The organism is Sedimenticola selenatireducens DSM 17993 (assembly GCF_000428045.1).
Lineage (GTDB): Bacteria > Pseudomonadota > Gammaproteobacteria > Chromatiales > Chromatiaceae > Sedimenticola > Sedimenticola selenatireducens.
Genome location: NZ_ATZE01000031.1, coordinates 1 through 40,827 on the forward strand (window position 1 = coordinate 1; position 40,827 = coordinate 40,827).

Below are 40,827 nucleotides of genomic sequence, written 5' to 3' on the forward strand. Positions count from 1 at the left end.
GCACAAGCTTCCATGGCAACGTGACAGGGTGGTTGTTTGGCCAGAAATCTCAGCAACTGCCGACGCCGCAGATTCCGGTGCCACAGCTCCTGGCCACTGGGCTTGAAGGCCACCAGCGCAAACAAATTCTTTGCTAGATCGATCCCGATGGTCGTAAGCTTATTCATGGTCTCCTCCTCAACTCATTTAGATAAAAGGGATGCTTTTATCTTGGCGCATTGCGACGCCGATTGGAGTGGGGAGGAGACCATCTCATCACCCCACGATGGCGTCAGTTATGCCGAAACAGGGAAAGTCAGGTAGAGTGGGTACGCGATTTATGCCCACCTAACTTGCGCAGCCCTGATACAATTTACGCGCTAGCCGGGACGGCAGAAGAAAAACTGAATTAAGGAACCTATTCCAGGCATCCACTGTGCATACCATCAACAACAACCGGACTGCAGACGGACGCGCAGCATCTCAACAGGCCTCGCATGGCTACAACCTGCTCTTCATTTTTCGCGAAGAGCAGCAGCACTATCCCGTTCTTACCGGCATCCGTGGCTGCGCTGTGGGTACTGCTATATCACGCCTGGGTATTGGCAAAACCACGTCCGGTTATCGTCGACATCTGGGACTGGCAGGTCGACCTCACACCTTTTTTTCCGGCGGTTCGAGCGGTGTCCCCATTTTTTGTGCTGTCCGGATTCCTGCTCGGCCTCCCTTTCGCTCAGTGGCAGGCGGGACGACGCGACCGCCCACAACTGCGGCCATACTTGTGGCGACGGGTCATGCGCGTGTTTCCTGCCTATTATGCCCAGCTGGCACTTTTGATACTCATCACCTGGCTGCCGCATGGCCAGATCCCGCCGCAGGATGGTGCTACGCTCTGGCGCCATTTATTGATGCTGTTCAATCCGCCCCCCCTGGGCACCACGCCTATCAATGCCGTCTGGTGGACACTACCTATTGAGTTCAGCTTCTATCTGGCGCTCCCTTTCCTGGCGTTGCTGCTGCGGCCGAGGCGTTGGTGGTGGCTGTTGATCCTGACCCTGGCAACCACGTGCCTGTGGCGCGCCGTGAGTGTCACGCTACTAGCGGATTCCTTGGTACCTGCACGGGTCCTGATGTCGTACCAGCTTCCCGGCTCGCTGGACTCCTTCGGGCTGGGCATGCTTGGAGCGGCGCTGTATGTGCACCGCATCCACCTGGGATTGCACAGACTGACGACAAGACAACTTGGCGCTTTGGGATTGGGCGCACTGGGGCTCATGGTGGGATTGCTCTACTGGGGCCACTACCACTATCTCGATTACTGGACCCACAGCCTGCTGTTTTACACCTGGACACCACTGTTCGCCGTCGCAGCGGTAGCCCTGCAGTTCGCCGTCGACGGCTACCGCCTGCCCTACCTGCTGACGGCTGCTCTCGGCCTGACTCTCCTGGCTGCCGCTCTCTCCTATGCCCTCATTGAGCGGCCCTGTATGCGCCTGCGTCACCAACCACCACGCTAAGACGCGCCATGCGCGCATGAAACACTGGAACACATACCACACCCGGGCAGTCGAAATGCACCCGTGTGCTATTCTGATATATACCATCAAGGACGCAGGGATATCTTGAATGGCATAAAGTGTTTAATAAACAATAGATTAAAGAGGGAATTTTAATGAACATCAAAACATTGACCAAGAGTGTCATCACCTCAACATTACTGGCCCTCTCAGGCCCATCTTTTGCCCTGGACATCGCCGTTTCACCCATCGTGGATTTTTCCGGCTGGGACACCATGCCAATTAACAACACGATTTCACTTTCAGCGTCAGGCGCTGACAATTTGCAGAGGGTGACTACCGACAGCATGGCAGAGGCGTTTGCCGCTAATGTTAGTGTCAATTCTGCAAACTGTACTGCATTCTGCATGGCTCGAATCAGCCGAAATATCGGGACCATTAATGGCAGCCCTGTTTATGCCGAGGTACGCATAGGAAGCTGGGAAGGCACACCCAAGGCTGTCTATTACAGCATTCGGATATTTGACACAGACACTCAGACTTTCGTAGACGAGGTCTCAAGGGGGTATTTCGGTGACACCAATGGTGAAAACTGGAGTCTTGGTGAAAGCATCGGACTCGCCATGGGCATTGAAGATCAGGTTGCCGTCTTTTACAGTGGCAACCGGGCCATTATTCTGGAGGTGGATCTGCTTGGACAGTTGACTCCCCATGACGCCCCTCAACCATACAGGCTGGATCTCTACAGTCAGGAGGCGGGCGACAGTATATCTGCCACTTTCGATGGGTTCCTGGACATCTCTCTTGATATGTAACAACGCATGCAATATCGGATCAGCCCTTCCAGATAGAACCTGAAAGGGCTCAACCACAAACCCCGCCGTCACCGGCGGGGTTTGTGGTGTTAATTACCTTGTAATACTGAATAATGTCCTTTCAGGCAAAGCACTCGGCCTGCCGCAGCAAGGCTCCGTTTCGATCTTTTGCAGAGGCAATGGTTTCGTGCCCGGTTGGCCAGTCAATAGCGATATCGGGGTCCGCCCACAGAATGCAGCGCTCGAACTCCGGAGCGTAATAATCGGTTGTCTTGTAAAGAAACTCTGCACATTCAGAGAGGGCAACAAAACCATGCGCAAAGCCTTCGGGAATCCACATCTGCCGCCTGTTTTCTGCCGACAGGATCTCCCCGACCCAGCACCCGAAGGTGGGAGAGTTACAGCGGATATCCACGGCCACATCAAACACACTGCCATTCACCACCCGTACCAGCTTCCCCTGCCCTCTGGGCGGCAGTTGATAGTGAAGCCCACGCACTACACCCCGGGAGGATTTCGAGTGATTGTCCTGCAAGAAGTTGACCGCTCCACCGATCAAGGCCTCAAAGCTCCGCCGGTTATAGCTTTCAAAGAAGAACCCCCGTTCATCTTCAAATACCCTGGGTTCAAGCAGCTTTATATCAGGGATGTCAGTGTCAATGATTTTCATGGTGAGTGGTGCCGTACATGTTGTATCCGTTATGTGATAAAACGGTGAAGCAAAGATTTATAGTAACGGCTCTTTCAGTAACTGTATCAGGTACTGGCCATAATCATTCTTTAGCATGGGTTCCGCCAACCGTTGGATCTGCTCTGCATCAATCCATTTCTGTCGGTAGGCGATCTCCTCCAGACAGGCGATCTTCAAACCCTGCCGCTGCTGGATGGTCTGAACAAATTGATTGGCCTCAAGCAAACTCTTGTGCGTACCTGTATCCAGCCATGCATACCCCCGGCCCATCAGTTCCACCGATAAAGCACCCTGCTCAAGGTATAACCGATTCAGGTCAGTAATCTCCAGCTCTCCGCGTGCGGAGGGAGCGATCCGCTTGGCATAATCGACAGCCAGATTGTCGTAGAAATAGAGACCAGTGACCGCATAGTTTGTGCGCGGCCTGGCCGGTTTCTCTTCGAGACCGATCACCTTTCCGGATTGATCAAACTCGGCAACACCATAACGCTCCGGATCCTGAACATGATAGGCGAAAATAGTGGCACCTTGTTCCCGGGCGCTCACTGAATTGAGTCGCTCATGTAGCGAATGTCCATGAAAAATATTGTCCCCGAGGATCAGCGCAGACGGGACGTCACCGATAAACGGCTCGCCGATAATAAGGGCCTGCGCCAGCCCGTCGGGGGAGGGCTGCACTGCATACTGTATCTCCAACCCCCATTGTGACCCGTCACCCAGCAACTCCCTGAAGCGCGGAGTGTCGTTGGGAGTGGATATCAGGAGAATCTCCCGTATTCCCGACAACATCAAGGTGGAGAGCGGATAATAGACCATCGGCTTATCAAACACCGGCAGCAGCTGCTTCGAGATCACCTGCGTTGCAGGGTAGAGACGGGTACCTGCACCGCCCGCCAAGATTATGCCTTTTCGTTTCATACCATCTTCCGCTCAATGAGCCGTTCAACCAATCGCTGAATACCTGTCTGCCAGTCTGGCAATTCAATACCGAATCTCCCGACCAGTTTATCCGTGTTGAGACACGAACTTGCCGGTCGTTTCGCCAACACCGGATACTCTTCAGTGCTGATCGGCTTCACGCTCTCCGGATCAACACGCAACGAGACACCCTGTCGTTTCAGTTCTGCCAGCAGGTAAACCGCAAAGCCGTGCCAGCTGGTTCTGCCTTTTGCCGCGAGATGATAGGTGCCGGTAATTTCGTCCCATGAAAAAAAACCGGCCTTACTCTCTTCCACTCCCGGCAATGTCGTCCCGCCGTTATCAATACGCTTCAGTACCGACGCGGTAACATCCGCAATCAGCCCGGAACTGGTGGGCGCACCAACCTGGTCATCCACCACTGCCAGCTCCTCCCTTTCCCGAGCCAGGCGAATCATGGTTTTGGCGAAATTGGTTCCATGCTCGGAGTAGATCCAACTGGTACGGAATAGCAGGTGTTTGCAGCCAGACTCAATTATTGCTTTCTCGCCTTCCAGCTTACTTTTTCCATAGATATTGAGCGGCCTTTTCGGAGCATTTTCCAGGTAGGGCAATGTGCTGGCGCCGTCAAATACATAGTCGGTCGAGTAGTGCACCAGCCCCACATCCAGGCGCCTCGCCTCGTCCGCCAGCACGGCCACTGCCTGTGTATTAACCCGGTACGCAAGCTCCGGCTCCGCCTCGGCCCTGTCTACCGCCGTGTAGGCGGCTGCATTGACTATCAACCCCGGCCCAACCTCACGTATCAGCGCACGCAGACCGTCCACATCCTGAAACGGTACCTCCTTTTGATTGCAAGCCTTGATCCGGCCCAATAGTGCCAGTGAACGCTGTAGCTCACTCCCCACCTGCCCGTGCGCGCCAAACAGCAGAATGATCATCGGTAGTGTGTATCGATCCAGTTGCGATATTCGCCACTTGTAATTGCCTCAACCCATGACTGGTTTTGCAGATACCACTCCACCGTTTTGCGGATTCCTGATTCGAATGTCTCCTCGGGCCTCCAGTCCAGTTCCCGCCCAATCTTACTGGCGTCAATTGCGTAGCGCCGGTCATGACCGGGACGGTCGGCAACATAGGTCACCAGCCCCCTGAAACCCCGCGCCTGCGGGCTACGCCGAGAGTTAATAGCGGAGGCTAGCGAATTCATATTTTCCGGCACCAGCTCTTCCAGTAGATCACAAACTGTGTACACAATATCGATATTGGTGATCTCATTGAGGCCGCCAATATTGTACACTTCACCCACCTTGCCAGCGCACAGGACCGAACGAATGGCGCTACAGTGATCACTCACATAGAGCCAGTCCCGTATCTGTTGGCCATCCCCGTATATAGGTAGCGACTCACCTGCCAGGGCATTGTGGATCATCAGCGGGATAAGTTTCTCCGGAAATTGATAAGGGCCGTAGTTATTTGAACAATTAGTCGTCAGTACCGGTAGCCCGTAGGTGTGATAATAGGACCGTACCAAGTGATCAGATGATGCCTTGCTGGCACTGTAAGGGCTGTTCGGCTGGTAGCGATTGGTCTCGGAAAAGGCCGGCTCACCTGCTTCCAGGGAGCCATACACCTCATCGGTGGAGACATGGAGACAGCGAAAAGCGGCCTTGGCATCACCCTCCAGCTGCCGCCAGTAAGCGCGCACCGCCTCGAGCAAACGGAACGTGCCGACTATGTTGGTCTGGATAAAGTCTTCCGGGCCATGAATAGAGCGGTCAACGTGAGATTCCGCCGCAAAGTTGATGACAGCACGCGGCCGGTACTCCTGCAACCGCGCGAGGAGCGAGGCATAATCACCAATATCACCCTCTATAAATTGATAGCGTGGATCGCTCTCAAGGGTGGACAGATTTAGACGATTGCCTGCATAGGTGAGCAGATCAAGATTGATCACCTTCTCATCACTCTGTGCCAGCCAATCGAATATGAAGTTGGTGCCGATAAAACCGCAACCGCCAGTGACAAGTATGCTCACGACACCTTCCCGATTGTCCAAACTATGACTCTGTAGATTGACATCATGCGACTAAAATTGAGTGGTCGGCTTCACTCTACGCTTAATCCATGGACCTAACACACAACAGGCACAGCCGCCAATGTATTGAATCCGCCACAACCCTTAACCCATCCAGGCATAACAGAACCAAGACAGTACGGCTGAAAAATAGATCCCTTAGGGACAAATCATGCCGATGGAGTAAACCACCAGGCAATCTCGAACAGTGGGAATTGGTTAAGGCCTGCACCTTACAAATCGCTGCTAAATATAGCGTTAGTACCCGTAAAAACGCAAACTTATCCTCAGCCAGCGCAGGGAAGAGATAATCCTGCACCCTCCTCATCCTGGCTTTTCTGCCGGCACTACGTCAGTGTTGATCGATCCCCTCTGCACCACAGATCGATTATCGGTTATCATGCCACGAAAGGCAGACAATACCCCTTTCCAAACAGTTAGTTAATAAATCGCCTGGAGCAGTCCCACCGCCCTATGACATCCCTCGCCCAGTACAAAAGGCTCCTGCAACATGTCCGCCCGCATTGGCGGATATTCCTGGTTTCCATCCTGGGAACCATCGTACTGGCGGCCACCCAGCCCGCCATGCCCTATCTGATGAAGCCCTTGCTGGACGGCAGTTTTGTCGAAAAAGATCCACAAATGATCATCCTGGTACCCCTGATGTTGATCGGTCTGGCCCTGATCCAGGGCCTGGCGACTATTGTCAGCTCGGTTGCCATGGAGTCTGTGGCCACCCGGGTGGTGCTCAATCTGCGGGAGTTAATGCTGCAAAAGCTATTGGTCCTGCCCACCCGCTTTTATGACAATCATTCGGCCGGCGTGGTGCTATCCAAGGTGACCTACGATGTGGAACAGCTCACCAGCTCGGCCTCTTCCGTGATCGTCACCCTGGTCCGGGACTCGGTGGCCATACTCGGCTTGCTGGGCCTGATGCTCTACCTCAACTGGAGACTGACGCTGATCGCCTTCGCGTTAATCCCCGCCGTGGCATTCTTCGTCCGTGTAGTCAGTAAGCGCTTACGCATAATCAACCGCTCGCTGCAGAAACGCATGGGGGAGATGACCCATGTGCTGGAGGAGGTGATCGCCGGCAACAAGGTAATCAAGTTGTTCGGCGGCCATGCACATGAGACAAGCCGCTTCTTCGAGTCGGCCAACAAGGTACGCCAATTCAAAATGAAGGCGGCGCTTGCTCACAACAGCAGTGTTCAGGTAAATCAGCTGCTGGCAGTCTGTGGTCTGGCGTTGTTGGCCTACTTGTCAGCCCAACAGTCGGCGACCGGCAGCTTTACCGTCGGCGAGTTCGTCGCCTTCTTTGGCGCCATGGCCATGATCCTGTCGCCGCTGAAAAAGCTCACCAGCATTAATAATGAACTGCAACGGGGACTTGCCGCAGCTGAAAGTGTATTTGAACTGCTTGATGAGCAGCCGGAGCCGGACCAGGGCAAGATCGATCTGCCGTCACCTAATGGATTATTGGAGTGGCGTGACCTGGAGTTCCACTATGGGGAGCACAGGGAGCACAGGGAGCACAGGGAGCAAAGCGAGGATAAGGCAACTCCCACCCTGGGCGATATCCAGCTTAAGGTCGCACCGGGTGAAAACATTGCGCTGGTCGGCCCCTCCGGCAGCGGCAAAACCACCCTGGCCAGCCTGATACCCCTGTTTTACCGGCCCAGCCGCGGCCAGATCCTGATTGACCAGACCGATATCTGTGACCTGCCTCTATCGGTGCTGCGTGCCAACGTCTCCCTGGTGTCCCAGGATGTCTTCCTGTTCAACGACAGCATTCGCGCCAATATCGCCTACGGCATCAACAGCCAAGCCACGGATGAGCAGATCCGGGAAGCGGCCCGTGCCGCCAATGCCCTGGAGTTCATTGAGCGGATGCCGGAAGGACTCGACACCACCATCGGGGATAACGGGGTCAGACTCTCCGGCGGCCAGCGCCAGCGCCTGGCCATTGCCCGCGCCCTGCTAAAGGACGCCCCCATCCTGATCCTCGATGAGGCCACCTCCGCCCTCGATACGGAATCCGAACAACTGATCCAGGAGGCGATGGATCGACTCAGATCGGGCCGGACAACCATCACCATCGCGCACCGACTCTCCACCATCGAAAACGCCGATCGTATCGTGGTACTGAAAGATGGGCATATTGTTGAATCCGGCTCCCACAGTGAACTGCTCGCTCAAGGCGGTCTTTACAAAAAACTCCATCAACTCCAGTTTTCTGCTGGATAAACACCGCATGACAACCGAAACTGCACAGCAAGACAGATTCCCCTGGCAACGTTTTATTCACCCCCGTTTCTGGCCCACCTGGATCGGACTGGGAGTCCTCAGACTGCTCAGTCTACTGCCCTTCAACATCCAATTGAGTATCGGCCGACAACTAGGCCGACTCGCGCGATACCTGTTACCACGACGCGCACATATTGCCCGCACCAATATCAGACTCTGCTTTCCTGATCTATCTGCCGAGCAACAACAACAGCTGCTGAAAAAACATTTTGAAGCGATCGGTATGGGGATTTTCGAAACCTCCCTATCTTGGTGGGGTAGTGATGATGAACTGAAAAGCCGGGTCAGGATTGCCGGCCTTGAACACATTAAACAAGCCCGTGAAAGCGGCAAAGGGCTACTGATGGTCACCGGACACTTCAGCATGATGGAATTGACCGGACACATGCTGGGCCTGCACAACCCAACCGGCGCACTGTACCGTCCCATGAAAAACCCGCTGTCGGACCTGCTGCTGCTGCGAGCCCGCCAACGTCGACTAGGCCCCCTGCTTACACGGGACAACACCCGAACCATGACTCGCTGCCTGCGTCGTGGACAGGCGATTTTCTACGCCTATGACCAGAACTACGGCCTGGATCATGCCCTGTTTATCCCATTCTTCGGTATCCCTGCCGCCACTATAACCGCCACCTCGCGCTTTGCCGCCATGGGCAAGGCGACGGTAATCGCCTATTTCCCCAGGCGTCAGGCTGATGGCACCTATGTTATTACCGTGCACCCCCCACTCGAAGGATTTGGTGCCGGTAATGACGAACAGGATACCCGGCACCTCAATACCCTGCTGGAGCAGGCGATCCTGGAAGCACCAGAACAATATTTCTGGATTCACCGACGATTTAAGACGCGACCAGCCGGGGAACCTGCAGTTTACTGAAAATATCATGAAGCAGGGGAAGGAAGCAGTGAGTGTTCAATTACTTACTCGCAATTAATAGTGGACCGACAACAAACCAGTCATCATCCGCCACTGCAGATCCACAATTTTAGAAATCATCATAGCGACCGGCAGAAAAGTCGCAAAGACAGCGCGGGACAGTAGAATGCTTCAAATGAGATGCAACCGTGACACCATTTTCATCAACAGGAAAAGTGCAATACCGCAATCGATATTTCTCACAACGACTCGCTTGGCATGCGGGCAACCTGCATGTAAAGTTCCCTCTTTTTTAGAAATTCTTATCCCGATAAGGCCGCGCAAAAAGGTGTAGAAATGACGTTCCGCCTCCATGACTTTTTAACAACATTTGATTTTGATAAAACGGCACTGTGGTTTTTGGGGATTCTGGGCTTTAGCCTTTCATTTTCACCAGCCCTGGTCAGTATCTCGCTAGGTTTTATTCTGTTGCTGTTTTTGCTGGAGCGGCGTTATAAAGCACGCCTCGCCTTGGTGGCGGGGCAACCGCTGAGTTATATAGCCTTGGCCCTGGTTGCTTTACATATAGTGGGTTTTTTATGGACAAGCGATACCGACATGGCGGGGCAAACCTTTTCACGCGGATGGAAGTTTTTGCTTATACCGTTTTTTATGATGTACATGCGACGGGAAAATGTACCGTTTTTGCTCGCGGCATTTTTATTGGGAATGGTATTGAGTGAGCTGACCTCGTATCTGCTTTGGCTAGGCGTTATAGCACCGTTTGGCAAAGCCACGGATGCTATTCCGTCGCCTTTTATGTCCTACCCCTACTATACGATTTACGCATCACTGACGGCAGCATTGCTCGTCCATTTCTTACTGTTTGATAGACCAAAAGATCGCTGGCGTTTGTTAGCTGTGATTGGATTTTTGGTTGCGGTGCTGGTTAACCTTTCGATCACGGGCGGCCGAGGGGGGCAAGTGGGTTTTTTCGTCCTACTGTTTGTACTGTTAATGATGTATTTTGGCCGGCGCTGGCTAAACGGGGTAGTCACATTTGTGTTGGCGAGCGCGCTTTTATTCTATTCGGCCTATCAATTTATACCCGTATTTCAGGAAAGAGCCGACCTCGCCATCGAGGAGGTCATGCATTTTGAAGAGGGTGGACAAAACAGCTCAGTGGGCATTCGCATCGCACTCAACATAAATTATTTCAATGCTTTCCTGGAAGCTCCGTTGTTTGGGCATGGCACGGGTAGCTATTTGGATGCCTATGCGCGTGCAAATGAACGCAGCGCCTATCAGACGCATATAACGCAACCCCACAATATGTACTTGGTGATGCTGGTGCAATTTGGCCTGCTGGGCGGCACCCTATTTATGGCAATGTTTGGCTATATGTTGTGGCAGGGCTGGCACTCTACCGATGCATTGCGAGCTTTTCGCGTGGCCTTCCCTATATTTTGGCTGACAGTGATGTGGGTTAATTGGTATCTATATAGCCACCACACATTCTATGCATTTTTATTTTTAACCAGCATCTTGTATACGCCTGGACCTTCAAAGGAGAATCACGCCACCTGAAACTTCCGCTTGTACAGACCTTGTTCTTGTGGCAATCGAGTCAGATGACGAATAGTGTTTGACTACGTGCATATGTGCAAAAATATTTTACGTTATCGACTATACCGCAAGCCGAATAACCTCATCAGCACGCTGCTCGCTATTCACTGCCAATAATTGCCCCAATGCCTGATGATCATTCAGCGCATATTTTATCTGTGTCTCACAATCCGCCAAATCATGCCAGTCGATCGGATCAATTGGATAAGACAGAAGCTCCATCAGGCCCTCCATTTTATGCGTATTCCCTTTAAATGGCACAACCGGCGTTCCCTCCCTGGCGGCAAAGATATTCGGGTGGAAGCGTCCACCGACCAATAGATCCGCTCCAGAGATAACCGCCAGAGCACTGCGATAATCATAGGCATCAGTCATAACCATTACCGATGGATCATGTGCCCGCAGAATCTTTGCAAGTGCCTTGTCCGTCTTGGTACTGGCCATCATGACAACAGGCAGACCGGATACCTGTTTGAGGCACTCATATAATTTAAGAAATATGTTGCCCGATCTTTTTGTGATATCGGATGAACCAGTCAGGCATACGTAGCGTTCGGGCAATTCCAGCCGGGATGCCACCTCATTTTTTTCATCCTGAGTCGCTAGCGTCACCGAAAACGCGGCATCCGGCACCAGCACCGCATCGTGAACACCAATCTGTTGCAACAATCTGAGGGATATTGGTTCACGCACGCTTACAAAATCCAGGGCGCGGTACACAATACCTAGTATTTTGGCTTCTCTACTATTGACATCCAGGTCAACAGACTGGTTGACAGCCGACACCCTGGCACCGAGTTCCTTAAACAATTTTGCGACACCCAAGAATCGCATCAGATGTCCTGATTTAGAATGAATGCCCCCCTCGCCATTTAAAACCAATAAATCCGGTAACGGACCGTCCGTATTTTTAAAATTGAGCTTTTCCAGTTGGGCGGCCAATTGCCCTGTTGTGTGTTGCGGGTCGGCCAGACATCTGGCGACCGCACTTACCGAGCGATTGCGCAGCAGTTTTATTTTTTTATATGGGAGCGGCTGTAATTCAATACTGTCCATGACAGAAGGATTGAACACGTCTGCCAAGGACTGGCGTAAGCCATGGACTGTGGCTGCACAACCCCAGTTCGAATTCTTGCTGGTATCGTTTAAAATACTGATTCTCATACCCCGACTACCCTTTAATCAATCATACTGCGAATGATCGTGTCATATATAAATGTCACATCGTATGGTCACCGCCCTGGGCACCAGATCTGTCAGGAGACAGCCATACCTAGTCGCCACCTGTATCACCCCATCTGCAACGCCACGATTATGACAACGATTTGGATAACAGATCCAGTGACTCACTTATCTGCCGCCATAGCTGAATATTTGGATCTTCTGTATGTTTCGTGGATTCAGCGTATTCTCTGGATAGCAGGTCGCTGGCCGGAACCCTGCTGATCCAACCTTTCGCAACCAGCCTACACAGCGCATTTTCATATCTGATTTCCGGTTTAAAATCTTTAGGCTGTATTGAGGTGACTGGTTTTCCGGCACTGACCGCCTCGGTCAGCATGGACAAACTGTCTTCGGTACAAAATATCTGTTCACCCGCACCGAGGTAAGCGGCCATTATTTTACGCGGTTCCGTCTTATACCAGACTGCGTCGGCAATAATAGCTGGATCCAATTGCTCGCGAAGTATTTTCTCGGCCGCATCGTCTGTTCTGCGCGATGTTGTCACCAGCCATTTTATATGATGCCTTGCTGCCAGTTGATTCATGGAATCCGCGATATCAGACCAGTCACGCGACCCATAGCGGTATTCCCGGGTACTCCCGCCTATCAGCATGGTCCATAAATGATCGCTGCTGTTATTTTTGAACTGCTTGCCTGCGGCCTCCAACTCAGACCAGCCGACCGGCGTGGGCGCCAGCTGCATGACTATATTGTTGGCAGCGCCGACCGGCTCAATAGTAAACACTCTGGTAAACAGCGATGCATCCAGACCACGCAGTGACCCGATAAAGAAGTTTTTGCATTTGTACTTATGTGCCAGCGCGATATTGATATAGGCGGTATTGCCACCGGTGGAAACAATCAGATCAGGCATATCCCCTTCCACGGCTATTTTTGTAGAATACAGTTTTTCAATCCAATGGGCATAGCGCTGTGTATTACTGTTTAACAGTTTTCGCATCAACCTTCTAAGAGGAGGGGCCTTGAGCCTGCTATCAATCCATAGCATCTCCACTCTAAAGCCATGCTCAAGCGACTTGATGAGTCCCTTGGTTTGATTAAAATGTCCGGGAACACCATCGCTCAGGCACCACACCGTCAGCTTGCGCATAACTTCCCTCTTCGTGCTACATCTTGCAACACCGCTTCGGTTGCCGACACCTGATGGTCATGTGTCAATGCTGCTTCAGCAAACTTGAACACGGGAACAAAGGTTTTCTCAAGTCGCTGCGCATCGGCCAGAGACCAGCTCAATCGGTCCGCCAGGCTATCCGGGTTTTCGATATCCGCCAACACCTCTTGGGGCAGGATTTCTGCTGCCCCCGGTACTCGTGTAGAGACTACGGGCCTGTGGCACAGCAGCGCCTCAACCAAGACCAGGGGAAAGCCTTCGCGTCGCGACGCAATAACCACCAGGTCGGTTTCCGCCAACAGGGATTCGATATCCTCCCTGTTCCCCAAAAACGAGACACGTTCGCCCAACCCCATCTCGTCCGCCAGGGACTCCAGGTGATGCCGGGCATCACCCTCCCCAACGATTTGCAATTGGACGCGCTGGTTGTCGATTTTACTGAACGCCTTTAACAGTACATCAATCCCTTTGACATGCACCAGGCGACCAATACAGGTTATGGTCCTTGCCTCCATCGCAACATCGGTCGACCGTTGAATGATTTCGGAACATCGGTTGCGACCATTGTAGATAACCGTCACCGACTGGTTTCTGATCCCCCGCGCGACACCTTTGCTGACGGCAATCAGGTGATCAAAATGCTCAAACATGCCGGTATTGCGTTTCAGGCTATGGATGGTCGCTACGCAGGGAGCGGATATCCAGCGTCGCAAACTCGTAACCATTGCCGCCGCCTTGTTCGCATGCGCATGCACAACGTCAGGCCTGATAGCCTTGATCATATTCAGCAAGCGATAAAGCGTAAGCGGGTTTTTTCTACTACGGCTCAAGTCCAACGGATGGAAATTGACTTCATTTGAAAACCTCTCCGCATAGCGGGCATGCGCGATTACATGCACTTCATTGTTTCGGACAAGCGCATTGGCCAAATCGATAAAATGATTTTCAAGGCCGCCATCCTCATTGCCAGCCATGATTTCACAGACCCTCATCGCTTCCAGCCTCGCAGGCCGGTTTTCATGCGCAACCGGAAGGCAAACATGGAGTCCTTGCCGCTGATCTTTACCCGCTTCAGCAGATAAGGATTGGAAAACCGATCCCGGTCTATACCTTCCACCGTGGTCACGGCAGATAAAAAGCCGGCATCGGCGCAAATGGATACATCCTCCGCGTCATAAATACCGAACGGGTAGGCGAAACTGCTGATGTCCTGTGCAAAGCTCTCCTGCAGTTCCGTCCTGGCAGCCACAATCTCTCTGACCTTATCTTCGCGATCCAGTCGAATCAGGTTTGCATGGGTCATGGTATGACCACCCAGCTCAACCAATCCTGAGGCAAGCATCTCCTTGACCTGCACATCGGTGAGCTTCGGCTCCTGCATCAATTCGCCGCTGTCATGATGGGATTTCTTGTTGGTGGACCAGTCACGGTCAAAGCGGTCGACTACCAGGTACAGCGTCGCCTTTGCAGCATACTTTTTCAGAACAGGAAATGCCTGCAGATAATTATCCTCATAGCCATCATCAAACGTAATCGCCACAGTTTTTTTCGGCAACGCACGGTTCTGCATCAGTTCGCCCATGGTCGCAAAGTGCCAGCCATGCTCTTTCAGCCAGCGCACCTGTTGCTCAAACATCGTAGGCTTCACCCGCAACTTGTTGAAGCGTGCGCCCGGTCGGTGATCGGACACCATGTGATACATCAGGATTCTCGGGCGATGATAATCGACAGCGGGACGCCACCAGGCGTAGCGATGAGAAAAGAGCAACAGCGCGGCACCTGCCAGCACAAGAAACAATGCGGTCATCGTGAGCACTCCGCATAAATCGCCAAGGTTTTTTCAATCATTGAAGCGTGTAAAAACACCTTGTTCTTTTCCACACAACACCTTGAGTTCAACAACTTTTTGACCCTGTTCTTTAGCTGGTCAATATCAGACAACGGAGTCAGTCCTTCAACAAACAGGGCCTTCAGTATCTCGCCAACGCCACCATGATCATAGCCGACAACCGGGACACCCATGCTCAACGCCTCCAATACGGAGCGGCCGAACGACTCCGGCTTGGTTGATAATGAGAGCACCAGGTCGGAAACCGCATACACATCACGTATATCCGAGCGATTGCCGGTGAAAGTGATGTCACCCTGCAAACCCAGGCTGGATATCTTTTCCTGCAACTCTTCGGCGTACGCCAACCTTCTGGGGTCTTCGCCCCCGACAATCAATCCGTGCACAGGCATACCGTCTTCGATAAGCATTTGGATCAGACCGATGAAATCATGGTGGCCTTTCAGTCGGGTAATACGGCCGGCCAGGGTAAGGACTTTCTTGCCCCGCAGCTGCGGGAATTCTTTATACCAATTGGTCAGCCACTCGTCTGCCGGCTTGTATCCATAGGGAAAAGCCGCCGGGTCCACCCCACGATAGACCAGGTTGATTCGCTCCGGCGGGGTCGACGGGTAGTTTTCCAGAATATATCGCTGGACAGTTTTTGACACCGCAATCACCCGCTCGCCTTTGGTCATGACCGCGCTGTAGGCGGAAACCGAGTGCAGTCCATGTACAGTTGAGATCAATCGGGGACGCGAGTGCCGGTCCATACCCCGCCAGGCCAGGTAGGCAACCCAGCCCGGAACCCGTGAGCGAAAGTGCAGGATATCCACGCCCTGCTCTTTCAGAAAACGCCGCAATGGCCAGATCAGCCGCAGGGTCCAGGGCGTCTTGCGATCCACCGGCCAGCAGAAATGCTCACTCCCTTCCGCCTCCAACTGCTGCACCATGCGCCCGCCGGCGGAGATCACCAGTGACCGATGGCCACGGCCTGCCAGGGCCTCAGCCACTTCAAGCGTACCCCGCTCCACACCGCCACCTTCCAGCGCAGGCAGCATCTGCAGGACGGTCAGTTTTTTCTCAGCCATTGTTCCACCATCCAATCGGCACAGCGGTCTGCCTCGTTGAAGCGGCCCGGCGGCACGGCTAACGCGCCTGTCTCCTGCCAGCGCCGGAAAGGCATCACCCAGCCGCCCTCGATCAGCCGCTCCACACCGCGGCTGATACGACCGGTTTTTTGCTGCTCCAGAGTAATCAACCCCACCATCGCACCCGAGGTTAGGGCTTCATAGACCATGGAGACCGAATCCTCGCTGACCCAGACGGCGCGACTCAAGTCGAGTTGCCCGGACACCCACCCGGGGCCGGTCTGTTGCCAGGGGATCAAGGTAAGATTGGCCAATTCGAGGGCGGCCATTTTATCCATACAGCCTGCCGGTGTGCGGCGGGAGTCACTCAGGACAAATCGCACTTCGGGCTGTTGCCGTACAATAGCCCCGAGCTGCTCCAGTACCGCCTCATCCCGCCAGATATAGTGGGGTGAGTTTCCGCCCAGCAGGATCAGTGCCTGCGAAGCGTCACCCCGCTCTGGTGCAACTTCTCCAGCCGGCTGTTTCGCGGCCGGGGCGCCGCTCCTACAGGGAGAGATAGTGTTCATCACACCTCTGGTGACGAATACGTTGTCTCCAGTCACGCCGTCATGCTCCGGGATCACACAGAGATCGAACAGGCTAAGCGGCAGGGAGGGTTTCATGATCAACACGGCTCTTCCACCGAAAGCCCGCCGTGCGGCCAGCAGCGCCACGTGGGTCCGGTGCCCCGCCCCCAGGATCAGGTCGGGTGACGGCAACTGGCGGCCTGGCGGAAAACAGCCGCTCAGCCACTGCGTCAGCTGGCCCAGCCGGCCGCCTACCGGTATATCGTGCCGATCAACCTTCAGTTGTCGGGCCAGGGCCAGACACAGACCGAGGGACTGGTTTTCATGTCCGGGCTTGCCATCGGTCAGCCGCCAGATGACCAGCGGCTTGCCGCTGCGCGCTTTCTGTTGCTGAAGAGTGGGAGTCAAATCTGAATCCGCTGCGTCGTGATGAAATCCAAAAAACCTGGCAATATTGACTCCGACCTCGGGCAATCGGGCGTGCCCGTCACCAGCCTCCGGACTGGTAGGATGCGGTTCGCAAGATCGTAGGCCGGATTAGCACGGCGTAATCCGACGCACCCGCTCTATCGGTCGGGTTACGCCTTCGGCTAACGCGACCTACAGCTGTCTTCTGTTTCTGAGGAGCGCTCACACGTAGGTCAGCCACTCCGGATGCTCGGCCCGGCGACCATGCACATGATCGAAATAGAGAGTCTGCAGCTTTTCGGTAATCGGTCCACGGCCACCGTTGCCGATGGTACGGTTGTCCACCTCGCGGATCGGGGTCACCTCGGCCGCGGTGCCGGTGAAGAACGCCTCGTCGGCAATGTACACCTCATCCCGGGTGATGCGCTTTTCAACAATCGGGATTCCCAGCTCTTGGGTGAAGGTGAAGATGGTCTTGCGGGTAATGCCGTTCAGCACCGAGGTAAGATCCGGGGTGTAGATGACACCATCCTTGACCAGGAAGAAGTTCTCACCCGAGCCTTCCATCACATAGCCGCTGGCGTCCAGGATCAACGCCTCATCGTAGCCATCATTCACCGCTTCCTGCAGCGCCAGCATGGAGTTGATGTAGTTACCGGTCGCCTTCGCCTTGCACATCATGGAGTTGACCTGATGGCGGGTATAGGAGGAGACGCGAATGCGGATGCCGTTTTTCAGGTTATCCTCACCCAGGTAGGCGCCCCACTCCCAGGCGGCGATCATCACATGCACGCCGAGGCTGTCGGCACGGATACCCATGCCCTCGGAACCGTAGAAACAGAGCGGCCGCAAATACGCGGAATCAAGCCCGTTCTCCCGCACCACATCGACCTGGGCCTGGTTCAGGGTGGCCTCGTCGTAGGGCATCTTCATGCCCATGATGTGGGCCGACTGAAACAGCCGTCGGGTGTGCTCTTCCAGCTTGAAAATCGCCGGCCCCTGCTCCGTCTTGTAGGCGCGGACCCCCTCGAACACCCCCAGTCCGTAATGCAGGGTGTGGGTTAACACATGCACCTTGGCCTCGCGCCAGGGCACCATCTCGCCATCCAGCCAGATCCAGCCGTCACGGTCCGCGAAATTTGCCATTTATTCTCTCCACTCAACTCAATATTGTAAATAATCAGCTATCTGCCCGACAGGGGGCTGCCTGGGTTTCGTAGGGTGGATAAGCCGGTAGGCGCATCCACCATTGCCGTGGTGGATGCGCTTTCGCTTATCCACCCTACAGCGTAGTCTGCCCGCTAATTTCGCGGCTGAAGCCGCTCCTGCCCCACCTGTAGGAGGCCCGCCCCCGGGCCGATTGGCCAGCGCACCACCATAGGGTCGATTATCGCGGCGGGCGCACCGCTCCTACAGGGCATGGCATTAGGCATCAACACCTGGAACAGAACCACAACCTCAAGACCTGGCCAGTCACGCCAGCATCAGCCGCTGCCACAACGCCTGCACCGCTTCCCGTTCCCGTAACAACTCATCCTCAGGAACCAGTCCCGGCAGCTCACTCAACGCCTTGCGATGATAGACGGCACGTAGCGCGCGGTAATTCTCAGCCAGCAGTTCCGCCACTTCCCCTTCAAACAGACGGTGCCGTGCGAGTGAGTCAAGCAGACGAATATTATCTGTCCAATCAAGCAGATCGGGGTGTTTGTACGCCCAGCGCAGAACGCTGTATTGAACCATAAATTCAATATCGGCGATACCGCCGACACCCTGCTTTATATCAAATTGCTGGCCGTTACTCTTATCCAGCGACCCACGCATCTTCTCGCGCATCTCCCGCACATCCGCACGCAGCTTTTCCGGATCGCGCTCGCGCGACAACACCTCACGGCGGATGCGCTGAAACTGCTGGATCACCGCCGGATCACCGGCCACCGCCCGCGCCCGCAACAGCGCCTGATGCTCCCAGGTCCAGGCGGCGTTTTTCTGGTATTCCTCAAATGCCTCCAGCGAACTGACCAGCATGCCGGAATTGCCGTTGGGACGCAGGCGCATGTCTACCTCGTACAGCGTGCCGGCCGGAGTGCGGGTGGTATACATATGAATCATGCGCTGACCCATGCGGGCATAGAAAAGGTCATTGGCCACCGGGCGTTTGCCGTCCGTCATCAGGTTCGGGTTGTCATTGCCATGCAGAAACACCATATCCAGATCGGAGCCATAGCCCAGCTCAATCCCGCCAAGTTTGCCGTAACCGATCACCGCAAAGCCATTTCCATCCCCACTGACATTGCTGGGCCGGCCATGCTTCGCGACCAGGAGATCCCACGCCTGCTCCATCACCTTGCAAGTAATGGTCTCGGCAATTTCGGTGAGATAATCACTCACCACCATCAGCGGAATCACGCCAGTGAGATCGGCCGCTGCCACCCGCAACATGTTGCTCTGGGTAAACTGGCGCATCCGCTCCATCTGCTGCTCCTGATCATCCTTGTCGACGGCGGCCAGGGCTGTTGCCAGTTCCGCTTCCAGGCGCTCCCTTTTAAGCGGGGTATAGAGCCTGCGCGGATCCAGCATTTCATCCAACAGCAGCGGATGCCGGGCCACCTGCTGGGCAATCCAGGGGCTGATACCGGCCAGCTTGACCAATTGGGTGAGCGCGGTGGGATTTTCCACCAGCAGAGCCAGATAGGAGGTGCGCCGGGCAATCGACTCGATAATCCGGAGTATCCGCTCCAGTGTCACATCCGGAGCCGGAGATTGCGCCACCGCCTCCAGCAATACCGGCATCAACTGCTCCATGCGATGGCGGCCACGGGTGCCCAGGCTGCGACAGGCGTGTCCCTGACGAAAACTTTCCAGCCGGGACAGCACTACCGCACCCTCGCTGAAGCCTGACTGTTCCAACCGTCCGGCGGCCTGCTCATCATCCAGCTCCTGATCCCAGACCGCCTGCAACGGCAAATCGGCCGTTACCTCCTCGCTGAGCGCGAATACATTATCGAAGTGGGACTGGACCTTGACCCGATGCCGCTCCAAGACTGCAAAGAACTGCCCCCAGTCGGTATACCCCATGGCGCGGGCAATACGCAGGCGGCCGGATTCACTCTCCGGTAGCAGATGAGTCTGCCGGTCCTTCCACGCCTGAATTCGGTTCTCCACCAAGCGCAGAAAGCCGTAGGCCTCGGTCAATTCCGTAACCTCTTCGGGAGAAAGTTGCTGCTTCTCACCCAATACCTGTAACACCGGCAGAATAGGCCGGATCTGCAGTTCGGGTTCCCGGCCACCGCGAATCAGCTGGAACGCCTGGCCGATAAACTCAATCTCACGAATACCACCCGGACCCAGCTTGACGTTGTCGGCCATGCCCTTGCGTTTCAGCTCACGGCCGATCAACCGCTTCATGTCACGGATCGATTCGATGGCGCCGAAATCAAGATAACGGCGATAGATAAACGGCTGCAACATGGCCATGATCTCCCGACCCGCTGCCGCATCACCGGCCACCACCCGCGCCTTGATCATGGCGTAGCGCTCCCACTCCCGGGCATGGGACTGGTAGTAGGTCTCCATGGCATCAAATGACAAGGCCAGCGCCCCCGCATCACCGAAGGGGCGCAACCGGGCGTCCACCCTGAATACAAAACCATCCACAGTCTGGCTGTTGAGCGCCTTGACCAACTGCTGACAGAGACGGATAAAAAACTGCTCATTGGATGTTGGGCGGGCGCCGTCAGTCTCGCCCGGCTCCGGGTAGGCAAAAATCAAATCGATATCGGAAGAGAGATTAAGCTCCCAGGCACCCAGCTTGCCCATGCCCAGCACCACCAAATACTGCTGCTCACCCGCCGCATTACGGGGTGTGCCCTGCTTCTCAGTCAGCCAGGTGTAGAGCAGGGAAAGGGCCCGCGATACACAGGCATCGGCCAACGCCGAGAGATCCTCCAGAGTCTCAGCCAACGGTGCCGCCTGGGTCATGTCACGCCAGATGATCCTCACCATCTGCTCATTGCGAAAACGCCGTAACTCCCGGTGCAATGCCGGTTCATCCGCCACTTCGTCCAACCTGGCACCTAGCAGGCGATCCAATTCTCCGTCGCTATAGCTGTGCGCCAGTACTCCGGAACGCTGCAGCCACATCAACAACTCAGGCTGCTTCAGGCAGTGCTGGGCAACGAAGTCACTCCCTTCCCATACCCTCAGCAACTCCGCCTCGAATCCCGCCACCGAACAGAGCTCGGCACCCTGTTCAGGCGATACAGACTGCCAGTGACGCCATTTGTTTTCTGCTTCTTGTGCGGGGTGTTCAGACGGCTGCATAGGTTTCTCAAAAATCTGGTTGGTCGGATTGTTCACGGAAGTGGGCACCGCCCATCGTACCGCCACTCCCGGTAAAGGTGAATGGCGGATGCGTACGCGCTTTTTCGCCGGGCAATGCCCGCGAGTGGGGGCATCCCCTATGGTTGCCCTACAGCTGTGTAGGTCGGGTTAGCCGAAGGCACGACCCGACGAGGTCGCCGGTACCGGGAGCGTGAATTGATTGTCGGATTACGCTGTCGCTAATTCGACCTACCAACTGAAGCCGTTCCGACCGGGCAAATCCGCTCACGCACATCCTTTGGCGCTGGCCTCCAGCTTCGCTCTATCGCCGCCATCCATGGAGTCGTGTGCATTGCGGTATAAACCCCTCCATGGGCGAATCGCCAAGCCAAAACAACACCAAAACAAAATTGGGACGAAACAAAAAAACCCTGCCGGGCAGCGCCCGGCAGGGTTTTGATCAGAGCGGATAGCTCCGGGACAGCGATTACATCATGCCGCCCATACCGCCCATACCGCCCATGCCGCTCATATCCGGCATGCCGCCACCAGCCGAGTCATCGGCGGGTTCATCAGCAACCATAGCCTCGGTGGTGATCATCAGACCAGCAACGGAGATGGCGTTCTGCAGCGCGGTGCGGGTCACCTTGGTGGGATCCAGGATACCCATCTCGACCATGTCGCCATACTCACCGTTGGAGGCGTTGAAGCCGAAGTTGCCTTCACCTTCAGCCACCTTGTTCACGACCACGGAGGCCTCGCTACCGGCATTGCTCACGATCTGACGCATCGGCTCTTCCATGGCGCGAGCGGCAATCTTGATACCGACATCCTGATCATGGTTGTCACCGGTCAGGTCCTTCAATGCCGCCAGGGCACGGATCAGGGCGACACCGCCGCCAGGCACCACACCCTCTTCAACTGCAGCGCGGGTAGCATGCAGGGCATCTTCCACGCGGGCCTTTTTCTCTTTCATCTCGACTTCAGTTGCGGCGCCCACCTTGATCACGGCCACACCGCCGGCCAGCTTGGCAACACGCTCCTGCAGCTTCTCACGATCATAATCGGAAGAGGTCTCTTCGATCTGGGCACGGATCTGCTCAACCCGGGCCTTGATGTCGTTCTCGGTACCGGCGCCATCGATGACGGTGGTCTCTTCCTTGGTGATCTGGATCTTCTTGGCGGTACCCAGTTCGTTCAGGGTGGCCTTTTCCAGGGTCAGACCCACTTCTTCGGCAATCACGGTACCACCGGTCAGAATGGCGATATCCTGCAGCATGGCCTTGCGACGGTCACCGAAACCGGGGGCCTTGACGGCACAGACCTTGACGATGCCGCGGATGGTATTGACCACCAGGGTGGCCAGCGCCTCGCCTTCCACGTCCTCGGCAATGATCAGCAGCGGACGGCCGGCCTTGGCGACGGCTTCCAGTACCGGCAGCAGATCACGGATATTGGAGATTTTCTTGTCATGCAGCAGGATGTAGGGATCTTCCAGATCCACCGACATGCTCTGCTGGTTGTTAACAAAATAGGGGGAGAGGTAGCCACGATCGAACTGCATACCCTCGACCACATCCAGGCTGTTCTCCAGGGCGGAACCCTCTTCAACCGTGATGACACCCTCTTTACCCACTTTCTGCATGGCCTCGGCAATGATGCCGCCGATGTTCTCATCGCTGTTGGCGGAGATAGTACCCACCTGAGCGATGGACTTGTCATCGGCGCAGGGCTTGGACATCTCGGCCAGAGCCTTGACGGCCGCAGCAGCACCCTTCTCCATGCCGCGCTTCAGATCCATCGGGTTCATACCGGCGGCAACGGCCTTGAGGCCTTCGCGTACAATGGCTTGGGCCAGCACGGTTGCCGTGGTGGTGCCGTCGCCGGCCACATCGGAGGTCTGGGAAGAGACCTCTTTCACCATCTGGGCGCCCATGTTCTCGAAGTTGTCGGACAACTCGATCTCTTTGGCAACGGAGACGCCGTCCTTGGTGATGGTGGGTGCACCAAAACTCTTCTGCAGCACCACATTGCGGCCTTTCGGACCCAGAGTGACCTTTACGGCGTCGGCCAGGATATTGACACCACGCAGCATTCTCTGACGCGCGTCATCGGAAAATTTCACTTCTTTTGCAGACATAGATACGTATTCCTTTGAAATTCAGTAAATTTAAGTGGCTCTGAGGTGCTGAATCAGCCCTCGATCACACCCATGATGTCTTCTTCGCGCATCACCAGCAGGCTCTCCTCACCGAGTTTCACCTCGTTGCCGGAGTACTTGCCGAACAGGACCTTGTCACCGACCTTGACGTCCAGTGGGCGAGACTCGCCATTGCTCAGGACCTTGCCGTTACCGACGGCAATCACTTCACCCTGGGCCGGCTTCTCGGTTGCACTGTCCGGCAGGACGATGCCACCAGCGCTGGTGCGCTCCTCTTCCATACGACGAATGACCACACGGTCTTGCAGCGGACGAATTTTCATCTACCGATTTCTCCTGATTTGGCTGTTTACACAAATTGGTGTTTTATTATCCGGCGAGACTGTTAGCACTCACCGAGACTGAGTGCTAATAATAGGGTCGATTTATCCAGAGTCAAGGGCAACAGACAGAAAAAAGCCGGACCGGGGTAACGACCCGCCTATGTCGGCTCAGAGAAGATGATCGTTGTAACGTTCCATTAGATAACAGAAGCAGTCCTGGCGGATCACCCGGCTATCCCGCGTGATCATCGACGGCATCACCGGCAACCGCAGGCGCAGTTCCCCATCGGACACCTCCAGATACCGATCGGACACCTCTGCTCCCTGCTCATCCAGCACCGTCAGTCCGGTGCCCAGCCCTTCTGCCACTCGCCCGAGCGCCGTACCACGCGGCAATTCACGAAAATTCAACAGCTCCAGATCCGGTGCCAGCGAGATATCCACATCAGCATCCGCAAAGCCGAAACTGATCGACTCCGGCACCTTGACGGTGGCTACCGTGTGAAACAGATCCAGATCCTGGGCCGCCACCGGGTGATCCGGATGCGCTGACAGATGCAGGCAGGCATCCAGGTACTCCCGCACATGGGTCACGCCCCGGGCCTGGTCGGGCTTGCCGCATTCCAGGGTCACCGCCGGACAGAGACGGGACATGGCCAGAGACTGGACTCCGGTCGGCCGGGTGAAGTAGACCACCGTGCGACTGAACAGGGCGGCCAGGTGGAGAAACGGGTGATCCAGCCGGTTGATGCAGGCGTAGTGGGGATTGATACCGGTATTGTTGTGCACATCAACGCTGGCAAACAGACCACGTGACTGCATGCGCTCCACCACCTGGCACATCATCTGTGCCTCCGGGGATTCCCGGTCATCGCCGCCCGGCCAGACCCGGTTGTAGTCAGGCTGCCCATCCAGCCTGCGTACTCCTTCGGCGGCAGCCGTCACATTGCCTATAAAGAGGGTAAGTGACCTCGGCAGCTCCCGGCTGCCACCACCCACCCTGTAGTCACTCAGCAGCTGACGTATCGCCTCCCAGCCGGTGGTCTCATTACCGTGCATCAGGACGGAGACAAAAAGGGCCGGCGACTGCCTGCCCTGAAGATGGATCAACGTGGGTGCGCGAAGGGCAGCCGCCAACTCCTGGGCATCCAGGGCCAGCAGGCCTTCCGGCAGGGACTCAAGCTCCTGCAGCATCACGCCCCCGAATTTCCGCATCCAGATCCTGCAAACGTTCCGGCGTACCAATATCCAGCCACCGCCCCGCATAATGCTCACCACTTACCCGGCCGGCAGCCATCGCCTGCCGCAGCAGGGGCGCCAGGGGAAAGGCGCCAGGAGCGCACGTGGCAAACAGCTCTGACCGATAAACGCCGATACCACTGTAGGTCAGGCACGCATCCCCAGCGTCTGACAGCAGACCGGTATCGGCAAGCATGAAATCACCCTGAGGGTTGTGTTGGGGATTATCCACCATAACCAGATGAGCCAGTGAATCGGCCGGCATTTGTGGTGGCGAAAAGGGATAGTCGGTCCAGACATCGCCATTCACCACCCAGAAGGGCGCATCACCTAGCAGCGGCAAGGCGTGGTAGATGCCGCCCCCGGTTTCCAGCGCCCCCACCGGTTCCGCCGAATAGGCAATGGAAACGCCCCATCGGGCTCCATCCCCGAGAAAATCAACCAACTGCTCGCCGAGATGGGCGTGGTTTACCACCAGCCGGTGGACACCGGCCCTGGCCAGCGCCTCAATGTGATATTCAATCAGTGGCTTTCCCGCCACCCGTAACAACGGTTTCGGGGTGATGTCCGTCAACGGGCGCATACGTTCACCGCGTCCGGCAGCCAGGATCATGGCGTGGGTCGGTGACAACGGTCTGTTCGAGCGGCTATCCATATATCAATCTCTATCGTCAATTGGAACGACGCTTAGGCAAACTTTAGTCGGACCGCTCTGTTGATATTGATCCTCTTCCATTCAGACAATTAAAAATCCTATGTCCCATTTACCTGTTGCATGAGAAGCGGCCGTCTTTAGTAGGAGCGGATTTATCCGCGAAATTGGCGGCTGAACCCATTCCTACCGCTACGCTTGGTTCCCGGAGAGGGGTTTGACCTGCAGGAGGCCCGCCCCGGGCCGAATTCGCGGCGAGGCGCCGCTCCTACCGGGCGAATCGCCAAGCCAAGCCAAAACAACACCAACACCAACACGTAATTGGGACAAAGCCATTAAAAAGGCCACCCTTACTTACTAAGAGGCAGCCTTGTTATCACTACTTAACCCGCTGATCTGGGCATCATCCCTTCATCGAGGCGAAGAATTCCTCGTTGGTCTTGGTGTCCTTGAGCTTGTCGAACAGGAACTCCATCGCCGCCAGCTCATCCATCGGGTGCAGGATCTTGCGCAGGATCCACATCTTCTGCAACGCATCCGGTTTCATCAGCAGATCTTCACGGCGGGTACCGGAACGATTGATGTTGATCGCGGGGAAGATGCGTTTCTCGGCAATGCGCCGATCCAGGTGAATCTCCATGTTACCGGTGCCCTTGAACTCTTCGTAAATCACATCATCCATGCGCGAGCCGGTTTCCACCAGAGCGGTGGCTATGATGGTCAGGCTACCGCCCTCTTCCACATTGCGCGCCGCGCCGAAAAATCTCTTGGGACGGTGCAGCGCATTGGCATCCACACCACCGGTCAACACCTTGCCGGATGACGGGATCACCGTGTTATAGGCACGCGCCAGACGGGTGATGGAGTCGAGCAGGATCACCACATCTTTCTTGTGCTCCACCAGACGCTTGGCCTTCTCGATCACCATCTCAGCCACCTGGACGTGGCGAGCCGCCGGCTCGTCGAAGGTGGAGGAGATCACCTCGCCCCGCACCGAACGAGCCATCTCGGTCACCTCTTCCGGGCGCTCGTCGATCAGCAGTACGATCAGCTGGGCCTCGGGGTGGTTGTAGGCGATGGACTGGGCGATGTTCTGCATCAGCATGGTCTTGCCTGCCTTGGGCGGGGAGACGATCAGGCCGCGCTGGCCCTTGCCGATCGGCGCACAGAGCTCGATAGTGCGCGCGGTGATATCCTCGGTACTGCCGTTGCCTTTCTCCAGATTGAACTTCTCATTGGCGAACAGCGGCGTGAAGTTCTCGAACAGGATTTTGTTCTTGGCGTTTTCCGGCTTGTCATAGTTGATCTCGCTGACCTTGAGCAGGGCGAAATAGCGTTCGCTCTCCTTGGGGGGGCGGATCTTGCCGGAGATGGTGTCGCCAGTGCGAAGGTTGAAGCGCCTGATCTGACTGGGGGAGACGTAAATGTCATCCGGCCCCGCCAGGTAGGAGCTGTCCGCTGCGCGCAGGAAGCCAAAACCATCCTGAAGAATTTCCAGGACACCATCGCCGTGGATATCCTCGCCCTTCTTGGCGTGCGCCTTGAGGATGGCGAAGATCAGATCCTGTTTGCGGGACCGCGCCATACCCTCCAGCTTCATGGATTGGGCGAGTTCGACCAGTTCAGTAACCGGCATCTTTTTAAGTTCGGTGAGATTCATGATGTTATGCGTGATTGAAAAAAGAACGGAACGGGCTTTGGGTTCCCGTTTGGAACAGAGTTATTGGGATATCGCTCTGGGGTGATTGGTTTCTTGGTATTAGCACTCACGGGAGGGCTATTAGGCGAATTCTAGCACCATCCCGGAGTACGTCCAGTATTAATTGTGTTTTGATCTGTTTCAGAGATTGCTGTCAATGAATGCAATCAGCTGGGATTTTGACACAGCACCGACCTTGGTGGCCTCTACTTCACCATCCTTGAACAACATCAGAGTGGGGATACCACGAATGCCGTAGCGGGGCGGGGTGTTGGGATTTTCGTCAATATTCAGCTTGGCGACCTTGATCTTGCCGGCATATTCACCGGTAATCTCATCCAGCACCGGGGCAATCATCTTACAGGGACCACACCATTCAGCCCAGTAATCCACCAGCACAGGCAGATCTGACTTCAACACTTCCGCCTCAAAATTATCGTCGGTCACATGAACAATCTGTTCACTCACTAGCATTCTCCACAAAATTCGGTTGGGATATCGCACCACGAAGTACGGGGCTGCACCGGTGCTTATCGTTACATCTGGGATCTGTTGTTGTTCGAATCTCCAAAACCAGGGATCTATTTGATCCCAATATTTTGACCATTTCAAGTCCAAACCATCAGTAAATTGCTGTATCCTAGCGCACCATGACAGACAAACACCTCACGGATATCCGTTTTGACAGCTTCGGGCTGTGTAAAGAACTCGCACAAGGCATTGAAGATACTGGCTTTTCCTTCTGCACCCCCATTCAAGCAGAAACCCTGCCCATTGCCCTGAAAGGGCAGGATGTGGCCGGACAGGCGCAGACCGGCACCGGCAAAACCGCCGCCTTCCTGCTGGCGACCTACCAGCATCTGCTGACCAACCCGGCGCCCGAAGGACGCAAACAGAATCAGCCACGAGCACTGATTGTGGCCCCCACCCGCGAACTGGCGGTGCAGATTCACAAGGATGCCGAGGTCCTGGGCAAACATACCGGCCTTACATTGGGACTGGTTTTCGGCGGCACCGGCTATGAGCAGCAGCGCAAACAGCTGGAAGACGGCGTCGATATCCTGATCGGCACCCCCGGCCGCCTGATCGACTACCTGAAGCAGAACATCTACAACCTGAAGGCTACCCAGGTAGTGGTCATGGACGAGGCCGACCGCATGTTCGACCTCGGCTTCATCAAGGATATCCGCTTCATGTTGCGGCGCTGCCCACCACCACAGGAGCGGCTGGGCCTGCTGTTCTCCGCCACCCTCTCGTTTCGGGTACTGGAACTGGCCTACGAGCACATGAACAACCCGACCACGGTCAAGATCGAAACCGACAAGGTGACGGCCGACAAGGTGAAGCAGACCTGCTACATGACCGCCAATGACGAGAAGATCTCGCTGCTGCTCGGCCTGCTGAAAAACATGGACGCCCATCGCACCATCGTCTTCGTCAACACCAAGCGCGGGGCCGACCTGGTCTGGGGCTATCTGGAAGGCAACGGCATCGGCGCCGCGGTAATCTCCGGTGACGTGCCGCAGAAAAAGCGCATGAGCCTGCTGAGCGACTTCCAGGAAGGCCGGCTGCCGGTACTGGTTGCCACCGATGTGGCCGCCCGCGGCCTGCACATTCCGGACGTATCACACGTATTCAATTTCGACCTGCCGGACGACGCAGAGGACTATGTCCACCGTATCGGACGCACCGCCCGGGCCGGTGCCAGCGGTGATGCCATCAGCTTTGCCTGTGAGACCCATGCCTTCTCCCTCCCGGATATTGAAGCCTACATCGGCCATCGCATACCGATGGAGCCGGTAACCACGGAACTGCTGTTCAAGGTCGACCCGAAAAGCCGGATCATCCCGGATCGCCCGGAACGGGACAAACGTCGTAACAGCGGCAGCGGTAAACGACCCGCCCGCCGGACTGACGCAGCACCGGCCAAATCCCAGGCAGCCGGCACCGAGGCGCCCAAGAAAAAACGTCGCCGCAGAAGAAAGCCGAAACAGACCAGCAATACCGAATAAAAAATGGATCTGGCCGTCACCAACAAGTGCAGCCGCTGCCTCAAATCCATTTGTTGCACCTATACCACCGAGGCACTGGGGGTTGCACCGCGCTCCAAGGCCGACTTCGACCATCTGCTGTGGCAGGTCTCCCACCAGGGCGTGGAGCTTTACAAGGATGAGGGTGACTGGTACCTGATGTTCCTGGGACGCTGTGAACACCTGCAGCCGGGCGGTGCCTGTGGCATCTATAACGAACGACCGCAGATCTGTCGCGATTACGACAACGACTGGTGCGAATATGACGCCCCGGCCGAGGACGGCTTCGAGCTCCACTTCCGCAATTACGCGGAGCTGCTCAGCTATTGCAGGAAACGCTTCAAAAGCTGGGGTAAGTGCTGATCCCACCACCCGATAGGGTGAATGCGTTTGCGCTTATCCACCTACCTTTGAACATTTACCCAATTATTGCAAAAATCGGCCTGTAGAAGGCCCGCCTCCGGGCCGAATTCGCGGCGGGGGCGCCGCTCCTAGGGGTGCACGTGCCGGATGGGCTGCGCTTATCCGCCCTGCCTTTGAACATTTACCCGGTTATTGCAAGAATCCGCCTGTAGGAGGCCCGCCCCGGGCCGAATTCGCGGCGGGGGCGCCGCTCCTACGGGTGCACGTGCCGGATGGGCTGCGCTGGTCCACCTTTTTGCGCATTTATGTAGGAGGATGAGCCGGCAGGCGCATTCACCAATGGCATCTGCGGTCAGCCCGGCAGGATAGCGGAAAAATCCTCTATCGCCATGAATCCCTCCGATTCCCGAGCCGGGCCACGGGTGTCGGGTTTTAGCACCCTGATGAGCCAAGCGATGCCGTAATCCCGGGCCGACTCAAGCACCGACAGGCTGTCATCGACAAACAGCGCGCGTGATTTTTCAAATGGCTCGATCTGCTGAAACTTATCCCAGAAGGTTGGCTCTTCTTTCGGCAGCCCCAGGTCATGGGAGCAGACCACGGCGTCAAAATAGCCCTGTAGCTTGGTGCGCTCCATTTTCAGCGCCAGCGCCTTCTGGTGGGCATTAGTCACCAGAACAATCCGCTTCTCCCAGGATCGCGCTGATTCCAGAAAATCCACCACATGGGGATGCACTGCAATCAGATGATCTACCTCCGCCTTGAGCAGGGCAATATCCAATCCCAGCTCGCGGCTCCAGTGGTCCACACAGTACCACTCCAGGGTACCCTCAACACTCTGGTATCGGCTAAGCAGCTCGGCTTTTGCCTGCTCAAGTGAAAAACCGCGGCTCTCGGCATAGCGCCGGGGCACATGTTCCAGCCAGAAATAGTTGTCGAAATGGAGGTCCAGCAGGGTGCCATCCATATCCAGCAGGATCGTGTCGATTTGGTTCCAGTCAATCATGGGGTAAAGTTACAGTGGAACCCGACCGCATAGCAACAGAAGAAACCAACATGCCTAAACCGCCCCGCATCAGCAATCGCCGCACCCTCAACGAAACCGGCGTGTTTCATATCGAGGAGATAGATCTGGAGTTTGCCAACGGCCAACAGCGCACTTATCAGCGGGTGGTCGGCTCCGAGGAGGGCGCAGTGCTGGTGGTGCCGATGCTGGATGCCGAGACGCTGCTGCTGATCCGCGAGTATGCCGCAGGGGTCAACCGTTACGAACTTGCCTTTCCAAAAGGCCATATAGAACCGGGTGAAGAGCCGCTCACCGCCGGCAACCGGGAACTGCAGGAGGAGACCGGCTATGCGGCCAAACGGCTGGAACTGCTCAACTCGGTCAGTGTCGCTCCGGGCTACATCTACCACACAACCCACATCGTGCTGGCACGGGATCTCTATCCGCACCCCCTTCCCGGCGATGAACCGGAACCTATCGAAGTGATCCCGTGGAAACTACGCGATTTCGATCAACTGCTGGCGCAGGCAGATTTTACCGAGGCCAGATCACAACTGGCCTTGTTTTTGGCCCGGGAAAGACTGCGGCACAGGTAACCGGTGCCTCAACTCCATGCGCTGGGCTCACAGGGCGCGCCCTATTACATGGCAGGGGAGCCCCAAGAAGCCTAACGACAAAACTCCCGCAGATAGTCACTCTGTTCACGGCGCTGTTGGCGTAACCGCTCGCCCCGTGAGGGCTTGTATCCTCGGCGCAGCTCTGCTTCGATCCGCTCAATCCGCTGGCCAGCTTTCCAGCATGCCTGTTCCTGCTTGCGTTCTGCACGAGCCGCCCTTCCCAGTGCGGCCTGGTCCCTGGAACCCGCCTTGGCGGAACCCCGCCCCTGGCCCGACCGCCCCCGGGGACTCGCCACCCACTCCGTGGTGCGGACATCCAGCTCAACTTCCACGCCCTGGGCGCAGGGGATCTGCTGAAAAATCACCCCATCGGGACCATCGGGACAGCGAAACACTCCCGAAACAACCGGCCCCGAGGCCATGGTGCTGATTAAAAATGTGACCCAAACCCCAACTATAGCGGCCTGGCTACGCATTTTGAGGCAATTCCGTCCCTGTCGATGTCTCATCCCTGATACTCCTTTTTATAATATTGTCACATTCCGTTACTGGCACAAACCGCTGCACCGGGTATTATGTACATGGAAAAACTAACGCCCAACCCTGGATGGTCGACAGTTATCAGCATGCCAAAAACGCCTACCAACCCTTCGCCGACGGATCTGGCCTTCATCAACCGCCAGTTACGACAACGGTTGAACAGCCTCACCCGCGAGGCCAACCACAACGAGGAGGTATTAAAACGCTTCCACGACCGCGAACTGACCCTGCTGGCAACGGAATCCCTACCCCAGCTGCTCGGCTGCCTGGTCGATGGCATGAAATCTTCATTCGACCTGCCCAACATCCAGCTGATACTGCATGACCCTGACCATGAACTCAGGCACCTGCTGCTCCATTCAGGAATAGAACCGGACAGTCTGGCCGATATCCGTTTCGTCGATGAGATCGCCACCTTCTCGCCCAAACATGCCCGCTACAAGGCCCCCTGGCTCGGACCCTACCTGGACCATGAACACGCCATCCTGTTTCCTGCCGCCGAGACCTTGCAGAGCATCGCCATCCTGCCCATGATCCGACGCGGCAAGCTGGTCGGCTTCATTGGCCTTGGCAGCCACGATCCCAATCGCTTCACCCGCCATCACGCCAGCGACTTCCTCAACCGCCTGGCCACCATCAGCGCCATCTGCCTGGAGAACACCGCCAACCGGGAGCATCTGGTGATCGCCGGACTCACCGACGCCCTGACCGGCCTGCACAACCGCCGCTATCTTGAGCGCCGACTCGAGGAAGAGGTCACCCGGGCGTTGCGTTACCAGCACCCCCTGAGCTGCCTGTTCATTGATGCCGACCACTTCAAGCAGATTAATGATCTGCATGGACACGGCGCCGGCGACAGCGTACTGCGCGAACTGGCACTCAGGGTTAAGGAGTGTCTGCGCCTGTCCGACATCGCCACCCGTTATGGCGGCGAAGAGTTTACCCTGCTGCTGCCTCAGACCGATGCCACCGAGGCGGGCAATCTGGCCGAAAGAATACGCCACCGAATCCAGGCCAAACCGATTGCCATACATGGCGGTGAAAGCGTCGAGGTCACTGTCTCCATCGGAGTTTCGGCCCTGCAATCAGGCAGCGGTGACAGCACACTGAAGATTGCCGAACAACTTCTCGAGGAAGCGGACAATGCACTCTACCTGGCCAAAGAATCCGGGCGGAACCGGGTACAACTGGCGAACCCGACCAGCATACCCAAGAACGAGCAAGAGATAGTTGAAATAAACGACTAATTCAGCGTAAGGGTTATCTGAAATCCGACTCGTCGCGCCCCGCCAAAGCCAGGAGAGCCACTGTCACTTTTTACCCTTCAGCAGGGACGCAAGATCGGCAAACGGGTTATGGGTTGCGCTGCTTTTCTGGGCATCAGCCGAGGCATCACCATACTCCGAATCAATATAGCGTGAGTGTTCATTGTCGTGACAATAGATGCATAACAACTCCCAGTTGCTGCCATCCGGGGGATTGTTATCGTGATTATGATCTCGATGATGCACCGTCAACTCCCGCAGGTTATCGCGGGTAAATTCCCGTGCACACCGGCCACATACCCAGGGATACAGCTTCAGCGCCCGCTCACGATAACCTTTTTCCCGCTCCTCGCGGGCACGTCTGGCGTCCGCAACGACCCGATCCAGCTTACTCGTAGAATTATCCGATGCCATTTTCAAGACCCTAACATGATTGCAACCACTGTCACCCACCTGCGGGAAATGATGAGCGGTGACTACCTTTTACCGCCGCGGCCAAGTGACCTGATGCCTCTAGTATAGCTCGACAAGTTCGGCAATTATCGCCCCGTAAATATAACCGCATACCGAGCAAGTGCAGCAAGCAAAGGTCCGGCAACATTTGTTCTTCAGGCCCAGCTAAACATAACAAACAGGTACAACATCAGAATACCATCCATCACCAACTGCCAAGGGATATCCCTCGCCGCCGCCTCCCCGATACACGAATAGCTGATGCTCCTTGGGATACATTTCCGATTTATGGATCTCTACTTTTGTAAAGACCGCTTCGAACCGGGCAAAATAATCCAAACCTGCCTCATGCATCATCCTTGTTACTTTATCTCTGTCTTTTCTATCTCTGGTCTTTTCATGTACCAAGGGGATCGGCAATACGGCGATACCATTAGTCCTCAAAACTCTTCTGAACTCGGATATCGCTTTCATGTCATCATCTGGATATTCAAGTACATGAGAAGCAAAAACCATATCAAAGCTGGCATCTGGAAAAGGTATGTCTTGAATATCAAAGTTTTTATCTACATCCTTACGATACAGGTCACCTGATACGTAAGTTTTAAATTTTCTCCTGAACAATTTTCTAAACGCATTTTCAGGCGCGATGTGCAAAATACTCTGGGAAGAACAATCAATACTTTTAAATATATTCTCAAGAACCAAATATTGAAGCCTTGCTCTTTCCAACTCCCCACATTTCGGGCATTTGGCATGCAGTCTTACATTTTTGTCCTTAAATGGACCTGCATAATTACAAATAGGACAAAGAAAGCTCTCCTTATCCTTGTTCAGTAATTTAAAAAACGGTGCCCTTAATCCCTTGATCGCATACTCAATATTTTTCATCCGATTATCTGACTCATGATTGTGATTTCGTACAGTGTGCTTATCCGCAACAGGTAGACAATGGGTAATACCCCTTGCACTCTAATTCTGCCGGATTGATGCAGCCCAAAACAGCGCATCTACGTAAGCGGTTATAGAAGATTTCAATGTATTTGAATATACCCGACTTCGCTACTTCAATCGACCGGGATCCTCTCCTCGGCCTAGAGAAGGATAATGCCGCCATCAAAACCCATGGGGCTGCTTGTCGCCCCTCTTGATCAGTTGACACCCAAAACAACCAACCTGATCGCTGAATGGTCTTCACCGGATATCTTTTCAGGGTAAAATCTTACCTGCCAAGATGGAAGTTGGTCGCACTGGCAATCCTCCTTTCGCTACACGCGCATCCGTGAAACTTTACCAACGGGAGAGCAAAAGAGCTGGCTTCCACGGCACCTTGACCAAACAGCGAGCGTTACGGATAGGCGACAGGCTTAACCCCCGATCCATCTGCTAACCAGACATCTGTCACCGGCGATATATAGGTGCTATGCGCAATATGGGGAAAAAGGCGATCGACAAACCGCTTGATTGCCTCGGACTCTCGGATCTGTTCGAGAGCGGCCACCGAGTCGAATACCGTGACATGATAGTGATGAAGCGGGTTGTCTCGATCTTCAAGCCACAGCGACAATTGAACTCCAGGAACTGCTGCCTTGAAATACTCTACCAACTCTGCCGCCGCCGATTTTGCCTCTGATACGTCACCGTCCGGCTTGAAGTCGTAGTCATTTACCACTGTAATGGACATAACGGGTCTCCTCTGTGCCATAGACCAAATAATAGTCGATGACTGCCGATGCCGCTCTCCATCCAATTCTACATCTCGGCGTCAAAAAGCGATGGGGGATTGCCACTCAAAATGTCCCACCACTGACAATTGACCTACGCCACTAACCAGACCTGAGTTATTCCAATTAAAACTCTTTTGCGTTTTTAAGTGCGCCAAGATCACAACCAACTATGGCTTCGAGATTTGAAGTTATTTTCTCTGCACTCCAATCCCACCAGGAGATCGCCAGTAGTTCCCTGATTGTGTCTTCATCGAAACGATACCTGATCACTTTTGCAGGATTACCACCAACAACACTATAAGCCGGCACGTCGCTCGTAACGACCGACTTGCTGGCGATGATTGCACCACTACCCACCCTGACTCCCGGCATAATGGTAGCGTCATACCCGATCCACACATCGCTACCTATTTCAGTGTCACCTTTGTAGGGTAGGTCTCCCGCTTTCGGCATTACCCGCTCCCACCCGTTGCCAAATATCTGAAACGGATAGGTAGAAAATCCGGACACCTTGTGATTTGCCCCATTCATTATGAATTTGGTGTCTTTTGCAATGGCGCAAAATTTGCCAATTTTCAGCTTGTCGCCGATGAATGGAAAATGATAATGGACATTATTCTCGAACCGCTCCGGACCTTCCGGGTCGTCATAGTAGGTATAGTCACCGACAATGATGTTTTCGCGAGAAATAAAATTCTTCAAGTAGCCAACCTGGGGAAAACCTTTCATTGGCGCCTTATCTTCCGGGTCTGGTCCGTTCAAGCTGATACCTCCGATGGGTATATACCCTGGTCGACGCCAGAACTTGCAGAAGGCCTGGCGAGTCCACGGCGTTATTTTTTATATCCACTAGAAAAGTACGAGTGTTGGTAAGCTCGCCTGATTTCATCAGAAGAGGCATTACAGCCACTAAACTGTAAAACCACTTTCTTCCCTTTCAATTTATCTTTCAATTTCAACGCCGCCATAATCGGCGCGCCTCCGGCCCCCTCAAGCAGATTGTGTGTGTAAAAACCTGCCAGTGCGATGCCTTGATAAATCTCCTCTTCCGAAAGAACGACAAAGTCTGCCAGGTTTTCCTTGTAAATACTGAATGGCAGTTCATAGGCTATCCCGGTTGCAAAGCCGCCGGCAAAAGTTGAATTTGGAGCTTCGACAATCACTCCCTTCTTCCAGGAAAGATATGCCGCTTGAGAACTGGAAGATTGAACCGCATAAATTTCAATTCCCGGATTAATATTCTTGAGAGTTGTTATCGCGGCAGCGACTTCACTCCCCGCGCCAATCGGTACAATGACAGCATCAACGTCAGGCAAATCTTCTATCACTTCCAAAAACCCTGTACCAACACCATTAATCAGATGTGGCTCATTCGCAGGATGCACATAATATAGGCCCCTGCTTTCACACAAACTCTCTACTACATTCGCCGCCTCTTCAAAAGTACCACCAGCTTCAATCAGTTCGGCGCCGGACTGCCGGATCATTCTATTTTTTGCCGGATTGTTATTTTGCGGGACAACCACAACTGAATCGACCCCAAACCACGAAGCGGCACAGGCAATTGAAATGCCATGATTCCCCGTAGAAAACGTAATGACCCCCTTTACATCCCTAGCCTTTAGATGGGACATCAAATTAACACCGCCACGAATTTTAAAGCTCCCTGTTGGATGATGGTTTTCATGCTTTACGTAGACGCTCGCACCAATCAATTCAGACAGCCCTATGTATTCTAATAAGGGCGAAGGCGTGAGTCTGTTGTAAACGGCTTTACGGGCACGGATCACTTCGGTCAGGGATATGGGATGGCGCTTGATATCTTCCATTAGTCTTTCCATAGCTGGTGGTTCGGGAGGCTGACATTGTCCTTGCCGGTCAGAGGAAGTTATTATTCGGTCCTCTTTGCCCTATCCTGACCGCATAGTCGGGAGTATGTCCAGCGTCACGATCACCTCCTTAACCAGCAAACTTTCCGGGTGAAGGATTTGACTTCGATAGTTGGTTTTTACATATAACGCTAGCGGTGACCGGACCTGAAAAGCGGTGTGGTTTTTGCGGTAAAATCCAGCGAAGCGAGGCCACAAAAAGCGCGCCGATTTTCGGGTTAGGATCAGAGCGACTTGAATCGCTTGTTCCAACAAACGGTTCAGATCGTGGCTCGCTTCGTTCTCACGATCCAACCTTATTCATTATGTATTTGCTTCCACGATGACCTTGGACAAATTCCGGATGTACTCCTCACGTACGGCCTTGGGCTTTTTCATAATGAACGAAGGGTGATAAACAAAGTGTACGTGAGTGACTGAATTCGCTGAGTGCATTGTTTTCACACAAGGACGGGATACAGTTGGGTTGATGTGCGTCCATGCGTCTTTTCCTAAGCAAATAATGATTTTTGGAGATAACCAAGACAATTCCTTTTCGAGGTAAGGACTGCAATTAGCGATTTCATGTGGCTCGGATTTGCGATTTCCATCCGGGTGACATTTAACAACATTGGTTATGTAAATGTCCTTTTTCTCGATATTTGCCTGCTCAAACGCTAGATCAAGCAATTTTCCAGAACCACCAGTAAAGGGGATTTGGGCTTCTATGCAGGGCTTTCCGCAAAGAGACTGGCCAATAAAAATGATTCGGGAGTTAGTATTTCCATAGCCAGGCGCATTTTCAGTACCGAGTTCCTTAGAATTCAATCCCTCGCACTTTTGGCAAGACTTAATGCTGTGCCGAAGATTCAGCCATTTATCGGTGTTGTTCATTTTTTACGTATAACCCGGAAAGAACCGGCGGCGAAGCCGCCTGGTTGCTTGACTTGTTAAAAGCGCCCAACTACCATTATGCGCATTAACTATGCGCATAAACTATCCTGGGAGCGAATATAATGCAACCTGTAATTGACAGCAAAGCCCCAAAAAAAGCCACTAATCTTAGTATAAACAAAGAGTTACTAGAAGAGGCTCGCAACCTAAACATAAACCTTTCAGCAACACTTGAGCAGGCGCTAACTGAAAAGGTGCGCCAAGAAAGGCGCAAGCAATGGTTAGAGGATAACCGAGAAGCCATTGAAGCCTGCAATCAACTTGCAGAACAAAATGGTCTTTTCTCTGACAAGCACAGGGTATTCTGATGGATCAATTCGACCTCTACGTTAATACGGACAGCGACACCAACAAGACATACCCCTATTTTGTCGATATTCAGAATGGCCTACTCGATACGCTTAATAGCAGGGTAGTAATTCCGCTAACGCCTATAAGTAAATCCGACAAGAGATACCCCGATAACCTTTGCCCCATTGTAAAAATTAAAAATAAAAAATTTGCTCTCCTTACTCACCAGCTCACAAGCGTATCCGCCAACTTCCTCAATAAGAAGGAAGGCTCACTCTCTTCAAGCAGAGATGACATTGTTGCCGCGATAGACTTTCTGGTTACAGGCATTTAACGTGGCAGCAACTGGCTGCAGATCTATAGTCAAATCTGGTGTATGACCAATTCAGCCGTATCCTGCGATTGATCCGTTTCTACTCGTTCGCCATCCTTGAATATCACTCCCTCGACGACATCAGCTAGTAGTTTGTAGCCTCGTAATCATCGCCACTTCTTCTGCGCCGTTGTCATCTGTTTCCAAGCCATAGTCAGGGTCGTCTTACGACTGCCACAGTTCTTGGTTTTCGTCTTTCTCAAGCGTACCGTGGTAAACACCAATTCAATCGGGTTTGTTGTCCGGATATGCTGCCAGCGAGATCGAGATAACGCGAGATAGCGGACACCCACCTATTGACAACCTCCTTAACCTGCACACCCTCAAGGTGACTGAGCTGTACTGCTTTGGCCTTGAACTCCTCGCTATATTTGTATGTTGTTCTTGGTCCTGGTTTTGGCATTATTGATTGCTCCTGAACAGTTAGTTCAGGGTGTCAACCAAACCGCAGGAACTCTCGCGTCAACTTGACCCAATTGTTAGCTGTGCCTAAAGACATGGGCACCGTATATAAATGCAACATTATGCAACCACACCAAATATTCGACCTACACCTGCTGTTAGCGCCATTGCAAGTGAACCCCAGAAAGTAACTCTGATGGCACCTACAGCAATTGACGCGCCGCCTGCGCGCGCCGCAATACCACCAAGGAGGGCGAGAAACACCAGCGAGAACACTGCGACAACAGGAATAAGTTGGCTACCTGGTACAACCCATGCCACCACTAACGGAAGTGCGGCACCGACTGTAAAAGTACCTGCCGAAGAAAACGCCGCTTGAACGGGCTTGGCGCTAACACTCTCCGAAATTCCTATTTCATCTCTGGCATGCGCTCCAAGTGCATCGTGAGCCATTAGCTGCTCAGCAACTTGCTTAGCCAGAAACGACTCAAGCCCCCTGCGTTCGTATATTTTTGCGAGCTCCTCTTTTTCAAACTCAACATCCTGTTCCAGCGATTTTTTCTCAATTGCGAGATCTGCCTTTTCAGTATCTGACTGAGAGCTAACCGATACGTATTCACCAGCAGCCATAGACATCGCGCCTGCAACTAAACCAGCAGCTCCAGCGAGCAGGATGCCTTCATGGGCGGTACTCGCAGCGGCAACACCAATAATAAGACTTGCAGTAGATACAATTCCGTCATTTGCACCAAGTACTGCTGCGCGTAACCACCCTACTCGATGTGATCGATGTATTTCGCTATGGCTCATAAGATTTCTAGATGATTTCTATTACAGCTAACGCTTTGCACAGCCGGAAGCCGCCGCGCAGCGGTGTCGTATCGGCTGGTGCAACTGGTTACGCTGCTTTACTATCATCAAGCTCCCAGCCTGGAAATACCAACACGGCAGGATGGCAGCGTAGCGCTTTCGCTAATACCTTCGCCCTTTCAACACCCAAGCTCACTCGATTATTCTCAATCGCTGACAGAGTAGATTGTGGAATACCGGTCAATACGGCTAATTGATTCTGGCTTAGCTCCTGTAGTTCACGGATAATGCGAACAGAATCACCAACCGATACATCCGTAGTCTTCTTGGCTTTTTGGTACTCTTTCATATCATTTCCTCCGATAGTCGTGAGGAGTTACTTCTACAACTTTTACGAGAACATTGTCGCGTTCAATTGTATAAATTACTCGGTATTGTTGATTTAGTCGCGACGAGCGAAATCCCTTCCAATCCCCCTTCAAGGCCTCATCATTAAAGCCGCGGATGAGCTTTAAGCCGTCAGGTCCAGATAGTCGTACTATATCTTTCCATTTTTCGTAACGTTGCAAGATTTCCTTTGGAATCTTACTCAGCTGCCTCGGGACCTTCCGGTGTTCGTAGATTTGCCACATACCATATATAGTATATATACTGTTTTTAGTATGTCAACAAGGATTTTAATGCGTAACGCTGCCA

At 54.3% G+C, this 40,827-nt stretch carries 40 protein-coding genes and 1 pseudogene; 11 read left to right on the top strand and 30 right to left on the bottom strand.

What is annotated here, in order from left to right; genetic code table 11:
• Positions 1-476 precede the first annotated feature (476 nt).
• Together A3GO_RS0117730 and A3GO_RS0117735 are read left to right on the top strand one after the other, a co-directional pair.
• Positions 477-1,496 (top strand): acyltransferase family protein, encoded by a 1,020-nt coding sequence (locus tag A3GO_RS0117730; RefSeq protein ID WP_084610217.1) that lies wholly within the window; start codon positions 477-479, stop codon positions 1,494-1,496.
• A 155-nt stretch (positions 1,497-1,651) separates the two neighbouring features.
• Positions 1,652-2,311, top strand: a complete 660-nt coding sequence (locus A3GO_RS0117735; RefSeq protein WP_029134541.1) for a hypothetical protein — start codon at positions 1,652-1,654, stop codon at positions 2,309-2,311.
• 121 nt (positions 2,312-2,432) lie between these two features.
• Here A3GO_RS0117735 and rfbC read toward each other — a convergent pair whose 3' ends face one another.
• Genes rfbC through rfbB form a run of 4 tightly spaced genes read right to left on the bottom strand, consistent with a single transcriptional unit; the run spans position 2,433 to position 5,958 of the window.
• Positions 2,433-2,981, bottom strand: a complete 549-nt coding sequence (gene rfbC / locus A3GO_RS0117740; RefSeq protein ID WP_029134542.1) for a dTDP-4-dehydrorhamnose 3,5-epimerase — start codon at positions 2,979-2,981, stop codon at positions 2,433-2,435.
• 57 nt (positions 2,982-3,038) lie between these two features.
• Positions 3,039-3,920 (bottom strand): glucose-1-phosphate thymidylyltransferase RfbA, encoded by an 882-nt coding sequence (rfbA, locus tag A3GO_RS0117745; RefSeq protein WP_029134543.1) that lies wholly within the window; start codon positions 3,918-3,920, stop codon positions 3,039-3,041.
• Positions 3,917-4,861, bottom strand: a complete 945-nt coding sequence (rfbD, locus tag A3GO_RS0117750) for a dTDP-4-dehydrorhamnose reductase (protein ID WP_029134544.1) — start codon at positions 4,859-4,861, stop codon at positions 3,917-3,919. Before rfbD ends, rfbA begins: the two co-directional genes overlap by 4 nt.
• Positions 4,858-5,958, bottom strand: coding sequence for a dTDP-glucose 4,6-dehydratase (gene rfbB / locus A3GO_RS0117755; RefSeq protein ID WP_029134545.1), 1,101 nt, complete (start codon positions 5,956-5,958; stop codon positions 4,858-4,860). The genes rfbD and rfbB overlap by 4 nt, the downstream gene beginning before the upstream one ends.
• Before the next feature lie 513 nt (positions 5,959-6,471).
• Between rfbB and msbA the strand changes: the two genes are divergently transcribed.
• From msbA to A3GO_RS0117770, 3 genes are all read left to right on the top strand, one after another.
• Positions 6,472-8,244 carry a lipid A export permease/ATP-binding protein MsbA gene (msbA, locus tag A3GO_RS0117760; protein WP_029134546.1) on the top strand — a complete coding sequence of 591 codons (1,773 nt, stop codon included), beginning with the start codon at positions 6,472-6,474 and terminating at the stop codon, positions 8,242-8,244.
• Positions 8,245-8,251: 7 nt separating this feature from the next.
• Positions 8,252-9,181, top strand: coding sequence for an LpxL/LpxP family Kdo(2)-lipid IV(A) lauroyl/palmitoleoyl acyltransferase (lpxL, locus tag A3GO_RS0117765; RefSeq protein ID WP_037375895.1), 930 nt, complete (start codon positions 8,252-8,254; stop codon positions 9,179-9,181).
• 336 nt (positions 9,182-9,517) lie between these two features.
• Positions 9,518-10,747 (top strand): O-antigen ligase family protein, encoded by a 1,230-nt coding sequence (locus A3GO_RS0117770; protein ID WP_029134548.1) that lies wholly within the window; start codon positions 9,518-9,520, stop codon positions 10,745-10,747.
• A 99-nt stretch (positions 10,748-10,846) separates the two neighbouring features.
• Here A3GO_RS0117770 and A3GO_RS0117775 read toward each other — a convergent pair whose 3' ends face one another.
• The 14 genes from A3GO_RS0117775 to trxA all read right to left on the bottom strand — a co-directional run bounded on the left by A3GO_RS0117775 (position 10,847) and on the right by trxA (position 27,900).
• The gene (locus tag A3GO_RS0117775) at positions 10,847-11,950 is read right to left on the bottom strand and encodes a polysaccharide pyruvyl transferase family protein (protein ID WP_084610221.1); all 1,104 of its coding nucleotides are present in this window, start codon (positions 11,948-11,950) and stop codon (positions 10,847-10,849) included.
• Between the two features lie 148 nt (positions 11,951-12,098).
• Positions 12,099-13,121: a mitochondrial fission ELM1 family protein gene (locus A3GO_RS0117780; protein WP_084610223.1), complete on the bottom strand. Its 1,023-nt coding sequence runs from the start codon at positions 13,119-13,121 to the stop codon at positions 12,099-12,101.
• Positions 13,109-14,116 carry a glycosyltransferase gene (locus tag A3GO_RS0117785; RefSeq protein ID WP_169720424.1) on the bottom strand — a complete coding sequence of 336 codons (1,008 nt, stop codon included), beginning with the start codon at positions 14,114-14,116 and terminating at the stop codon, positions 13,109-13,111. Before A3GO_RS0117785 ends, A3GO_RS0117780 begins: the two co-directional genes overlap by 13 nt.
• Before the next feature lie 14 nt (positions 14,117-14,130).
• Positions 14,131-14,949, bottom strand: coding sequence for a polysaccharide deacetylase family protein (locus A3GO_RS0117790; protein WP_037375897.1), 819 nt, complete (start codon positions 14,947-14,949; stop codon positions 14,131-14,133).
• Positions 14,946-16,061, bottom strand: coding sequence for a glycosyltransferase family 4 protein (locus A3GO_RS0117795; protein WP_029134553.1), 1,116 nt, complete (start codon positions 16,059-16,061; stop codon positions 14,946-14,948). Before A3GO_RS0117795 ends, A3GO_RS0117790 begins: the two co-directional genes overlap by 4 nt.
• Positions 16,043-17,038, bottom strand: coding sequence for a mitochondrial fission ELM1 family protein (locus A3GO_RS0117800; RefSeq protein ID WP_051302593.1), 996 nt, complete (start codon positions 17,036-17,038; stop codon positions 16,043-16,045). The genes A3GO_RS0117795 and A3GO_RS0117800 overlap by 19 nt, the downstream gene beginning before the upstream one ends.
• A gap of 222 nt (positions 17,039-17,260) precedes the next feature.
• On the bottom strand, positions 17,261-18,184 hold the full coding sequence (locus A3GO_RS0117805; protein ID WP_029134555.1) for a branched-chain amino acid transaminase: 924 nt from the start codon (positions 18,182-18,184) through the stop codon (positions 17,261-17,263).
• A 327-nt stretch (positions 18,185-18,511) separates the two neighbouring features.
• Positions 18,512-21,358, bottom strand: coding sequence for a bifunctional [glutamate--ammonia ligase]-adenylyl-L-tyrosine phosphorylase/[glutamate--ammonia-ligase] adenylyltransferase (gene glnE / locus A3GO_RS0117810; RefSeq protein ID WP_029134556.1), 2,847 nt, complete (start codon positions 21,356-21,358; stop codon positions 18,512-18,514).
• A gap of 487 nt (positions 21,359-21,845) precedes the next feature.
• Positions 21,846-23,498, bottom strand: coding sequence for a chaperonin GroEL (gene groL / locus A3GO_RS0117820; RefSeq protein WP_029134557.1), 1,653 nt, complete (start codon positions 23,496-23,498; stop codon positions 21,846-21,848).
• A 53-nt stretch (positions 23,499-23,551) separates the two neighbouring features.
• Positions 23,552-23,842 (bottom strand): co-chaperone GroES, encoded by a 291-nt coding sequence (groES, locus tag A3GO_RS0117825; protein ID WP_029134558.1) that lies wholly within the window; start codon positions 23,840-23,842, stop codon positions 23,552-23,554.
• A gap of 168 nt (positions 23,843-24,010) precedes the next feature.
• Entirely contained in the window at positions 24,011-25,036 is a 1,026-nt protein-coding gene (locus tag A3GO_RS0117830; RefSeq protein WP_029134559.1) for a M14 family metallopeptidase, read from the bottom strand.
• Positions 25,020-25,736: an N-acetylmuramate alpha-1-phosphate uridylyltransferase MurU gene (murU, locus tag A3GO_RS0117835; protein WP_051302582.1), complete on the bottom strand. Its 717-nt coding sequence runs from the start codon at positions 25,734-25,736 to the stop codon at positions 25,020-25,022. The genes A3GO_RS0117830 and murU overlap by 17 nt, the downstream gene beginning before the upstream one ends.
• Before the next feature lie 400 nt (positions 25,737-26,136).
• A complete protein-coding gene (gene rho / locus A3GO_RS0117840) occupies positions 26,137-27,393 on the bottom strand; it encodes a transcription termination factor Rho (RefSeq protein ID WP_029134561.1) in 1,257 nt (418 codons plus the stop codon).
• A 180-nt stretch (positions 27,394-27,573) separates the two neighbouring features.
• On the bottom strand, positions 27,574-27,900 hold the full coding sequence (gene trxA, locus A3GO_RS0117845) for a thioredoxin TrxA (protein ID WP_029134562.1): 327 nt from the start codon (positions 27,898-27,900) through the stop codon (positions 27,574-27,576).
• Between the two features lie 182 nt (positions 27,901-28,082).
• Between trxA and rhlB the strand changes: the two genes are divergently transcribed.
• Positions 28,083-29,444 (top strand): ATP-dependent RNA helicase RhlB, encoded by a 1,362-nt coding sequence (rhlB, locus tag A3GO_RS24425; RefSeq protein WP_037375899.1) that lies wholly within the window; start codon positions 28,083-28,085, stop codon positions 29,442-29,444.
• 3 nt (positions 29,445-29,447) lie between these two features.
• Positions 29,448-29,825, top strand: coding sequence for a YkgJ family cysteine cluster protein (locus tag A3GO_RS0117855; RefSeq protein WP_029134563.1), 378 nt, complete (start codon positions 29,448-29,450; stop codon positions 29,823-29,825).
• Between the two features lie 352 nt (positions 29,826-30,177).
• On the opposite strand, the gene yrfG is transcribed toward A3GO_RS0117855, so the two are convergent.
• Positions 30,178-30,831 carry a GMP/IMP nucleotidase gene (gene yrfG, locus A3GO_RS0117860; RefSeq protein ID WP_029134564.1) on the bottom strand — a complete coding sequence of 218 codons (654 nt, stop codon included), beginning with the start codon at positions 30,829-30,831 and terminating at the stop codon, positions 30,178-30,180.
• A 50-nt stretch (positions 30,832-30,881) separates the two neighbouring features.
• On the opposite strand from yrfG, the gene nudE reads away from it, so the two are divergent.
• Positions 30,882-31,427 carry an ADP compounds hydrolase NudE gene (gene nudE / locus A3GO_RS0117865; RefSeq protein WP_029134565.1) on the top strand — a complete coding sequence of 182 codons (546 nt, stop codon included), beginning with the start codon at positions 30,882-30,884 and terminating at the stop codon, positions 31,425-31,427.
• A gap of 71 nt (positions 31,428-31,498) precedes the next feature.
• Here the strand turns inward: nudE and A3GO_RS25485 are convergent, their stop codons facing one another.
• Complete coding sequence (locus A3GO_RS25485) at positions 31,499-31,957, bottom strand: hypothetical protein (protein WP_157606864.1); 459 nt, start codon at positions 31,955-31,957, stop codon at positions 31,499-31,501.
• A gap of 117 nt (positions 31,958-32,074) precedes the next feature.
• Between A3GO_RS25485 and A3GO_RS24435 the strand changes: the two genes are divergently transcribed.
• Complete coding sequence (locus A3GO_RS24435) at positions 32,075-33,235, top strand: DUF484 family protein (protein WP_051302586.1); 1,161 nt, start codon at positions 32,075-32,077, stop codon at positions 33,233-33,235.
• 63 nt (positions 33,236-33,298) lie between these two features.
• Here the strand turns inward: A3GO_RS24435 and A3GO_RS0117880 are convergent, their stop codons facing one another.
• The 6 genes from A3GO_RS0117880 to A3GO_RS0117905 form a co-directional block, all read right to left on the bottom strand.
• The gene (locus A3GO_RS0117880; protein ID WP_029134566.1) at positions 33,299-33,667 is read right to left on the bottom strand and encodes a YajD family HNH nuclease; all 369 of its coding nucleotides are present in this window, start codon (positions 33,665-33,667) and stop codon (positions 33,299-33,301) included.
• Positions 33,668-33,871: 204 nt separating this feature from the next.
• The gene (locus A3GO_RS0117885; RefSeq protein WP_051302589.1) at positions 33,872-34,597 is read right to left on the bottom strand and encodes a class I SAM-dependent methyltransferase; all 726 of its coding nucleotides are present in this window, start codon (positions 34,595-34,597) and stop codon (positions 33,872-33,874) included.
• 457 nt (positions 34,598-35,054) lie between these two features.
• Complete coding sequence (locus A3GO_RS0117890; RefSeq protein WP_029134568.1) at positions 35,055-35,390, bottom strand: putative quinol monooxygenase; 336 nt, start codon at positions 35,388-35,390, stop codon at positions 35,055-35,057.
• A gap of 166 nt (positions 35,391-35,556) precedes the next feature.
• Positions 35,557-36,201 carry a Vat family streptogramin A O-acetyltransferase gene (locus A3GO_RS0117895; RefSeq protein ID WP_418064563.1) on the bottom strand — a complete coding sequence of 215 codons (645 nt, stop codon included), beginning with the start codon at positions 36,199-36,201 and terminating at the stop codon, positions 35,557-35,559.
• Between the two features lie 65 nt (positions 36,202-36,266).
• A complete protein-coding gene (locus A3GO_RS0117900; RefSeq protein ID WP_029134570.1) occupies positions 36,267-37,262 on the bottom strand; it encodes a threonine ammonia-lyase in 996 nt (331 codons plus the stop codon).
• A 363-nt stretch (positions 37,263-37,625) separates the two neighbouring features.
• Entirely contained in the window at positions 37,626-38,195 is a 570-nt protein-coding gene (locus tag A3GO_RS0117905) for a uracil-DNA glycosylase (protein ID WP_029134571.1), read from the bottom strand.
• Positions 38,196-38,317: 122 nt separating this feature from the next.
• On the opposite strand from A3GO_RS0117905, the gene A3GO_RS0117910 reads away from it, so the two are divergent.
• Both A3GO_RS0117910 and A3GO_RS0117915 read left to right on the top strand, forming a co-directional pair.
• On the top strand, positions 38,318-38,563 hold the full coding sequence (locus A3GO_RS0117910; RefSeq protein ID WP_029134572.1) for a type II toxin-antitoxin system CcdA family antitoxin: 246 nt from the start codon (positions 38,318-38,320) through the stop codon (positions 38,561-38,563).
• Positions 38,563-38,880 carry a CcdB family protein gene (locus A3GO_RS0117915; protein WP_029134573.1) on the top strand — a complete coding sequence of 106 codons (318 nt, stop codon included), beginning with the start codon at positions 38,563-38,565 and terminating at the stop codon, positions 38,878-38,880. Before A3GO_RS0117910 ends, A3GO_RS0117915 begins: the two co-directional genes overlap by 1 nt.
• A gap of 29 nt (positions 38,881-38,909) precedes the next feature.
• Here A3GO_RS0117915 and A3GO_RS26615 read toward each other — a convergent pair.
• The 4 genes and pseudogenes from A3GO_RS26615 to A3GO_RS24440 form a co-directional block, all read right to left on the bottom strand.
• A pseudogene (locus A3GO_RS26615) lies at positions 38,910-39,176 on the bottom strand (IS256 family transposase); the annotation flags it as partial.
• Between the two features lie 265 nt (positions 39,177-39,441).
• A complete protein-coding gene (locus A3GO_RS0117920; protein WP_029134574.1) occupies positions 39,442-40,131 on the bottom strand; it encodes a VIT1/CCC1 transporter family protein in 690 nt (229 codons plus the stop codon).
• 88 nt (positions 40,132-40,219) lie between these two features.
• A complete protein-coding gene (locus A3GO_RS0117925) occupies positions 40,220-40,480 on the bottom strand; it encodes a helix-turn-helix domain-containing protein (RefSeq protein WP_029131930.1) in 261 nt (86 codons plus the stop codon).
• A 1-nt stretch (position 40,481) separates the two neighbouring features.
• On the bottom strand, positions 40,482-40,763 hold the full coding sequence (locus tag A3GO_RS24440) for a type II toxin-antitoxin system RelE/ParE family toxin (protein ID WP_037374394.1): 282 nt from the start codon (positions 40,761-40,763) through the stop codon (positions 40,482-40,484).
• Between the last annotated feature and the right edge of the window lie 64 nt (positions 40,764-40,827).

Coding starts and splice junctions, on each gene's coding strand:
- groL (WP_029134557.1), bottom strand. CDS start 23,498: ATGTCTGCAAAAGAAGTGAAATTTTCCGATGACGCGCGTCAGAGAATG.
- A3GO_RS0117880 (WP_029134566.1), bottom strand. CDS start 33,667: ATGGCATCGGATAATTCTACGAGTAAGCTGGATCGGGTCGTTGCGGAC.
- rfbA (WP_029134543.1), bottom strand. CDS start 3,920: ATGAAACGAAAAGGCATAATCTTGGCGGGCGGTGCAGGTACCCGTCTC.
- A3GO_RS0117785 (WP_169720424.1), bottom strand. CDS start 14,116: ATGGCTGGCAATGAGGATGGCGGCCTTGAAAATCATTTTATCGATTTG.
- A3GO_RS0117770 (WP_029134548.1), top strand. CDS start 9,518: ATGACGTTCCGCCTCCATGACTTTTTAACAACATTTGATTTTGATAAA.
- rho (WP_029134561.1), bottom strand. CDS start 27,393: ATGAATCTCACCGAACTTAAAAAGATGCCGGTTACTGAACTGGTCGAA.
- A3GO_RS0117890 (WP_029134568.1), bottom strand. CDS start 35,390: ATGTCCATTACAGTGGTAAATGACTACGACTTCAAGCCGGACGGTGAC.
- A3GO_RS0117805 (WP_029134555.1), bottom strand. CDS start 18,184: ATGGCAAATTTCGCGGACCGTGACGGCTGGATCTGGCTGGATGGCGAG.
- glnE (WP_029134556.1), bottom strand. CDS start 21,358: ATGCAGCCGTCTGAACACCCCGCACAAGAAGCAGAAAACAAATGGCGT.
- A3GO_RS0117780 (WP_084610223.1), bottom strand. CDS start 13,121: ATGCGCAAGCTGACGGTGTGGTGCCTGAGCGATGGTGTTCCCGGACAT.
- A3GO_RS0117925 (WP_029131930.1), bottom strand. CDS start 40,480: ATGAAAGAGTACCAAAAAGCCAAGAAGACTACGGATGTATCGGTTGGT.
- A3GO_RS24435 (WP_051302586.1), top strand. CDS start 32,075: ATGCCAAAAACGCCTACCAACCCTTCGCCGACGGATCTGGCCTTCATC.
- lpxL (WP_037375895.1), top strand. CDS start 8,252: ATGACAACCGAAACTGCACAGCAAGACAGATTCCCCTGGCAACGTTTT.
- msbA (WP_029134546.1), top strand. CDS start 6,472: ATGACATCCCTCGCCCAGTACAAAAGGCTCCTGCAACATGTCCGCCCG.
- A3GO_RS0117905 (WP_029134571.1), bottom strand. CDS start 38,195: ATGAACAACACCGATAAATGGCTGAATCTTCGGCACAGCATTAAGTCT.
- rhlB (WP_037375899.1), top strand. CDS start 28,083: ATGACAGACAAACACCTCACGGATATCCGTTTTGACAGCTTCGGGCTG.
- A3GO_RS0117790 (WP_037375897.1), bottom strand. CDS start 14,949: ATGACCGCATTGTTTCTTGTGCTGGCAGGTGCCGCGCTGTTGCTCTTT.
- A3GO_RS0117775 (WP_084610221.1), bottom strand. CDS start 11,950: ATGAGAATCAGTATTTTAAACGATACCAGCAAGAATTCGAACTGGGGT.
- A3GO_RS0117830 (WP_029134559.1), bottom strand. CDS start 25,036: ATGCTGCAGGAGCTTGAGTCCCTGCCGGAAGGCCTGCTGGCCCTGGAT.
- groES (WP_029134558.1), bottom strand. CDS start 23,842: ATGAAAATTCGTCCGCTGCAAGACCGTGTGGTCATTCGTCGTATGGAA.
- A3GO_RS0117920 (WP_029134574.1), bottom strand. CDS start 40,131: ATGAGCCATAGCGAAATACATCGATCACATCGAGTAGGGTGGTTACGC.
- A3GO_RS0117885 (WP_051302589.1), bottom strand. CDS start 34,597: ATGAAAAATATTGAGTATGCGATCAAGGGATTAAGGGCACCGTTTTTT.
- rfbC (WP_029134542.1), bottom strand. CDS start 2,981: ATGAAAATCATTGACACTGACATCCCTGATATAAAGCTGCTTGAACCC.
- A3GO_RS0117795 (WP_029134553.1), bottom strand. CDS start 16,061: ATGGCTGAGAAAAAACTGACCGTCCTGCAGATGCTGCCTGCGCTGGAA.
- A3GO_RS24440 (WP_037374394.1), bottom strand. CDS start 40,763: ATGTGGCAAATCTACGAACACCGGAAGGTCCCGAGGCAGCTGAGTAAG.
- A3GO_RS0117855 (WP_029134563.1), top strand. CDS start 29,448: ATGGATCTGGCCGTCACCAACAAGTGCAGCCGCTGCCTCAAATCCATT.
- A3GO_RS0117735 (WP_029134541.1), top strand. CDS start 1,652: ATGAACATCAAAACATTGACCAAGAGTGTCATCACCTCAACATTACTG.
- rfbD (WP_029134544.1), bottom strand. CDS start 4,861: ATGATCATTCTGCTGTTTGGCGCGCACGGGCAGGTGGGGAGTGAGCTA.
- A3GO_RS0117910 (WP_029134572.1), top strand. CDS start 38,318: ATGCAACCTGTAATTGACAGCAAAGCCCCAAAAAAAGCCACTAATCTT.
- A3GO_RS0117915 (WP_029134573.1), top strand. CDS start 38,563: ATGGATCAATTCGACCTCTACGTTAATACGGACAGCGACACCAACAAG.
- A3GO_RS0117730 (WP_084610217.1), top strand. CDS start 477: ATGGCTACAACCTGCTCTTCATTTTTCGCGAAGAGCAGCAGCACTATC.
- yrfG (WP_029134564.1), bottom strand. CDS start 30,831: ATGATTGACTGGAACCAAATCGACACGATCCTGCTGGATATGGATGGC.
- nudE (WP_029134565.1), top strand. CDS start 30,882: ATGCCTAAACCGCCCCGCATCAGCAATCGCCGCACCCTCAACGAAACC.
- A3GO_RS0117900 (WP_029134570.1), bottom strand. CDS start 37,262: ATGGAAGATATCAAGCGCCATCCCATATCCCTGACCGAAGTGATCCGT.
- A3GO_RS25485 (WP_157606864.1), bottom strand. CDS start 31,957: ATGAGACATCGACAGGGACGGAATTGCCTCAAAATGCGTAGCCAGGCC.
- murU (WP_051302582.1), bottom strand. CDS start 25,736: ATGGATAGCCGCTCGAACAGACCGTTGTCACCGACCCACGCCATGATC.